54 protein-coding genes (2 of these 54 running past the window's edge) are annotated in these 57,093 nt (G+C 56.5%); 29 read left to right on the forward strand and 25 right to left on the reverse strand.

All coding sequences use genetic code 11. The features are described from left to right. From ABEH87_RS10180 to ABEH87_RS10190, 3 genes are all read right to left on the reverse strand, one after another. On the reverse strand, positions 1-320 hold the 5' end (the start) of the coding sequence (locus tag ABEH87_RS10180) for a phosphatase PAP2 family protein (protein WP_346576683.1). 394 nt of this gene lie to the left of the window's left edge; the window shows 320 of its 714 coding nt (coding positions 1-320); its start codon is at positions 318-320; its stop codon lies beyond the left edge, outside the window. 265 nt (positions 321-585) lie between these two features. Beyond that, a complete protein-coding gene (mrcB, locus tag ABEH87_RS10185) occupies positions 586-3,126 on the reverse strand; it encodes a bifunctional glycosyl transferase/transpeptidase (RefSeq protein ID WP_346576684.1) in 2,541 nt (846 codons plus the stop codon). A gap of 183 nt (positions 3,127-3,309) precedes the next feature. Next, complete coding sequence (locus ABEH87_RS10190; RefSeq protein WP_346576685.1) at positions 3,310-4,272, reverse strand: LysR family transcriptional regulator; 963 nt, start codon at positions 4,270-4,272, stop codon at positions 3,310-3,312. Positions 4,273-4,450: 178 nt separating this feature from the next. Here ABEH87_RS10190 and ABEH87_RS10195 point away from each other — a divergent pair, with 178 nt between their 5' ends. The 7 genes from ABEH87_RS10195 to ABEH87_RS10225 all read left to right on the forward strand — a co-directional run bounded on the left by ABEH87_RS10195 (position 4,451) and on the right by ABEH87_RS10225 (position 10,069). Then, positions 4,451-5,914: an NAD(P)/FAD-dependent oxidoreductase gene (locus ABEH87_RS10195; RefSeq protein WP_346576274.1), complete on the forward strand. Its 1,464-nt coding sequence runs from the start codon at positions 4,451-4,453 to the stop codon at positions 5,912-5,914. Next, positions 5,911-6,393, forward strand: a complete 483-nt coding sequence (locus ABEH87_RS10200; protein WP_346576275.1) for a hypothetical protein — start codon at positions 5,911-5,913, stop codon at positions 6,391-6,393. Before ABEH87_RS10195 ends, ABEH87_RS10200 begins: the two co-directional genes overlap by 4 nt. Next, entirely contained in the window at positions 6,390-6,959 is a 570-nt protein-coding gene (locus ABEH87_RS10205) for a peroxidase-related enzyme (RefSeq protein ID WP_346576276.1), read from the forward strand. The genes ABEH87_RS10200 and ABEH87_RS10205 overlap by 4 nt, the downstream gene beginning before the upstream one ends. 35 nt (positions 6,960-6,994) lie before the next feature. Then, complete coding sequence (locus ABEH87_RS10210) at positions 6,995-7,735, forward strand: amino acid ABC transporter ATP-binding protein (protein WP_346576277.1); 741 nt, start codon at positions 6,995-6,997, stop codon at positions 7,733-7,735. Between the two features lie 14 nt (positions 7,736-7,749). Then, on the forward strand, positions 7,750-8,580 hold the full coding sequence (locus ABEH87_RS10215; RefSeq protein ID WP_346576278.1) for a transporter substrate-binding domain-containing protein: 831 nt from the start codon (positions 7,750-7,752) through the stop codon (positions 8,578-8,580). Between the two features lie 70 nt (positions 8,581-8,650). Beyond that, entirely contained in the window at positions 8,651-9,358 is a 708-nt protein-coding gene (locus tag ABEH87_RS10220; protein ID WP_346576279.1) for an amino acid ABC transporter permease, read from the forward strand. A gap of 18 nt (positions 9,359-9,376) precedes the next feature. Further along, positions 9,377-10,069, forward strand: a complete 693-nt coding sequence (locus ABEH87_RS10225; protein ID WP_346576280.1) for an amino acid ABC transporter permease — start codon at positions 9,377-9,379, stop codon at positions 10,067-10,069. Between the two features lie 27 nt (positions 10,070-10,096). Here ABEH87_RS10225 and hrpB read toward each other — a convergent pair whose 3' ends face one another. Continuing rightward, complete coding sequence (gene hrpB, locus ABEH87_RS10230; protein ID WP_346576281.1) at positions 10,097-12,547, reverse strand: ATP-dependent helicase HrpB; 2,451 nt, start codon at positions 12,545-12,547, stop codon at positions 10,097-10,099. Between the two features lie 76 nt (positions 12,548-12,623). Here hrpB and thpR point away from each other — a divergent pair, with 76 nt between their 5' ends. The 9 genes from thpR (at position 12,624) to panD (ending at position 19,732) form a co-directional block, all read left to right on the forward strand. After that, the gene (gene thpR / locus ABEH87_RS10235) at positions 12,624-13,151 is read left to right on the forward strand and encodes an RNA 2',3'-cyclic phosphodiesterase (protein WP_346576282.1); all 528 of its coding nucleotides are present in this window, start codon (positions 12,624-12,626) and stop codon (positions 13,149-13,151) included. Between the two features lie 9 nt (positions 13,152-13,160). Continuing rightward, positions 13,161-13,865 carry a DNA/RNA nuclease SfsA gene (sfsA, locus tag ABEH87_RS10240; RefSeq protein WP_346576283.1) on the forward strand — a complete coding sequence of 235 codons (705 nt, stop codon included), beginning with the start codon at positions 13,161-13,163 and terminating at the stop codon, positions 13,863-13,865. A gap of 274 nt (positions 13,866-14,139) precedes the next feature. Beyond that, positions 14,140-14,595, forward strand: a complete 456-nt coding sequence (dksA, locus tag ABEH87_RS10245; protein WP_062747161.1) for an RNA polymerase-binding protein DksA — start codon at positions 14,140-14,142, stop codon at positions 14,593-14,595. Between the two features lie 82 nt (positions 14,596-14,677). Continuing rightward, positions 14,678-15,586, forward strand: a complete 909-nt coding sequence (gluQRS, locus tag ABEH87_RS10250; RefSeq protein ID WP_346576284.1) for a tRNA glutamyl-Q(34) synthetase GluQRS — start codon at positions 14,678-14,680, stop codon at positions 15,584-15,586. Between the two features lie 58 nt (positions 15,587-15,644). Then, entirely contained in the window at positions 15,645-17,066 is a 1,422-nt protein-coding gene (pcnB, locus tag ABEH87_RS10255) for a polynucleotide adenylyltransferase PcnB (protein WP_346576686.1), read from the forward strand. Beyond that, complete coding sequence (gene folK / locus ABEH87_RS10260; protein ID WP_346576285.1) at positions 17,063-17,542, forward strand: 2-amino-4-hydroxy-6-hydroxymethyldihydropteridine diphosphokinase; 480 nt, start codon at positions 17,063-17,065, stop codon at positions 17,540-17,542. Before pcnB ends, folK begins: the two co-directional genes overlap by 4 nt. Positions 17,543-17,621: 79 nt before the next feature. Then, positions 17,622-18,416 (forward strand): 3-methyl-2-oxobutanoate hydroxymethyltransferase, encoded by a 795-nt coding sequence (gene panB / locus ABEH87_RS10265; protein WP_346576286.1) that lies wholly within the window; start codon positions 17,622-17,624, stop codon positions 18,414-18,416. 15 nt (positions 18,417-18,431) lie between these two features. After that, positions 18,432-19,286: a pantoate--beta-alanine ligase gene (panC, locus tag ABEH87_RS10270; RefSeq protein WP_346576287.1), complete on the forward strand. Its 855-nt coding sequence runs from the start codon at positions 18,432-18,434 to the stop codon at positions 19,284-19,286. 65 nt (positions 19,287-19,351) lie between these two features. Beyond that, positions 19,352-19,732: an aspartate 1-decarboxylase gene (panD, locus tag ABEH87_RS10275; protein ID WP_346576288.1), complete on the forward strand. Its 381-nt coding sequence runs from the start codon at positions 19,352-19,354 to the stop codon at positions 19,730-19,732. 91 nt (positions 19,733-19,823) lie between these two features. On the opposite strand, the gene ABEH87_RS10280 is transcribed toward panD, so the two are convergent. Next, positions 19,824-20,594, reverse strand: coding sequence for an ABC transporter permease (locus tag ABEH87_RS10280; RefSeq protein ID WP_346576289.1), 771 nt, complete (start codon positions 20,592-20,594; stop codon positions 19,824-19,826). Further along, the gene (locus tag ABEH87_RS10285) at positions 20,591-21,517 is read right to left on the reverse strand and encodes an ABC transporter ATP-binding protein (RefSeq protein WP_346576290.1); all 927 of its coding nucleotides are present in this window, start codon (positions 21,515-21,517) and stop codon (positions 20,591-20,593) included. Before ABEH87_RS10285 ends, ABEH87_RS10280 begins: the two co-directional genes overlap by 4 nt. Before the next feature lie 108 nt (positions 21,518-21,625). On the opposite strand from ABEH87_RS10285, the gene can reads away from it, so the two are divergent. Next, entirely contained in the window at positions 21,626-22,288 is a 663-nt protein-coding gene (gene can, locus ABEH87_RS10290; RefSeq protein ID WP_346576687.1) for a carbonate dehydratase, read from the forward strand. Positions 22,289-22,402: 114 nt separating this feature from the next. On the opposite strand, the gene hpt is transcribed toward can, so the two are convergent. After that, positions 22,403-22,939, reverse strand: coding sequence for a hypoxanthine phosphoribosyltransferase (gene hpt, locus ABEH87_RS10295; protein ID WP_133842233.1), 537 nt, complete (start codon positions 22,937-22,939; stop codon positions 22,403-22,405). 252 nt (positions 22,940-23,191) lie between these two features. Here hpt and ABEH87_RS10300 point away from each other — a divergent pair, with 252 nt between their 5' ends. Then, positions 23,192-24,469 carry a cystathionine gamma-synthase family protein gene (locus ABEH87_RS10300; RefSeq protein WP_346576291.1) on the forward strand — a complete coding sequence of 426 codons (1,278 nt, stop codon included), beginning with the start codon at positions 23,192-23,194 and terminating at the stop codon, positions 24,467-24,469. A gap of 279 nt (positions 24,470-24,748) precedes the next feature. Here the strand turns inward: ABEH87_RS10300 and cueO are convergent, their stop codons facing one another. Next, positions 24,749-26,353, reverse strand: a complete 1,605-nt coding sequence (gene cueO, locus ABEH87_RS10305; RefSeq protein WP_346576292.1) for a multicopper oxidase CueO — start codon at positions 26,351-26,353, stop codon at positions 24,749-24,751. Between the two features lie 212 nt (positions 26,354-26,565). On the opposite strand from cueO, the gene ABEH87_RS10310 reads away from it, so the two are divergent. From ABEH87_RS10310 to speD, 3 genes are all read left to right on the forward strand, one after another. After that, complete coding sequence (locus tag ABEH87_RS10310) at positions 26,566-26,913, forward strand: YacC family pilotin-like protein (protein WP_048914955.1); 348 nt, start codon at positions 26,566-26,568, stop codon at positions 26,911-26,913. A gap of 99 nt (positions 26,914-27,012) precedes the next feature. After that, the gene (speE, locus tag ABEH87_RS10315) at positions 27,013-27,870 is read left to right on the forward strand and encodes a polyamine aminopropyltransferase (protein ID WP_346576293.1); all 858 of its coding nucleotides are present in this window, start codon (positions 27,013-27,015) and stop codon (positions 27,868-27,870) included. 26 nt (positions 27,871-27,896) lie between these two features. Further along, on the forward strand, positions 27,897-28,706 hold the full coding sequence (speD, locus tag ABEH87_RS10320) for an adenosylmethionine decarboxylase (RefSeq protein ID WP_346576294.1): 810 nt from the start codon (positions 27,897-27,899) through the stop codon (positions 28,704-28,706). A gap of 59 nt (positions 28,707-28,765) precedes the next feature. Here speD and yacL read toward each other — a convergent pair whose 3' ends face one another. The 3 genes from yacL to cspG all read right to left on the reverse strand — a co-directional run bounded on the left by yacL (position 28,766) and on the right by cspG (position 32,610). After that, positions 28,766-29,128, reverse strand: coding sequence for a protein YacL (gene yacL / locus ABEH87_RS10325; RefSeq protein WP_346576295.1), 363 nt, complete (start codon positions 29,126-29,128; stop codon positions 28,766-28,768). Between the two features lie 165 nt (positions 29,129-29,293). Then, positions 29,294-31,891, reverse strand: a complete 2,598-nt coding sequence (gene acnB / locus ABEH87_RS10330; RefSeq protein ID WP_346576296.1) for a bifunctional aconitate hydratase 2/2-methylisocitrate dehydratase — start codon at positions 31,889-31,891, stop codon at positions 29,294-29,296. A gap of 506 nt (positions 31,892-32,397) precedes the next feature. Then, positions 32,398-32,610, reverse strand: a complete 213-nt coding sequence (cspG, locus tag ABEH87_RS10335) for a cold shock protein CspG (RefSeq protein WP_062747198.1) — start codon at positions 32,608-32,610, stop codon at positions 32,398-32,400. 1,316 nt (positions 32,611-33,926) lie between these two features. Between cspG and ABEH87_RS10340 the strand changes: the two genes are divergently transcribed. Beyond that, the gene (locus tag ABEH87_RS10340; protein ID WP_346576297.1) at positions 33,927-34,709 is read left to right on the forward strand and encodes an enoyl-CoA hydratase/isomerase family protein; all 783 of its coding nucleotides are present in this window, start codon (positions 33,927-33,929) and stop codon (positions 34,707-34,709) included. Between the two features lie 7 nt (positions 34,710-34,716). Here the strand turns inward: ABEH87_RS10340 and ABEH87_RS10345 are convergent, their stop codons facing one another. The 3 genes from ABEH87_RS10345 to ABEH87_RS10355 are packed head-to-tail and all read right to left on the reverse strand — an operon-like array spanning position 34,717 to position 37,842. Beyond that, the gene (locus tag ABEH87_RS10345; RefSeq protein ID WP_346576298.1) at positions 34,717-35,922 is read right to left on the reverse strand and encodes a thiolase family protein; all 1,206 of its coding nucleotides are present in this window, start codon (positions 35,920-35,922) and stop codon (positions 34,717-34,719) included. Beyond that, entirely contained in the window at positions 35,885-37,396 is a 1,512-nt protein-coding gene (locus ABEH87_RS10350) for an AMP-binding protein (protein WP_346576299.1), read from the reverse strand. The genes ABEH87_RS10345 and ABEH87_RS10350 overlap by 38 nt, the downstream gene beginning before the upstream one ends. A gap of 5 nt (positions 37,397-37,401) precedes the next feature. Then, positions 37,402-37,842, reverse strand: coding sequence for a thioesterase family protein (locus ABEH87_RS10355; protein WP_346576300.1), 441 nt, complete (start codon positions 37,840-37,842; stop codon positions 37,402-37,404). A 37-nt stretch (positions 37,843-37,879) separates the two neighbouring features. Here ABEH87_RS10355 and ABEH87_RS10360 point away from each other — a divergent pair, with 37 nt between their 5' ends. Continuing rightward, the gene (locus tag ABEH87_RS10360; RefSeq protein ID WP_346576301.1) at positions 37,880-38,866 is read left to right on the forward strand and encodes a zinc-dependent alcohol dehydrogenase family protein; all 987 of its coding nucleotides are present in this window, start codon (positions 37,880-37,882) and stop codon (positions 38,864-38,866) included. A 65-nt stretch (positions 38,867-38,931) separates the two neighbouring features. Here ABEH87_RS10360 and ABEH87_RS10365 read toward each other — a convergent pair whose 3' ends face one another. From ABEH87_RS10365 to pdhR, 8 genes are all read right to left on the reverse strand, one after another. Further along, entirely contained in the window at positions 38,932-39,471 is a 540-nt protein-coding gene (locus ABEH87_RS10365; protein ID WP_346576302.1) for a biotin transporter BioY, read from the reverse strand. Next, positions 39,471-40,115 carry an energy-coupling factor transporter transmembrane protein EcfT gene (locus ABEH87_RS10370; protein WP_346576303.1) on the reverse strand — a complete coding sequence of 215 codons (645 nt, stop codon included), beginning with the start codon at positions 40,113-40,115 and terminating at the stop codon, positions 39,471-39,473. The genes ABEH87_RS10365 and ABEH87_RS10370 overlap by 1 nt, the downstream gene beginning before the upstream one ends. Next, positions 40,112-40,786: an ATP-binding cassette domain-containing protein gene (locus ABEH87_RS10375; protein WP_346576304.1), complete on the reverse strand. Its 675-nt coding sequence runs from the start codon at positions 40,784-40,786 to the stop codon at positions 40,112-40,114. The genes ABEH87_RS10370 and ABEH87_RS10375 overlap by 4 nt, the downstream gene beginning before the upstream one ends. 13 nt (positions 40,787-40,799) lie before the next feature. After that, positions 40,800-41,504: an SDR family oxidoreductase gene (locus tag ABEH87_RS10380; RefSeq protein WP_346576305.1), complete on the reverse strand. Its 705-nt coding sequence runs from the start codon at positions 41,502-41,504 to the stop codon at positions 40,800-40,802. A 131-nt stretch (positions 41,505-41,635) separates the two neighbouring features. Beyond that, positions 41,636-43,063 (reverse strand): dihydrolipoyl dehydrogenase, encoded by a 1,428-nt coding sequence (gene lpdA, locus ABEH87_RS10385; protein ID WP_346576688.1) that lies wholly within the window; start codon positions 43,061-43,063, stop codon positions 41,636-41,638. Between the two features lie 194 nt (positions 43,064-43,257). Continuing rightward, positions 43,258-44,856 carry a pyruvate dehydrogenase complex dihydrolipoyllysine-residue acetyltransferase gene (gene aceF / locus ABEH87_RS10390; RefSeq protein WP_346576306.1) on the reverse strand — a complete coding sequence of 533 codons (1,599 nt, stop codon included), beginning with the start codon at positions 44,854-44,856 and terminating at the stop codon, positions 43,258-43,260. A 14-nt stretch (positions 44,857-44,870) separates the two neighbouring features. Beyond that, complete coding sequence (gene aceE, locus ABEH87_RS10395) at positions 44,871-47,534, reverse strand: pyruvate dehydrogenase (acetyl-transferring), homodimeric type (protein ID WP_346576307.1); 2,664 nt, start codon at positions 47,532-47,534, stop codon at positions 44,871-44,873. Positions 47,535-47,678: 144 nt separating this feature from the next. After that, positions 47,679-48,443 (reverse strand): pyruvate dehydrogenase complex transcriptional repressor PdhR, encoded by a 765-nt coding sequence (gene pdhR, locus ABEH87_RS10400; RefSeq protein WP_346576689.1) that lies wholly within the window; start codon positions 48,441-48,443, stop codon positions 47,679-47,681. 473 nt (positions 48,444-48,916) lie between these two features. Here pdhR and aroP point away from each other — a divergent pair, with 473 nt between their 5' ends. The 3 genes from aroP to ABEH87_RS10415 all read left to right on the forward strand — a co-directional run bounded on the left by aroP (position 48,917) and on the right by ABEH87_RS10415 (position 52,829). Further along, positions 48,917-50,272, forward strand: a complete 1,356-nt coding sequence (gene aroP / locus ABEH87_RS10405) for an aromatic amino acid transporter AroP (protein WP_346576308.1) — start codon at positions 48,917-48,919, stop codon at positions 50,270-50,272. 170 nt (positions 50,273-50,442) lie between these two features. Then, complete coding sequence (locus ABEH87_RS10410) at positions 50,443-51,858, forward strand: MFS transporter (protein ID WP_346576309.1); 1,416 nt, start codon at positions 50,443-50,445, stop codon at positions 51,856-51,858. Then, on the forward strand, positions 51,855-52,829 hold the full coding sequence (locus ABEH87_RS10415; protein WP_346576310.1) for a family 43 glycosylhydrolase: 975 nt from the start codon (positions 51,855-51,857) through the stop codon (positions 52,827-52,829). The genes ABEH87_RS10410 and ABEH87_RS10415 overlap by 4 nt, the downstream gene beginning before the upstream one ends. Here ABEH87_RS10415 and ampE read toward each other — a convergent pair. Together ampE and ampD are read right to left on the reverse strand one after the other, a co-directional pair. After that, a complete protein-coding gene (ampE, locus tag ABEH87_RS10420) occupies positions 52,800-53,654 on the reverse strand; it encodes a beta-lactamase regulator AmpE (RefSeq protein ID WP_346576311.1) in 855 nt (284 codons plus the stop codon). The two genes, ABEH87_RS10415 and ampE, sit on opposite strands and share 30 nt — an antisense overlap. Then, positions 53,651-54,208, reverse strand: a complete 558-nt coding sequence (gene ampD, locus ABEH87_RS10425) for a 1,6-anhydro-N-acetylmuramyl-L-alanine amidase AmpD (protein WP_346576312.1) — start codon at positions 54,206-54,208, stop codon at positions 53,651-53,653. Before ampD ends, ampE begins: the two co-directional genes overlap by 4 nt. A 262-nt stretch (positions 54,209-54,470) precedes the next feature. Here ampD and ABEH87_RS10430 point away from each other — a divergent pair, with 262 nt between their 5' ends. The 3 genes from ABEH87_RS10430 to ABEH87_RS10440 all read left to right on the forward strand — a co-directional run bounded on the left by ABEH87_RS10430 (position 54,471) and on the right by ABEH87_RS10440 (position 56,352). Then, positions 54,471-55,028: a fasciclin domain-containing protein gene (locus ABEH87_RS10430; RefSeq protein WP_346576313.1), complete on the forward strand. Its 558-nt coding sequence runs from the start codon at positions 54,471-54,473 to the stop codon at positions 55,026-55,028. 122 nt (positions 55,029-55,150) lie between these two features. Next, the gene (locus ABEH87_RS10435; RefSeq protein ID WP_346576314.1) at positions 55,151-55,696 is read left to right on the forward strand and encodes a sigma-70 family RNA polymerase sigma factor; all 546 of its coding nucleotides are present in this window, start codon (positions 55,151-55,153) and stop codon (positions 55,694-55,696) included. Continuing rightward, entirely contained in the window at positions 55,693-56,352 is a 660-nt protein-coding gene (locus ABEH87_RS10440) for an anti-sigma factor (protein WP_346576315.1), read from the forward strand. The genes ABEH87_RS10435 and ABEH87_RS10440 overlap by 4 nt, the downstream gene beginning before the upstream one ends. On the opposite strand, the gene ABEH87_RS10445 is transcribed toward ABEH87_RS10440, so the two are convergent. Beyond that, positions 56,339-57,093, reverse strand: partial view of a LysR substrate-binding domain-containing protein gene (locus tag ABEH87_RS10445; RefSeq protein ID WP_346576316.1) — the 3' portion only. The gene runs 160 nt beyond the window's last position; 755 of the gene's 915 nt are visible here — the last part of the coding sequence; the start codon falls outside the window, past its right edge; it ends in the stop codon at positions 56,339-56,341. The genes ABEH87_RS10440 and ABEH87_RS10445 overlap by 14 nt on opposite strands.

The raw sequence follows: 57,093 nt of genomic DNA on the forward strand, positions 1-57,093 counted from the left end.
TTCTGCAACATGCTCCACGTGGCCGGCGTTTTGCTGGCGCTGATCGTCACCCCCAGCACCGGAGAAAAGATTTTCGCCATATTATCGACATGCAGATTGGCGTCCTGCGTTGCCTGCTGCCAGCGCGGCGTCCCCTTCATCGCATAGCCTTCCTGATAGGCGGCTTTATCGTAGGTCAAGGCCGGGCTGCCGTCTTTGGGCGGCGGCGGCAGATAGTAATGGCTGTCTACCGCCTGTGCCTGGGTATGGAAAGGCGTCATTTCCGGCGCAGAAGCTGAAGCCTGTACAGAGGCCACTGTCAGTAAAGCACCGCCCACCATCAGGCCAGAGAATAAGAAGTATGGTTTCATTGAAGTTCCCTTTATATGAGTAAAAGCAGGCTTATCCTCACTGAAAGGCAACGCTAATAATGATATCCGGATCTCAATTATCTTTTAATGGGATCTATTTGGATACTTTTGGCACTTAAAATCAAAAACTGTAACTTATTCAATTAATTGAATATAAATCACTTTCCACATGCATCAGATAACAGACATAAAAAAAGCCGGTTTCCCGGCTTTTTAGGTCAATCAATAACAGGCGTTACTTACCGAACATATCTTTAATCCAGCCCGCTACGCCGTCGCCGTCTTTCTGCTCATTTTGCTGCTGCGGCTGACCCTGCTGCGGCTGCTGATTATTTTGCTGCTGTAACATCTGCTGCTGCTGCTGAATCTGCTGCTGCTGTTGCTGGCAAAGCGCATTAGCGTCGGTGGTCCAGACCGGCAGGCTGCGCCAGCTGCTGCTGGCACTGCCACAGACGAAGTTACCCGCTGAATCAACGTTCATACGCGCAATATCTTCCGGCGGCGTCAGGTTTAACGGCATCGGTGCCTGGTTTTCCAGATAGCGACGATAAAGCTGCATCGCACCGCTGGCCCCGTAAAGTTTGGTCGGCTGGTTGTTATCACGACCAATCCAGGTAATCGCCACTTCTTTACCATCAATCCCGGCAAACCAGCTATCGACCAGATTATTGGTGGTGCCCGTTTTACCAGCCAGCATCGCTTTCGGGAACTTCGCACCCAGCGCACGCGCCGTACCGTGGTCAGCCACCTGCTGCATGGTGTACAGCGTCAGGTAAGCCGCCTGCGCCGGAACCGCGCGCTCCGCCTGCGGGAAGCTTTGATAGAGCACGGTGCCATCTTCTGCAATCACGGAGCGCAGCGCCGACAGCGGTGCCCGGCTGCCGCCGCTGGCAATCGTCTGGAAGGCCTGAGCAACTTCAACAGGCGTCAGGTTCAGCGCGCCCAGCAGCATCGCCGGAACGGGTTGCAGCTGATCTTTCGGTACGCCCAGCTTCGTCCAGGTATCCACCACCTGCGGCAGGCCCAGCGTCATACCCAGGTTCACCGTTGGCACGTTCATGGAGTTGGTCAGCGCGTCCACCAGCATCACCTGGCCGCTGAAACGATGGTCATCGTTCTGTGGCTTCCACAGCTGTCCGTTCGGCTGTTTCAGCGCAATCGGGTTATCGGCAATCCAGGTATTCAGGCGGTAGCTATCCGGCTGGCTCAGCGCCGTCAGATAGGTCGCCGGTTTAGCCAGTGACCCGATAGAACGGCGCGCCTGCAGGGCACGGTTATAGCCCGCGAACTGCGGGTCGGCACCGCCAACCATGGCGCGAACTTCGCCGCTGAAGCGGTCAACCACCACCATCGCGGTTTCCAGATCGTTGACGCCGCGCTGCTTACGCAGTGCCGGTATGCCGTCTTCCACCGACTTCTCGGCGGCATCCTGGGAGACCGAATCCAGCGTGGTGAAAATTTTCACGCCGGAAAGATCCTTCACTTTGTCACCGAGTTTCGCCTGCAGCTCGTTACGCACCATCTGCATAAACGCCGGCTGCGGGGTAATCACCCCCCCTTTCGGCTGCACGCCAAGCGGGCGGGCACTGAGCATGTCGTAAAGCTCCTGGTCGATCACCTTCTGCTGTTGCAGCAGACGCAGCACCAGGTTACGGCGCTCCAGCGACAGCTTAGGATTACGCCACGGGTTATACAGCGAGGCTCCTTTCACCATGCCCACCAGCAGCGCCTGCTGGTCAAGGCTCAGCTCATCCACCGGACGACCAAAGTAGTACAGGCTCGCCAGCGGGAAGCCACGGATCTGATCGTTGCCGGCTTGACCGAGATACACCTCATTGAGGTACAGCTCAAGAATGCGGTCTTTGCTGTAGCGCGCATCCATGATCAGCGCCATATAGGCTTCATTGGCTTTACGCCACAGCGAACGCTCATTGGTCAGGAACAGGTTCTTCACCAGCTGCTGGGTCAGCGTACTGCCCCCCTGCACCGCGCGCCCGGCGGTAATGTTGGCGAGGAAAGCACGGCCAATCGAATAAAGGCTGATGCCGTCATGCTGATAGAAGTGGCGGTCTTCCGTTGCCACCAGCGTATCCACCAGCAGGTCCGGGAACCCGGCGCGTGGCACAAACAGGCGCTGTTCACCGTTCGGTGACTGCAACATGGTGATCAGGCGCGGGTCGAGGCGGAAGAAGCCGAAGCTGCGCCCGTTATCAAGGTTCTTGATGTCGCTCAGCTGATCGCCATTAAAGCTCAGGCGCGCGCGGATCTGCCCTTCTTTGCTGTCCGGGAAGTCAAACGGACGGCGGATCATCTCAATGCTGTTGGCCTGGACGGTAAACTCGCCGGGACGCGTCATGCGCGTCACTTCGCGGTACTGCGTCCCTTCCAGCAGCGCAATCATCTCTTTTTTGTTGTACGACATGCCTGGCTCAAGGCTGACCATGCGGCCATACACCGTGGCCGGAAGCTGCCAGACTTTGCCATCAATACGGCTGCGGATCTGCGAATCAAGATAGAAACCATAAATGGCCATCACCACGGCGAAAATCAGGAACAGCTTAAACAGCAGGCCAATCCAGCCTCTTCTTTTACGCGGTGCGCGTCCTTTTCCTTTACGTGGCATTGGGGTTACCTCTTCCTCATCCAGATCGTCATCGTCCTGATTGTCATAGTCATCGTACTCTTCTTCTTCCCTGCGGCGACCACGCCCCGCTTTATTACGCGCAGGCTGGGGCTGTTTTCCTTTACGCCCGATAGGTTCGCGATCGTCAGACATGTCTTTCATTTCTCCAGGGGCAGGCATCGGCCAGGCCGACTACTCTCGTCGTACAACGGCAATTGCGGAACCAGAACCTTCTGAAAGGGGTTAGCCCCGCACGCAAGCGCGACAGAATACCATTTATTACTGACGGGCTTAATCCTGAATTGTTTACATCTATTGCGTGGTTTGCACAAAAAATTATTTATCCTGGTGTAATGACTGAATGACCCGCGCATGTTCACTCGCCTCCAGGCAGACAAACTCCGGCAGCAGGCTGGCAGCGGCCTGTTGCAGCGCATCAATTAACGCCAGCACGCTGGGGCGTGGCGGTCTGGACTGCGGAGTGGTCACGCCAAAGTAGTAAGGGATGTCCACGTCCAGCTGCCGTATCGCCACGCCCGTCACGGGCAGGCCAAAGGCGGTCACCGGTTCAAGAATGGCCACCCCTAACCCTGAACGAATACACGAGAGGATATTCACCGACGAGTTAGTTTCAATCACGCCTGCTGGTTTCACCTTCGCCCGGCGTAACACCTGCTCAAAGCGGCGGCGCAGGCGGTAAGGATTATAGGGGGTGATCAGCTTGCGCGACGCCAGATCGCTCAGCCGTACCTGGCTGTTCTCTGCCAGCGGGTCGTCTTCCCGTAGCGCAATCACACAGCGCGACTGCCCAATCCAGTGAACCTGCGCTCCCTGATGCTCCAGCGGCAGGCTGCTGATCCCCAGCTCCGCCTGACCGGTAATAATGGCGTGCGCCGTCTGCTCAGCGGAATCACTAAGGATCTGTACCGCATCATCCAGCTTCACCTGCGCCAGCGCCAGCGGCAGCAGCCCGGAAGACATTGATGGCGTGGCGGCAATCAGCAGCGGGGTTTTCTCTTCTTTCCAGATTTCATTGGCACGCAGACGGATCTGCTGCAGAGAGGTCAGCGCCGTTTCCACATATTCGTGCAGACGCAGCGCCTGCTCGGTCGGATAGATACGTGGCCCGTTGCGTAAGAACAGTGGGTAACCGAGTGTGGTTTCCAGATCCTGAATCAGCCGCGTGACTGCCGGCTGAGAGCGCTGCAAAACTTTCGCTGCCGCCGTCACACTGCCAGACGAAATGACCGCCGAGAAAGCCTGTAACTGGCGAAGATCAAGATCGTTGAGTGAAGCCATGTTCTGCATCCGGGTATCCTTAATTTTCAGCAGCAACAATTATCATGTGCAATTTTCGAATAAGCTAATTATTAATTAGTATTAAGAAAGCACATACAAACTCATTCATAATGCATTTTTCATATAATTAGTCATTCCTTTTTTTCTCACTTAAACACCGACAAACAGGGGCCAGATCATGTCCGCAGAGGTGACTAACAAAACTGGTTTAGACGCGCTTGAACAGCGTCTGGCTGAGGATTTGTCTTTGCTGGAACTGCCCGCCAAACCCTGGGTGCCCGCCCGCGAGCATCACGGAACCCCCGTGCGTGACGTGGTGGTGATCGGTGCCGGGATGTGTGGCCTTGCCGCCAGCGCAAAACTGATCCTCGGCGGCATCAGTAATATCGTTGCCTATGATGCCGCACCCGCCGGGCGGGAGGGCCCCTGGGTGACGTTTGCGCGCATGGAAACGCTGCGCTCGCCGAAAACGCTGCACGGTCCGGCCCTCGGCCTGCCGCAGCTGACCTTCCGCGCCTGGTTTACGGCACAGTGGGGAGCAGCGGCCTGGGAAGCGCTGGATAAGATCCCGAAAGATCAGTGGATGGAATATTTGATCTGGTATCGCCAGGTGCTGGCGCTGCCGGTGCGCAATAACGTGCGCATCACCGCCATCAGCGCCGCTGACGATCTTATCGCTCTCGATCTTGCCGGGGCGGAAACCGGCCGGGTACTCACCCGCCATCTGGTGCTGGCGACCGGTCGCTCAGGTCTCGGCGGCGTTGCCGTTCCTGATTTTCTGCAGGGGATTGACCGCCACCTGTGGGCGCACTCTGCTGCTGATATCGATTTTGCCGCGCTGCGGGGCAAGCGTCTGGCCGTGATCGGGGCCGGTGCCTCATCCATGGATAATGCCGCTACGGCGCTGGAATCGGGTGCCGATTCGGTTGACCTGCTGATCCGCCGTCAGGCGATGCCGCGTATCAACAAGATGACCGGCATCGGCAGTCAGGGCGTGGTCCACGGCATGCATCTGCTGCCCGATGGCTGGAAGTGGAAATTTGTTGATTACACCGCCACGACCCAGACGCCGCCTCCGCGCTCCTCAACGCTGCGCGTATCCCGTCATACCAATGCCCGCTTCCTGCTCGACTGCGCTATCAGGTCCGTCAGGCAGGAAGGGGAAGCGCTGCTGATTGACACGCCTCACGGAACGCTGCGCTACGACTTCCTGATTGCCGCCACCGGTTTTTCCAACGACTTTAGCGGACGACCGGAGTTTGCCGCGCTGGCGCCGCATATCCGCACCTGGTCGGATGGCCGTTACCGCGCAGAGATGGGTACAGCGCGCCCGGAAATGCTGGCATCACCGGATCTCGGCCCGGCGTTTGAATTCCGCGAACGCGTGCCCGGTGCCTGCCCGATGCTGGCGCGTATTCACTGCTTCAACGACGCTGCGATGCTGACGCACGGCAAGGTGTCCGGCGATATCCCGGCGGTCAGCGCCGGAGCCGACCGGCTGGTGCGCGGTATCAGCGCCGCGTTATTTGCTGAAGACGTTGAGGCGCACTTTGCCAGCCTCCAGGCTTACGACATCCCTGAACTTCAGGGGGATGAATGGACTGACTCCACTCCCCAACTTGATAAGGACAACGCACTGTGACTGATGCTATCGACCAGGCTGCGGGCCTGACGGCGGATGATGCGCTGTATCAGACCCGGCGCTTTCGCCCGGAATTCGTCGGGGGGGCCGAACTGTGTCGCCTCTCCGTATTACAGCCGGAAAACGATCAGGGGCTGTCTACAGACTGGCGGCTGGCCGTCGCCCTGCGCATCGCGACGCTGAACGCCGATGCGCCGCTGATGGCAGACTATGCGTCGCAGCTGGCGGCGCTGACGCCGGATGACGCACTGCTGGCCTTTGCCCGTGGCGCCAGCGTCAGCAGCGAGCCGCTGGCAACCCTGGCGCGCCACGTTGATCTGGTCACGCTGACGCCGGGTAAAGCCGAAGCGGAAACCATTACCCGGCTGGCCAGTGCCGGATGGAATAACCCCCAAATCGTCGCACTCTCCGAGCTGATCGCCTTCGTCAACTTCCAGACCAGAGTGGCCAGCGGGCTGCGCCTGATGAGGTTGCCATGATCCCTTCCGTCACCCTGAAGCCACTGACCTGGCATCCGTACATCGCCCCGGTTGAGGTTGCAGAAGCCACGCCGGCGCAGATTGAGGCGATGAAGGTCACGCCGTCCAACAAGAAGATTTCGCCGTATGTGCGCACGCTGGCACACGACCCGGAAAGCTATGTCGCCCGCACCGTGCTGTTCAACGCCATTATGTATGTGGACGGCGGTCTGCCGCACCCCGACCGCGAACTGGGTGCGCTGGGTGCTTCCATCGTCAATGGCTGTAAGTTCTGCGCCGTGGTCCATGCCCGTCGCCACGCGCATCTGACCCAAAGCAACGACGTGGTCAGCGCCCTCTATTTCGACCAGCCAGAGCAACTTGGCCCACGCGATGCGGCCATCTACCGCTTTGCCCGTCGTCTGTCGGCGGTACCGTCGCAGGCCACGGCAGAGGATATCGCCGGGTTGCGGGCCACGGGCATGAACGACGTTGATATCGTCGACCTGATTCACGCCATCTCCATTTTCGGCTGGGCAAACCGCCTGATGCACGTTCTCGGCCATGCCGATAGCGGGTTGAAGTAACGTAACGCCAGCGCTGCGCAAGGAAATCGATCACCATGCTTGAACTTGAAAATATTAAGCTCGCCTATGGCAACACGCCGATTCTGAAAGGCGTCAATCTCTCGGTAAAACGCGGGGATGTGCTGTCGATTATTGGCCCCAGCGGCACGGGAAAAACCACGCTGCTGCGCTGCATTAACTCGCTGGCGAAACCCGCCTCCGGGCACATTACCTTCGACCAGATCCGCATGGATTATCAGGCGGTGGACAAAGCCGCCGTACAGGCGATCCGTCTGCGTACGGCGATGGTATTCCAGCAGTTTAACGTGTTCAAAAACATGACGGTGCTGCAGAACGTCATGGACCCGTTGATCGTCGTCCAGCGCAAATCGGCTGACGAGGCGCGCAGAATTGCACTGGAGGAGCTGGACCGCGTCGGGCTGTCTGACAAGCACGATCGCTATCCGTCGCAGCTTTCCGGCGGGCAGCTCCAGAGAACCGGCATCGCGCGGGCGCTGGCGGTCCGGCCGGATGTGATCCTGTTTGATGAACCGACCTCCTCCCTGGATCCGGAGCTGGTAGGCGAAGTGCTGAAAGTGATCAAAGACGTGACGTCATCCGGCATCACCTCGCTGCTGGTCACCCATGAGATGCAGTTTGCTAAAAATGTCTCTAACCGCATTGTCTTTATGGATCAGGGCGTCGTTGCGGCCGAAGGAAGCCCGGCAGAGATTTTCGACACGCCCGCCAGTCCACGGCTCGCGCAGTTCCTGCAATCCGAACACTCACTTTACTAATAAGGATAATAAAAATGCCTGCAAACACGTCTACCTTCCGTCGTCGCCTGACCCTCGCGTTACTGGGCGGTGTCGCCTTCGCGGCATCAGGCATCAGTTCCGTCTCTGCCCAGACGCCGGTCCGCACCATTAAAGTCGCCACGGCGGCAGAGTCCAAGCCGCTCTCCTGGGGAGCCATCGGCCATGAGCCACAGGGCTACGAGCCGGATCTGCTCAGAGCGATCAACGCTAAGCTGCCGCAATACCGCTTTGTGCTGGAGGGGGCCGCCGATATTGCTCAGGAAACCGGCCTTGCCACCGGCAAATATGATATGGCCACCGGCGGCTTCTACACCGCCCCGGCGCGCAGCAAACAGTTCCTGATCCCGGCCACCCCGATGGGGGCCAGCCTGATGAAGATCTACAGCCGTAAAGACAGCAACATCAATACGATGAAAGATCTGGTGGGTAAGAAGATTGTGCCGGTCACCGCAGGTGGAGGCGTGTATAAATTTGTCACCCAGTGGCAGCAGGAGAACCCGGACTCTGCGGTGAAAATCTCTGCTTCCAGCGCGGGTATCCCCTACCCGGACCGCCTGAAAGAGGTGCAGCGCGGCAAATATGATGCGCTGATCCTGCCGTCAAACCTCGGCGAGCAGACGGTGATCGACAATCAGAAACTCGACATCAAAGCGAGCGAGCCGGTCTCAATCAACAATACTTATGTGCTGATCCACCGCTCCGACGACAATCAAAAGCTGGCGGATGACATCAACGAAACGCTGAAAACGCTGAAAGCCGACGGCACGCTGGACAAGCTTTCGCAGAAGTGGTTTGGCGAAGATGTTGTTAAATATATGAAATAACCCTGACGCTGGCCCGGTACTCTGCCGGGTCAGCGGTCAATGCTGAACTCATTATCAGGAGTGTTTCACTATGGATCTCACCACCATGATCCCAGAGCTACTCTCGGCCCTGCCGCTGACGCTCGCGATTATGTTTGTGGCGCTGATCGTCGGCTTTGTGCTGGCGTTGATTGCCACAACGTTCCGGGTTCGCAGAATACCGGTGCTAAGCCAGCTGGCGGACCTTTATGTTTCCTACGCCCGCAGTGTGCCCGTGGTGCTGCAACTGTTCGTCGCCTTCTACGGGCTGCCGGTGTTTGTCGCCGTGTTTGGGATGAAAGATTTTGTCACCCCGACGCTGGCGTCGATGGTCGGGCTGAGCCTGTATCACGGCGGCTATCTGTCAGAGGTGATCCGCCCGGCCTGGCTGGCGGTTGAACGTGGGCAGCACGATGCGGCAGACAGCCTGGGTTACAGCTTCTGGCAGAAACTCACCCGCGTGGCGGGACCGCAGGCGCTGCATATCGCCCTGCCCGGCTACGGCAATGCCGTGATCTACATGATCCACAACGTGGCGCTGGTGATGTATATCGGCGCGGCCGATATCATGGCGACGGCGCATCTGGTAATGGAGCGTGACTACAACCAGTACCAGTTTGGCACCTACCTGGTGCTGGGCGTGATCTATTCGCTGCTGTGCCTGATTTCCTGGCTGATTGTGCGCTTCTTTGAACGCCGTCTCGCCCGGTACACGTCGAAAACCGCTCCGTCCAGAATAAAGCTCACGGCGAGTCTCTGATAAGAGAAGGGAATAACTATGTTTGATTTAGATGTGCTGCTGCCGGATTTCCTCAGCATCCTCGACGCTGTGCCGTTAACACTGATGATGGCCGTAACGATTTTTCTCTTCTCCACGCTGGTGGGTGGCCTGTTTGCGCTGGTGGAATATCGCCGCATTCCGCTGCTGCACCCTCTGGTGATCGTCTATAAGGTGGCCTTTAAGGGCGTGCCGATGGTGGTGATGATTTTCCTCGCCTACTACGGTCTGCCCCCGGCACTGCATTTCAGCGCCTCCCTGATTGGCATTGACTATAACGGTCATTCAATGCCGAACTGGGTGATCGTCATCGTCGCCCTGACGGCCTGCGTGGCGGCGTTCCAGGCCGAGGTGATCAAAGGGGCACTGAACTCCTTTGATCACGGTCAGTCAGAGGCGGCGCAGTCGTTGGGCTATTCCAACTTCCAGCTGTTCCGCCGGGTGCTGTTTCCCCAGGTGATCATTGCGGCCATCCCCGACCTGGCAAACTCCTTCATGGTGATCATGAAGGCGCTTTCTCTCGCCTTTGCTATTGAAGTGGTGGATATCTTTGCTCAGGCGCAGCTGACGGCCGCGCTGAACTACTACTATCTCGAAGCGTTCCTTGTGGCGGTGGTGTTCTATATGACCATTGCCTGGGTCATCACCAAAGTCGCTGACAGGCTGGAGGCGGCGCTCAGGATCCGAACCTGAGCCAGCCGCCTGCCCCGGCGGCAGGGATCACTTTTTACCGGCCGCGGGCGAAAAGCGTTTCACCCGGCTGGTCGGCAGGGTGTTTGCCGGATCGTCAGGCCACAGATGTTTGGGATAGCGCCCCTTCATCTCTTTCTGCACTTCCCGGTATGCGCCTGACCAGAACCCCGCGAGATCGCGGGTGATCTGCAGCGGACGCTGGGCCGGGGATAGCAGCTCCAGCACCAGCGGCACGCGGCCGTGCGCGACGCTGGGGTTTTGCGCCTCACCGTACATCTCCTGCAGCCGCACCGCCAGCGCCGGGGGTTTATCCTGATGGTAATGGATCGGTAACCGGCTGCCGGTCGGCACCACATAGTGCGTCGGCAGTGCCGAATCCAGCTGCTGACGCTGCGCCCAGCTCAGCGGCGAGAGTAAAGCACTGACGATATCCACCTGACGCAGGCCTTTGGCATCGCGCACGCCGCGCATGGCGGGCAGCAGCCACTGTTCCAGCGCGTCCAGCAGGGCAGGTTCCTGCGCATCGGGCCAGCCGGCTTCCGGCAGCCACTGCGCGGCGCAGACCAGCCGCAGGCGCAGCTGTTCGGCCTGCGGTGTCCAGTTAAGCACCGACAGCCCTTTACTGCGCACCCAGCGCAGCATGGCGGCGTGCAGCTCGCCCTCTTCGGGCTTTGCCAGCGGCTGCGATTTCAGCACCAGCTGACCAATCTGCTCACGACGCCAGGCGCGCAGCGTGCCTTTGTCCTCGTCCCATTCCACTTCGGTCTGCTGTTGTACCAGCGACGGACGCTGGCCAATCAGGCGGTCAATATCCAGCGGCAGCGCCTGCAAAATGCGCGCATCGGGCTGGCCGTTACCCTGCAACAGAGCAGGGGCGATGAGCCATTCATAGCGCGTTAAACCGTCTTCTCGGTCCAGCGCCGCGCCGCTGCCGTTGGCGAGCTGGTAACGGCCATCCATGCCGCGCCGCCGCGCCACCCGGTCGGGAAACGCCGCTGCCAGCAGAGGGGCGATAAGATCGTCGTTCACGCGTCCTCCGCTGATATTCAGCCGCTGCTGCAGCTGCCGTGCGCGGCGCTGCCACTGTGGCAGACGACGCTGGAAACTGTCGCGCAGGTCGGCGCTGCCGCGTACCGGCTCTTCCAGCATCGCGACCAGCTCCGCCGCCGTCGCCACCGCATCGGCATCATTCCCGGCGGCTATCAGCAGCGCAGCAAAGCGGGGTTCACTGCCCAGCGACGCCATTTTACGCCCGTCAGCCGTCAGTCTGCCGGCGTCGTCCGTCGCGCCCAGCTGGTGCAGCAGTTGACGCGCCGCCGCCATCCCGGCGGCCGGAGGAACATCCAGCCACTTCAGCTGGCTGACATCCTGGCAGCCCCACTGCAACAGATCGAGCCACAGCGCGGCGAGGTCGCTGGTGAGGATCTCCGGGTCGCTGTGCGCTGCGGCGCGCTCGGCCTGATCTTTCGCCATCAGATGCAGACAGATACCGGGTTCGAGTCGCCCCGCACGCCCGGCGCGCTGGGTCATCGACGCCTGGCTGACGCGCTGCGTTTGCAGGCCGGTCACTCCGCTGCGCACGTCAAACTGCGCGCTGCGTTCCAGCGCACTGTCCACCACCAGGCGGATGCCCTCGATGGTCAGACTGGTCTCTGCGATATTGGTCGCCAGCACCACTTTACGCCGCCCTGCCGGGGAGGGCAGGATCGCCCGGCGCTGCTCCGCCAGCGACAGCGCACCGTAAAGCGGGCAGAGGTCAACGTCGCTGGCGACGCTTTGCGCCAGCTGGGTTTGCACGCGCTGAATCTCAGCCACGCCGGGCAGGAACAGCAGCATTGAGCCGGACTCCTCACGCAGCAGCTGGCTGGCCTGGCGGGCCACCGCCTCGTCAAAACGCAGCTGTGCGGGCAGCGGCTGATAGCGGCGTTCGACCGGGAATGAACGCCCTTCCGAGCTGATGAGCGGTGCCTGCGGCAGCCATTCGCGCAGCCGGGCATTGTCCAGCGTGGCGGACATAATCAGCACCCTGAGGTCATCGCGCAGGCCGCCCTGCACGTCGAGCAGCAGCGCCAGCGCCAGGTCGCCCTGCAGGCTGCGCTCGTGGAATTCATCAAGGATCACCAGCGAAACCCCTTCCAGCATCGGATCCTGTTGCAGCATGCGCGTCAGAATGCCCTCGGTGACCACTTCCAGCCGGGTTCCCTTGCCCGTGCGGCTCTCGCCGCGCATGCGGTAACCGACGGTCGCACCGGGTTCTTCGCCCAGCAGTTCAGCCAGCCGCTGCGCCACGTTTCGCGCCGCCAGCCTGCGCGGCTCCAGCAGCAGAATACGCCCGCTGAACCCGGCCTGCTGCAGGATCTGTAACGGCAGCCAGGTGGATTTCCCGGCCCCGGTGGGAGCCGCCAGCAGCACCTGGGATGAAGTCTGCAACGCCGTTAACAGCTCGGGTAGCACGGCACTGACCGGTAATGAACTCACGTTATGCTCCATAACAGCATGGTCTTAAAGGGGCGGGCATTGTAGCATTCCCGCTGTTGATTTACCGGAGGACGCCATGGGCGAACAAAAACGGCTGTTTTTCGGCCTTGAGCTGCCGGATGAATGCAAACAACAGATTATCCAGTGGCGTGCGCAGACCTTTCCCGCCGATGCCGGGCGACCGGTGGGCGCTGACAGCCTGCATCTGACGCTGGCGTACCTCGGTGAGGTCAGCGCGGCTAAACAGCAGGCGCTGATGCAGCTGGCCGGTCGCATCCGGCAGCCGCCGTTTACGCTGACGCTGGATGATGCCGGCCACTGGCCGCGCTCCGGCGTGGTGTGGCTCGGTCCACGCCAGGCGGCGCGCGGGCTGTTGCAGCTGGCGGAATTATTACGTTCGCAGGCAGCGCGCAGCGGATGCTTTCAAAGTGCGCAGCCGTTTCATCCGCATGTCACATTACTGCGTAACGCTTTGACGCCGCTATCGCTGCCGCCGCGCAATTTTCACTGGTCGCTACCCGTCGGGCGCTTTGTGCTGTTTCAGTCTCACTTTGCCCGCGGGCGTACCCGCTATCAGGAGATAGCGGGCTGGACACTACGATAAGGAATTCCTATGGAATTTTTTCCCGCTTTACAGCCGGCGCGGCTGATAAAACGTTATAAGCGTTTTCTCGCCGACGTTGTGACGCCGCAAGGGGAAGCCCTGACCATTCACTGCGCCAATACCGGCGCAATGACCGGCTGTGCAACGCCAGGCGATACGGTCTGGTATTCGACCTCTGCCAGCCTGACGCGGAAATACCCGCACAGCTGGGAGTTAACCGAAACTCAGCAGGGGCACTGGATTTGCGTGAATACGTTACGCGCAAACGGTCTTGTGCGTGAAGCACTAACCGCCGCTCTTATTCCCGAGCTCTGCGGTTACGATACGCTGCTGCCTGAAGTGAAATATGGCAGTGAAAACAGCCGGATTGATTTCCTGTTACAGGCAGATAATCGCAGTAACTGCTATATTGAAGTCAAATCCGTGACGCTGTTACAGCAGGGTAAAGGGTATTTTCCGGATGCGGTGACCACGCGGGGTCAGAAGCATTTGCGCGAACTGATGCAGATTGCGCAATCTGGCCAGCGGGCGGTACTGTTCTTCGCCGTTCTGCATTCGGGGATTGAGGACGTTTCCCCCGCGCGTCACATCGATGCACGCTACGCGGAACTACTGGCACAGGCACAGCAGAGTGGTGTAGAAATCCTCTGCTATAAGGCACAGTTATCACCGCAGGGGATTGTGCTACAAAATGCCCTCACGGTGGAGTTGTAAAACCTGATGCAATTTGCTTTGATACGCCGCAATACAGACTGGTCAGACGTTGAGTGGCTGTTTTAAGGCGTGTGAGTTTTGGCACCGAATACGCTTTTCCTCACAGGCTTGTCAAGGCACGATCAGGAATAATTGCTAACCTTAATCGCTTCTGTTATTTATAGCGGCCTGTTTTTTTCCCCAACGGGGATAGATATTCCTTAATTGTCCGGCCGGAGCAGTAAAGGTCTGGAAAAATTCAAGGGTATAGTGCGTGTTATCCAGGAGAAACAACATGCAAGAAGGGCAAAACCGTAAAACATCGTCCCTGAGTATTCTCGCCATCGCTGGGGTGGAGCCGTACCAAGAGAAGCCAGGCGAAGAGTATATGAACGAAGCCCAGCTGGAGCACTTCAAGAAAATTCTTGAAGCCTGGCGTAACCAGCTTCGGGATGAAGTGGATCGCACTGTTTCGCACATGCAAGATGAAGCCGCTAACTTCCCTGATCCGGCTGACCGTGCCACTCAGGAAGAAGAGTTTAGTCTTGAACTGCGTAACCGCGACCGTGAGCGCAAACTGATCAAAAAGATCGAGAAGACGCTGAAGAAAGTGCTGGATGACGATTTTGGCTACTGTGAATCCTGTGGCGTTGAAATCGGTATTCGTCGCCTTGAAGCGCGTCCTACCGCCGATCTTTGCATTGACTGTAAAACGCTGGCGGAAATCCGCGAGAAACAAATGGCCGGTTAACGGCTCATTGATTGTGCAGTGAAGCAGGAAACGACGACCGCTTCCGCTTCACTGCCGATCTTTCTCTTTTATGCCATCATCTATGCCATCATCGTATATTGGGCGCTTCGCCCCTTCCCCGTCCGGCGACCTGCATTTTGGTTCTTTGATAGCGGCTCTAGGCAGTTACCTACAGGCTCGCGCTCACAAAGGCCTCTGGCGGGTACGCATCGAAGATATCGACCCTCCCCGTGAAGTCCCCGGTGCCGCCTCGCGCATTCTGCATCAGCTGGAAGATTACGGACTGGAATGGGACGGCGACGTTCTGTGGCAGTCACAGCGCCATGAGGTCTATCGCGCCGCGCTCGACGACCTGCAACAGCAGGGGCACAGCTATTATTGCACCTGTACCCGCAGCCGTATTCAGCAGATCGGCGGTCTGTATGACGGCCACTGCCGTACGCTGGGTCACGGTCCCGATCGGGCCGCGCTTCGTTTACGCGTCGTACACCCGGTGGTTGAGTTTTACGATGAACGGCGCGGTGTTGTGCAGGCTGATGCCGGGCTCGCCCGCGAAGATTTTATTATTCACCGCCGCGACGGCCTGTTCGCCTATAACCTGGCCGTGGTGGTGGATGACCACTTTCAGGGCATCACCGAGGTGGTGCGCGGTGCGGATCTGATCGAGCCGACGGTGCGTCAGATTGCGCTGTATCAACAGTCTGGCTGGGTCGCCCCCCGCCATCTGCATCTGCCGCTGGCGCTGAATCACGACGGTAATAAACTGTCGAAACAAAATCATGCCCCGGCGCTGCCCGCAGGCGATGCCCGTCCGGTACTGGTGGAGGCACTGCGTTTTCTCGGCCAGTCGGTGTCTGAAGACTGGCAGGATCTGACGCTTGAACAGCTCTTACAGCAGGCCATTGGACGCTGGGAGTGCGCAAAAATCCCAATTAACGATACCAAGCTGGCGCATACGGCGACTTCGGCATTCTCAAACGGTTCACTCTGAGCTATGATTAGCCGCTGTTTTTACCGACCAGATTTCAATGTCACTATCGAGGTGTCCCATTTTTACCCGAGTTGCTAATTTTTGCCGTAAAGTCCTCAGCCGTGATGAGGTGGCGCCTGCCGTAATCGAGGAAGTGCGTCAGATGGCCGTCGTTCCGCGTGACGCCCATAATATCTCACGCAAGGACATCAGTGAAAATGCCCTCAAGGTGCTGTATCGCCTGAATAAAGCCGGATATGAAGCCTACCTGGTAGGCGGCGGCGTGCGCGATTTGCTACTGGGTAAAAAACCGAAAGACTTCGATGTGACCACCAATGCCACGCCGGACCAGATGCGCAAGCTGTTCCGCAACTGTCGCCTGGTTGGCCGCCGTTTCCGTCTGGCACACGTGATGTTTGGCCCGGAAATTATCGAGGTCGCCACCTTCCGTGGCCACCACGAAGCCGAACAGCAGGTTGCCGAAGACCGCAACAGCTCGCAGCGCGGCCAGAATGGCATGCTGCTGCGCGACAATATTTTCGGTTCGATTGAAGATGACGCCCAGCGTCGCGATCTGACCATTAACAGCCTGTATTACAGCGTGGCCGATTTTACCGTGCGCGATTACGTCGGCGGTCTGAGCGACCTGCAGCAGGGTATTATCCGTATGATCGGCGACCCGGAAACGCGCTATCGCGAAGATCCGGTGCGAATGCTGCGCGTGGTGCGCTTCGCCGCCAAGCTGAATATGAGCGTTGCGGCCGAGACCGGCGAACCGATCCCGCGTCTGGCGACCCTGCTGAACGATATCCCGCCAGCGCGTCTGTTTGAGGAAACCCTCAAACTGCTGCAGGCCGGTTATGGCTACAATACCTACCTGAAACTGCGTGAATATCAGCTGTTCCAGCCCCTGTTCCCGATCCTGACGCGTTACTTCACCGAGCAGAGTGACAGTAATATGGAACGCATGATCCTGCAGGTGCTGAAAAACACCGATAACCGCATCCACAACCAGATGCGCGTCAATCCGGCTTTCCTGTTTGCAGCCATGTTCTGGTATCCGCAGCTTGAAGCCGCGCAGAAAATTGCCCAGGAAAGCGGCCTGGCCTATTACGATGCCTTTGCACTGTCGATGAACGACGTGCTGGATGAAGCCTGCCGTTCGCTGGCTATCCCGAAACGCATTACCACGCTGGTGCGTGACATCTGGACGTTGCAGCTTCGCCTGTCACGCCGTCACGGCAAGCGCGCATGGAAGCTGATGGAGCATCCTAAATTCCGTGCGGCTTACGACCTGCTGGCGCTGCGCGCCGAAGTGGAAAATAACCACGAGCTGCAGCGTCTCACCACCTGGTGGAGCGAGTTCCAGGTCTCTGCGCCACCGCAGCAGAAAACCATGCTCAACACCCTGGGTGACGATCCGGTTCCGCGCCGCCGCACCCGCCGCCCGCGCAAACGCGTACCGGGTGCTCCACGCCGCGATAATAACAACGACGCATGATCCGCGTTTATCTGGCGCTGGGCAGTAATCTGGCCGACCCGTTGCATCAGGTGCAGTCTGCACTGAATGCGCTGGCGGCCATCCCGGATACCACGCTGGTGACCACCTCTTCCCTTTACCGCACCCCCCCTTACGGCCCGCCGGATCAGCCTGATTTTCTCAACGCTGCCGTTGCGCTGGATACTGCTCTGAATGCGGAAGCCCTGCTTGACCATACCCAGCGCATCGAGCTGGAACAGGGACGCGTGCGTAAAGCCCACCGCTGGGGGCCACGAACTCTCGATCTCGATATTATGCTGTTTGGCAGCCAGACGCTGAACACGCCGCGCCTGACGGTGCCGCATTACGATATGCACAACCGTGCCTTTATGCTGCTGCCCCTGCTGGAGATCGCTCCCGGACTGTGCCTGCCCGATGGCACAAAGCTGGCGGATGTTCTGGCCCACCTTGATACCCGTGCCATCTCACGCTGGTAAGCTCAGACATCATCCCCTCTTTGCACCACCCTCTCCTTCCATTAAGATACGCGCAACTCCGATTTATTAAGGTGACATGATGAAACCGACAACAGTCTCGACCCTGCATCAGTGGAAACAACAGGGGCGAAAATTTGCCTCGATCACCGCCTATGATTTCAGTTTCGCTAAACTGTTTGCTGATGAAGGTATTGAGGTGATGCTAGTCGGCGATTCGCTGGGCATGGTGGTCCAGGGTCATGATTCAACGCTGCCGGTGACCGTTGCCGATATCGTCTATCATACTCAGGCGGTTCGTCGCGGCAGCGCCACGGCCCTGTTGCTGGCTGACCTGCCGTTTATGAGTTACGCCACCCCTGAGCAGACGTTTGACAACGCGGCGCAGCTGATGCGCGCGGGGGCTAATATGGTTAAGCTGGAAGGCGGAAAATGGCTGGCAGGCACGGTACAACAGTTAACCGAGCGGGCCGTGCCGGTGTGCGGTCACCTGGGCCTGACGCCGCAGTCGGTGAACATCTTCGGCGGCTATAAGGTTCAGGGGCGGGACAGCGCCGACGCAGACCGCCTGCTGGACGATGCGCTGGCGCTGGAAGCCGCCGGTATACAGCTGCTGGTGCTGGAGTGCGTGCCGGTAGCGCTGGCGCAACGCATTACTGAGGCGCTGACCATCCCGACCATCGGCATCGGGGCCGGTAATGTTACCGACGGCCAAATCCTGGTGATGCACGACGCGTTCGGCATTACCGGCGGCCACATTCCAAAATTCGCTAAAAACTTCCTCACTGAAGCCGGGGATATCCGCGCTGCGGTTCGCCAGTATGTGGCAGAAGTGGCAGCCGGTCGCTATCCGGCAGAACAACACAGTTTCCAGTAACCGAGGAGTACAGACGTGCTGATTATTGAAACGCTGCCAATGCTGCGCCGTGAAGTGCGGCGCTGGCGCCAGGATGGCAAACGCATCGCGCTGGTACCGACAATGGGCAACCTGCACGACGGGCATATGACACTGGTTGACGAAGCGCGCGAGCGCGCCGATATCGTCGTGGTGTCGATTTTTGTTAACCCGATGCAGTTTGAACGTGCCGACGACCTGGCGCGCTATCCGCGCACGCTGCAGGAAGACTGCGAGAAACTGAATCGCCGCGGCGTTGACCTGGTGTTCTCCCCGGCGGCGAGTGACGTTTACCCGCAAGGCCTGGGCGAGCAGACCTTCGTTGATGTTCCGGGGCTCTCCACGCTGCTGGAAGGCGCCAGCCGTCCGGGACATTTCCGCGGCGTCGCGACGATTGTCAGCAAGCTGTTTAACCTGGTGAAGCCTGACCTCGCCTGCTTTGGCGAAAAAGATTATCAGCAGCTGGCGCTGATCCGCAAAATGGTGGCCGATATGGGCTACGATATTGAGATCGTCGGCGTGCCGACCGTGCGTGCTAAAGATGGCCTGGCGCTCAGTTCACGCAACGGTTACCTCACGGCAGACGAGCGTAAGATCGCCCCCGTGGTCAGTAAAGTGATGAAAAGCATCGCTGATAAGTTAAGCCAGGGCGAACGTCACGTCGAAACCCTGATCGCCGACGCGGAAGCCGCGCTCAGTGAACAGGGCTTGCAGGCTGACGGGCTGGCGATTGTCGATGCCGGTACGCTCCTGCCGCTAAACGTCGACAGCCAGCGCGCGGTGATCCTGATGGCCGCCTGGCTGGGTAAGGCACGTCTGATAGATAACCAGCAGGTTGATCTGACGCAGTAGACAGCCGCGCCCGCTCAGGCAATACTGACGGCCGTTTTTTTGAATTGATTGCAGAGTGATTATCTATGAACCGTACTATGTTGCAGGGCAAACTTCACCGGGTCACCGTGACTCAGGCGGACCTGAATTACGAAGGTTCCTGTGCTATCGACCAGGATTTCCTCGACGCTTCCGGCATTCTGCAGTACGAGGCGATCGACATCTATAACGTCAACAACGGCCAGCGCTTTTCCACCTATGCGATTGCCGCCGAACGCGGCTCGAAGATCATCTCTGTCAACGGGGCCGCTGCACGCTGTGCCTGCGAAGGTGACCTGCTGATTATCTGTTCTTACGTGGAAATGTCAGACGCCGAAGCGCGGGAGTGGCAGCCTAAAGTGGCCTATTTTGAAGGTGATAATCAGATGAAGCGCGTGGCGAAAGCCGTACCGGTTCAGGTCGCGTAAATCAACGGGGCCGATCGCATTTGCGACCGGCCCCGTTAACACCTGTCGGGTTGACCTTCTTTCCCGCTCAACCCGATAAAAATGTTTTATATCAGGTCCGTAATCCACGCCCGCGTTGAATCAGTACCCACACCAGCGCATAAAACACCACGATAAACGCCACCAGTACGCCCAGCGTAAACACCAGCGGCACATCGTTAATGCCCAGGAAACCGTAGCGGAAGCCACTGATCATATAGACGATCGGGTTCAGCTTCGACACCATCTGCCACACCGGCGGCAGCAGCGTCAGCGAGTAGAACACGCCCCCTAAATAGGTCAACGGCGTCAGCACGAAGGTCGGGATCAGACTGATATCATCGAAGGTACGTGCAAACACGGCGTTCAGCAGCCCGGCCAGCGAGAACAGCACCGCCGTCAGCAGCAGCGTTACCGCCACCATCAGCCAGGAGTGAACCTGGAACGGCACGAAGAACAGTGAAATGGCCGTTACCAGCACCCCCACGCAGATACCGCGCGCCACGCCACCGCCGACGTAGCCCGCGATGATCACGTGCGTCGGCACCGGCGCCACCAGCAGCTCTTCAATATTGCGCTGGAACTTGGCGCTGAAGAACGACGACGCGACGTTAGCATAGGCGTTGGTGATCACCGCCATCATAATCAGGCCAGGCACGATAAACTGCATGTAGCTGAAGCCGTGCATTTCACCGATGCGCGAGCCAATCAGATTGCCGAAAATAATAAAATAGAGCGTCATGGTGATCACTGGCGGCACCAGCGTCTGGATCCAGATACGCGCGAAGCGGTTAACTTCCTTACCCCAGATGCTTTTCAGGGCCACCCAATACAAATGTGTCATGCTTTATCTCCATTGCGGCCGTTGACCAGGTCCACAAACAGCTCCTCAAGACGGTTCGCTTTGTTGCGCATACTGAGCACCTGCACGCCCTGATGGCTGAGCTGGCTGAACACGCTGTTCAGCCCCTGCTCGCGCAATACTTCGACTTCCAGCGTCGAGGTATCCGCCAGGCGATACTGGAACCCTTCCAGCTTCGGCAGCGGGCTTTTCGGCGCGAGGTCGAGGATAAAGGTCTCCGACTTCAGCTTGGAAAGCAGGCCTTTCATTGAGGTGTTTTCTACCAGCTCACCGCGCTGAATAATGCCGATATTGCGGCACAGCATCTCGGCTTCTTCCAGATAGTGCGTGGTCAGGATGATGGTGGTGCCCTGCGCGTTCAGCTCCTGCAGGAAGGTCCACATTGAGCGGCGCAGCTCAATATCCACTCCGGCGGTCGGTTCATCGAGGATCAGCAGCTTAGGCTCGTGCATCAGCGCACGGGCAATCATCAGGCGGCGCTTCATGCCACCGGAGAGCATGCGCGCACGTTCGTTGCGTTTTTCCCACAGATCGAGCTGTTTAAGGTACTTCTCCGCGCGTTTTTGCGCTTCAGGTTTTTCCACGCCGTACAGTCCGGCCTGGCTGACCACAATCTGCAGCACGGTTTCAAACTGATTAAAGTTAAATTCCTGCGGCACCAGCCCCAGCTGGCGCTTGGCGTTAACCACATCCTGCTGCAGGTCGTAACCAAACACCCGCACCTTACCGGCGGTTTTATTCACCAGTGAACTGATAATGCCGATAGTGGTGGACTTACCGGCACCGTTTGGCCCCAGCAGCGCATAGAAGTCACCGGCTTCTACCGTAAGGTCGATCCCTTTTAGCGCCTGAACCCCACCTGAGTAGGTTTTGGTCAGCTTTTCAAGCTCCAGTGCATAAGTCATAGGTTAAAGAGTGCCCTGTTTTGTTAAGGTTTCTTGTTTGTGATTTTCAATCGTGACGCATTGCCCTATATTACTTCATCGCATTTTGAGCAATTGGCCGACACCATCATGAAAGATATTGATACCCTTATCAGCAACAATCGCCAGTGGTCCCGGTTGCTGAAAGAGGAAGATCCCGGTTTCTTTGAGCGCCTTTCTCTGGCGCAAAAACCCCGTTTTCTCTGGATTGGCTGTTCTGACAGCCGCGTACCAGCCGAGCGCCTGACCGGGCTGGAGCCGGGTGAACTGTTCGTTCACCGCAATGTCGCCAACCTGGTTATCCACACCGATTTAAACTGCCTGTCAGTGGTGCAGTACGCGGTAGAGGTGCTGGAAGTCGAGCACGTCATCATTTGTGGCCACTACGGCTGCGGAGGCGTTCAGGCCGCCGTCGAAAACCCGGAGCTGGGCCTGATCGATAACTGGCTGCTGCATATTCGCGATTTGTGGTACAAGCATAGTTCGTTACTGGGCGAACTGCCGCCTGAAAAACGTTTCGATAAACTGTGTGAAATCAACGTGATTGAACAGGTGTATAACCTGGGTCACTCTACCGTGATGCAGTCAGCCTGGAAACGCGGGCAGAAGGTCAATATTCATGGCTGGGTCTACGGTATCCAGGACGGCTATCTGCGCGATCTCGGCGTCAGTGCAGCCAGCCGCGAAATCCTTGAACAGCGCTACCGCCACGGTATTGCAAACCTGCTGAACGACCCGGATCTCAATCCGTAATCCACCTTGATACTCTTGCTCTTAATCATTCACGCTGGATGAAGAATGCCGGGCAAGCGCAGTATGTTATTACAGGCCGGAAAATCCGGCCTTAGTCGATTGTGCTGTGAGGCACTATTCGTCAAGCATCACCACTTTACCCACATACGGCAGGTGGCGATAGCGCTGAGCGTAGTCAATACCGTAGCCCACCACGAACTCATCAGGAATGGCAAAGCCCACGTACTCCACCGGCACATCCACTTCACGACGCGACGGTTTATCCAGCAGGGTACAGATCGCCAGTGACTTCGGCCCACGCAGGCTGAAAATCTCACGCACTTTGCTCAGAGTATTACCTGAATCGATAATATCTTCGACGATCAACACGTCTTTACCGCGGATATCTTCATCCAGATCTTTCAGGATTTTGACATCACGGGTACTTGAGGTGCCATTGCCGTAGCTGGAGGCCGTCATAAAGTCGACTTCATGCGAAACGTCAATGGTGCGGCACAGGTCGGCCATAAACATAAAGGAGCCGCGCAGCAGGCCCACCAGCACCATGTCGCTGCCGCTGTCACGGTAGTGGTCACTGATCTGCTTGCCGAGTTCGGCAACGCGGGATTTGATCTCAGCTTCGGAGATCATCACTTCAACGGTGTGTTTCATAGATAGTGGTTCGTCGATTGCTCAGGGAAAGCGGTGAAGTTTATCACACTTCAGCGTGGCGTCGCTCACAGTGCGCAACGGATTTCCCTGCCAGACAAAACAGACATATAGACTGCTATACGTTCAGATAGCCGGATTTCATATGGCATTTTGATTTAACCATAGAGCGTTTAGGCATTTATGCCGACGTCCTGCCTCATGCTAGTTTATGCGCAACAATAATAGATCCTATGCCTGACGGCCGGAGTTTTCATGCCTTCTTCACATTCTAAAAAAACCCATATCGGTGACCGCGAGCTGCATCCTGAAACCCAGATGCTCAACTATGGCTATGACCCGTCACTGTCAGAAGGCGCGGTCAAACCGCCGGTGTTTCTCACCTCCACTTTCGTGTTCAACAGCGCGGAAGAGGGGCGGGACTTTTTCGACTACGTTTCCGGGCGCCGCGAACCGCCTGCCGGTGAAGGGAACGGGCTGGTCTACTCGCGCTTTAACCATCCTAACAGCGAGATTGTGGAAGACCGCCTGGCAATTTATGAGCGCACCGACAGTGCGGCGCTGTTCTCTTCCGGCATGTCGGCCATCTCCACCACCCTGCTGACCTTTGTTAAACCTGGCGATACCATTCTGCACTCCCAGCCGCTGTACGGTGGCACCGAGACATTGCTGAGTAAAACCTTCCGCAATCTGGGCGTGGCTACGCTCGGTTTTGCCGACGGGGTGAACGAAGAGGTGGTACAGGCCGCAGCGGCAGAGGCGATGAAGCTGGGACGGGTGTCGGTGATCCTGATTGAATCCCCGGCGAACCCGACCAACAGCCTGGTGGACATCGCGCTGATCGGACGCGTGGCCGACCAGATTGAGCGTCAGCAGCAGCATCGCCCGATTATCGCCTGTGACAACACGCTGCTTGGCCCGGTGTTCTCGCGCCCGACCGAACACGGGGCCGATATCTCGCTCTATTCGCTGACTAAATATGTGGGCGGCCACTCGGACCTGATTGCCGGAGCGGCAATGGGCAGCAAGGCGTTAATCCGCCAGGTGAAAGCCCTGCGCAGCGCCATCGGCACCCAGTTGGATCCGCACTCCAGTTGGATGATTGGCCGCTCGCTGGAGACGCTGGCGCTGCGCATGGAGCGCGCCAACGATAACGCCGCAGCGGTCGCCGCCTTCCTGCAGAGTCATCCGCAGGTGGAAAAGGTGCATTATCTGCCGTACCTCGACCCGGCCTCCGCCGCTGGCAAGGTGTTTACCACCCAGTGCAGCGGGGCCGGTTCCACCTTCTCGTTTGATATTCGCGGCGGCGAGGCGGCGGCGTTCCGTTTCCTCAATACGTTGCAGCTGTTTAAGCTGGCGGTCAGCCTGGGCGGCACCGAATCTCTCGCCAGCCACCCCGCCAGCACCACCCATTCCGGCGTGCCGCTGGAGGTGCGCAACCGCTTTGGCATCACCTCCTCCACCATTCGCCTGTCGATTGGGATTGAGAATAAGGATGATTTGATCGAGGACGTCCGTCTGTCGCTGGGCTAGCGGCGGGTCGATCGTTGATCGACCCCTACAAATTCCCTGACAGTGAACCGGTTGTCTGCACTTCTGCGAATATCCAGGGCGGATCTTCTTTTTCGGTCCGCCCTGGATGCGCTGCCTGTACGGCAGTGAACCGTTACTTTACAACGCTAACCTGTTTACTTCTCTCTCTTTTTATCACTTTTCGCGCCGCAGACCCTTTTTTTTGACCACCTTAAAATACTCATATTAATCAGATAGATAAAAAACCGCTGAAAAAAAGGGTCTGACAGACCGTGCCTTTTACGCCACGGTAAAACCGAGCATCATGCCGGTGTCTTCATGTTCCAGCAGATGGCAGTGCGCCATATAGGCATTCGCTGCATCGGCCTGATGGTTGAAGCGCACCAGCACCTCGCTGCGCCAGCCCTCTACCCGCACCGTGTCCTTCCAGCCGCTGCGATGCGCTGCCGGAGGCTTACCGTTTTCAGACAGAATACGGAACTGGGTGCCGTGGATATGGAACGGATGCAGCATCTCGTCACCCTCACCGGAGATAGTCCACTTCTCATAAGCCCCCTGCTTCACCTCAAACGACGGCTTATCCATGTTAAAGGCCACACCGTTAATCTGATTCCCCTGATGGAAATCATACCCTTTCGCAGGTGTGCCGTGATCCATGCCCGCCATACTGCCGTGATCCATCCCCGCCATTCCGGACTCACTTTTACCGGCTGGTTCAGGGGCGTCATGACCCTTCATCGTCATACCCGCCATCGATGCATGTCCATATCTTTCCATCAGTGCTTTCATGCCGCGACGGTCAAGTTCAGGGTCCATCATCAGCTGCAGCCAGCGGGTTTTCAGCCCGTCAGCAGACGGGATGGCAGGCACATCGACTAACTTGTCCGGCAGCGTTCCGCTCGCCAGTATCCGCAGCGGGTTAATTGACAGCACCGGCAGCGGCTGGTCAAACGGCGACAGAGTCATGCCCATCTGACGTACCGGCAGAGTTTGCAGGTCAAACGGCTTGCCGTCGGTGGTATCGACCAGCACCTCGAAACGTTCGCCCGGCATCATCGGCAGCTCGCTGACCTTTACCGGTTCGCCCAACAGCCCGCCATCGCTGGCAATCACATACATTGGGCGCTTATCGCTGGTAGTCATATTCAGCGAGCGCGCATTGCAGCCGTTGAGCAGACGCAAACGCAGCCAGCCGCGCGGCACGCCAGTCTGTGGATAGATGGCGCCGTTGGTCAGCATCGTATCGCCAAACCAGCCTACCGCCGCGCTCATGATATCCAGCTGATAGTCAATCTGGCTGCCGTCAGCGCTCAGGCGCTTATCCTGCAAAATTACGGGAATATCATCAACGCCCCACTGCTGCGGCAGCAGCAGCTTGCCGCTCTCTGGATCGTTAATCAGCACCAGCCCGGCCAGCCCCTGCGCCACCTGGTAGCCAGTACGGCCGTGCTGATGCGGGTGGAACCAGCAGGTCGCAGCGGGTTGATCGGGAGTGAACGTCACACGACGGCTCTGTTTCGGCTCAATGCGCGCCTGCGGTCCGCCATCAACGTTACCCGGCAGCTCAAGGCCGTGCCAGTGAACGGTGGTGGCTTCCGGCAGACGGTTATAAACGGTGATATTGACCTCTTTACCGCGCTCCAGCTGAATAGCCGGGCCAAGCAGGCTGCCGTTATAGCCCCAGCTGGGGACTTTTTTGCCACGCCACAGGCTGCTGCCCGTCTGAGCGGTCAGGGTGATTTCGCTGCGCGCATCGGCGGTCAGTAGCACAGGGATCGGCAGCAGCGGGCGCTGTTCAGCGGCCATAAGTGAACGGCTCCACAGAGGCAATGCACTGGCTGCGCCTAACGCGGCGCTGAATTTTATAAAATCACGACGTTGCATCGTCCATTCCTTACGTCAGATAGCGATATCCCCGTCGCACGGCAAGTGACCCAGGGGAGAGTGATCCGCAGCATAAACCCTGCCCCAGCGGGAAGGTCAAGCCTATTAAAAGATGCGGAATTAACGCTCCAGGACTTTTCTGCCGTAAAAGTGGCTGGCACCCGGCGCGAACTGTGCTAACGTCAGGTTATTGCACACGTATGAGAAAAACCATGAAGAAAAGCATCAAGGCTCTGTTGCTGTTAGGGCTGTTTGGCTTCTCCTCCACCAGCTTCGCCCTGAGCGAATCGGAAGCAGAAGATTTGGCAGATTTAACCGCCGTATTTGTCTATTTGAAAAATGACTGTGGCTATCAGGATTTACCAGACGGGCAAATTCGCCGTGCGCTGGTGTTTTTCGCGCAGCAAAACCGTTGGGATCTAACCAATTACAACAGTTTTAATATGAAAGCGCTGGGGGAAGACAGCTACCGCGATCTGAGCGGGATTGCCGTTCCTAATGACACCAAATGCAAATCTCTGGCACGTGACTCGCTGAGCCTGCTCGCCTACGTGAAATAATCCGCTGTTATCCTTCCTCCTGCTGAGCATTTGACCGTGCAACCATGGTCATAAATGGCTATGATATTGGCCCATTTTTCGTCAGGAGGAATCCCCACCATGACCGATAAAGAAATGTGGTATGAAACGCTTCATGCCGGATTCGGACAGTATTTTTCTGTCGATAAAGTCCTGTACCGCGAACAGACCGGGCATCAGGATCTGGTAATTTTTGAAAACTCCGCGCTGGGTCGCGTTATGGCGCTGGACGGTGTGGTGCAAACCACCGAGCGCGACGAGTTCATCTATCATGAGATGATGACCCATGTGCCGCTGCTGGCCCACGGTGCACCAAAGCGAGTGCTGATTATCGGCGGTGGCGATGGCGCAATGCTGCGTGAAGTCAGCCGTCACAAAAATATCGAAAAGATCACTATGGTCGAAATCGATGCCGGAGTAGTCACGTTCTGCAAAGAGTATCTGCCTAACCACAGCCAGGGCGCTTACGATGACCCGCGTTTTAACCTGGTGATTGATGATGGCGTAAACTTCGTTAAGCAGACCAGCGAAAAATTCGATGTGATTATTTCTGACTGTACCGACCCGATTGGGCCGGGTGAAAGCCTGTTTACGTCGGACTTTTACGAGGGCTGCCACCGCTGCCTGAACCCTAACGGTATTTTTGTGGCGCAGAATGGTGTTTGCTTCCTGCAGCAGGAAGAAGCCGTCAACAGCCATCGTAAACTCGGCCACTACTTTAGCGATGTCAGCTTCTATCAGGCGGCGATCCCGACCTATTACGGCGGTATTATGACCTTTGCCTGGGCCAGCGATAATCCGGCGCTGCGCCAGCTCGACAGTGCGACTCTTGCTTCACGATTTGCGCAAGCGGGCCTGACCTGTCGTTATTATAATCCGGCGATCCACACTGGCAGCTTTGCCCTGCCGCAATATCTGTTGAATGCACTGGCTGACTAGCCGGGTATTCTTAGGGGTAAACGAAATTGCAAAAGCTGAAACTACATGGCTTCAACAACCTGACGAAAAGCCTGAGTTTTTGTATCTATGATATCTGTTACGCGAACACGGATGCCGAGCGCGACGGATATATTGCATACATTGATGAGCAGTATAACGCTAACCGTCTGACTGAAATTCTGAGTGAAACCTGCTCCATTATCGGTGCAAACGTGCTGAATATTGCGCGCCAGGACTATGAACCTCAGGGTGCCAGCGTGACGATTCTGGTCAGCGAAGAGCCCATCGATCCGCGCGATATCGATACCTCAGAGCACCCTGGCCCACTGCCAAACTCCGTGGTAGCACATCTGGATAAGAGCCATATCTGTGTGCATACCTATCCGGAAAGCCATCCTGAAGGCGGCTTGTGTACGTTCCGCGCTGATATTGAAGTATCGACCTGCGGGGTGATTTCACCGTTGAAAGCGCTGAACTATTTAATCCACCAGCTGGAATCCGATATCGTCACCATCGATTATCGCGTGCGCGGTTTTACCCGCGACGTGAACGGGGTGAAACACTTTATCGATCATGAGATCAACTCCATCCAGAATTTCATGTCCGATGATATGAAGTCGATGTACGACATGATGGATGTGAATGTGTATCAGGAGAATATCTTCCACACGAAAATGCTGCTGAAGGAGTTCGATCTTAAACACTATCTGTTTAATACCGATCCCGCCGATCTCAGCGCGCAGGAGCATAAACGTATTACCGACCTGCTGTGGAAAGAGATGCGTGAAATTTACTACGGCCGCAATATTCCCTCCGTAGGATTAAAAACGCAGTAACGGCTCTAATCCTGTTTTTCGCAGGGGTGGGATTATGCGGGTCGATCGTTGATCGGCCCCTACCGCCCCTGTAAAAAGGCGCGGTAGGCGGCAATGACAGCGAGAAAATCTTCCACGCCGCAGAACGCCAGGCTCTCTTCATCGTAGTAGTTCATGCCCTCTTCCATCTCGTCGCCTTCAAAGCTCAGCTGGTTGGAGCGGATCATCACTTCTTCTTCGTCCAGTAACAGCGTGTACTCGCTGCCCACGCGCTGCCACTGACGCACGCTGCCTTTCACCTCTGCGGCCGCGGCTTCAACTTCATCCAGCAGCGCCAGATTTTCGTTCACTTCATCATTAAACCAGTGGCCAACGGCCTCATGGCCCATGGTCATGCGAACCTTCACCCCACCGGTGATATCTCTTAAAAATTCATATTCCATCGCGCTTTCCTCCCGGCCAGCCAGCTCAAAAACATTCTGCGCGCCTGCCGCGACAATACTGAGCTCTGGCGCGCATTATCGCAGCCCGGCGCGGGAAAAACAGCGTTTTATATCAGGCATAAAAAAACCGGGCACATGGCCCGGTTTTTCAGCGCTGACTGAGGGTTAAACCGCAGTCTGGAAAATCACGCCGTCGGCTTTATCCGTGTACTGACTCAGCTGGTCAAAGTTCAGATAACGATAGGTATCCACGGCCGTTTTATCCACCTGGTCCATAAACGTCAGATACTCTTCCGGCGTGGGCAGTTTACCTAACAGCGATGCGACCGCTGACAGCTCGGCCGAGGCCAGGAACACGTTCGCCCCGGTACCCAGACGGTTCGGGAAGTTACGCGTTGAGGTCGATACCACCGTTGCGCCATCTGCCACACGCGCCTGGTTACCCATGCACAGTGAACAGCCAGGGATCTCAATACGCGCACCGCTCTTACCGAACACGCTGTAGTAACCCTCTTCGGTCAGCTGCGCCGCATCCATCTTGGTTGGCGGAGCCACCCACAGACGGGTTGGCAGCTGGCCTTTGTGCGCATCCAGCAGTTTACCGGCGGCACGGAAGTGACCGATGTTAGTCATGCAGGAACCGATGAAGACTTCATCGATTTTTGTGCCCTGCACGTCAGACAGCAGGCGGGCATCATCCGGGTCATTTGGCGCACACAGGATGGGCTCTTTGATATCGGCCAGATCGATCTCGATCACCGCCGCGTATTCTGCATCCGCATCGCCTTCCAGCAGCTGCGGATCGGCCAGCCATTTTTCCATGCCCTGAATACGGCGCTCGATAGTACGACGATCGCCGTAACCTTCAGAGATCATCCACTTCAGCAGCACGATGTTAGAATTCAGATACTCAATGATCGGATCTTTGCTCAGTTTGATAGAACAACCGGCGGCAGAGCGTTCAGCTGATGCATCTGACAGTTCAAAGGCCTGCTCAACTTTCAGGTCTGGCAGACCTTCAATTTCCAGGATGCGGCCAGAGAAGATGTTTTTCTTCCCTTTTTTCTCAACGGTCAGCAGACCCGCTTTGATGGCATACAGTGGGATCGCATGCACCAGATCGCGCAGGGTGATCCCCGGCTGCATTTTCCCTTTAAAGCGCACCAGCACAGATTCAGGCATATCCAGCGGCATAACGCCGGTCGCAGCGGCAAAGGCAACCAGACCAGAACCCGCCGGGAAAGAGATACCAATCGGGAAACGGGTGTGCGAGTCACCACCGGTACCGACAGTATCCGGCAGCAGCATACGGTTCAGCCAGCTGTGGATAATACCGTCACCCGGACGCAGCGACACGCCGCCGCGGTTCATGATGAAGTCAGGCAGCGTATGGTGCGTCGTCACGTCAACCGGCTTCGGATAGGCGGCGGTATGGCAGAAGGACTGCATCACCAGGTCCGCTGAGAAGCCGAGGCAGGCGAGATCTTTCAGTTCATCACGGGTCATCGGACCGGTGGTGTCCTGCGACCCTACCGAGGTCATTTTCGGTTCGCAGTAAGCGCCAGGACGCACGCCGTCAACGCCACAGGCACGGCCAACCATCTTCTGCGCCAGTGAGAAACCACGAGTGCTGACCGCTACATCTTTCGCCTGCTCAAACACATTGCTGTGCGGAAGACCGAGAGACTCACGGGCTTTGGTCGTCAGGCCACGGCCGATAATCAGTGGGATACGGCCACCGGCACGCACTTCATCCAACAGCACGTTGGTTTTCAGCTCAAAGTTAGCCAGCACTTCGTCGGTGTCGTGATTACGCACTTCACCTTTATAAGGGTAGATATCGATGACATCGCCCATATTCAGACGGTCAACGTCTACTTCAATCGGCAGCGCACCGGCATCTTCCATGGTATTGAAGAAGATAGGGGCGATTTTACCGCCGAGGCAGACGCCACCGCCCTTCTTGTTTGGTACGTAAGGGATGTCATCGCCCATAAACCACAGCACCGAGTTGGTGGCAGATTTACGCGAAGAACCGGTTCCGACCACGTCACCGACGTAGGTCAGCGGGAAACCTTTAGCCTGTAAGGCTTCGATCTGTTTGATCGGACCGACGTTACCCGCTTCGTCAGGTTCAATACCTTCACGGGCGTTTTTCAGCATTGCCAGCGCGTGCAGTGGAATATCCGGGCGAGACCAGGCATCCGGCGCCGGAGAAAGGTCGTCGGTGTTGGTTTCGCCGGTCACTTTGAACACGGTTACGGTGATTTTTTCTGCCAGTTTAGGGCGCTTAAGGAACCACTCCGCGTCAGCCCAGGACTGAATAATTTTCTTCGCGTGCGGGTTACCCGCTTTGGATTTTTCTTCGACGTCGTAGAAATTATCGAACATCAGCAGCGTGTGGGACAGCGCTTCAGCGGCAATCGGAGCCAGCTTTTCATCGTCAAGCGCGTCAATCAGCGCATGGATGTTGTAGCCACCCTGCATGGTACCCAGCAGCTTAATGGCCAGTTCAGGGGTAACCAGAGGAGACGTTGCCTCGCCTTTGGCGACGGCCGCCAGGAAACCGGCTTTAACATAGGCCGCTTCATCAACACCTGGTGGTACTCGATTGATTAACAGATCGGACAGAAATTCTTCTTCACCCGCTGGAGGGGCTTTTAGCAGTTCAACCAGCGCGGCCATTTGGGAAGCATCTAACGGTTTTGGAACAATCCCCTGGGCAGCACGCTCGGCAACGTGCTTACGGTATTCTTCTAGCACGACGTTCTCCTCACTCTCATTGTATTTGGCATCCCGGACTACCTGAATCACCGTAAGGTGAAAATCATCCATGAGTAGGGTAAGGTGCCCGGTTTCGCGAGGGCCAGCATAGCAGGATTTCGGTTGCGTGTTAATCCGTTTACAAAAAAGCAACATCAATAGCCTGACAGTTATCATGGGCTAAAAACCGACTTTCCAGCGGCTTTCACTGCTTACCCGTAATAATTCTGCCGCTTATTCTTCATCTGCGGCCAAAAAACCCTGTATCTTCTGTAACGCAATCTCCCGTCTGAGCCTGTGGAAATAAATGCAGCTTATTTTAAATAGCCTTTTAATAACTTATCAGCGGGAGAGAACTGCGGAGCACTGAGGAGAAAGAGGGGGGACTCTGGCTGAGGGCAAAAACAAAAAAAGCCGCACAAGGCGGCTTTTTTATCACTAACACTGCACTGCTCAGGCTATTTTGCCATCATCGCTGTCGTCTGTGGTAGCGAGGTTATCGCGAATTACAGCGCGACAACGTTTACTGCTGATGGACCTTTAGCGCCGTTCTCGATAGAGAACTCCACTTTCTGGCCTTCATCTAAGGTTTTGAAATCGCTGCTCTGGATAGCAGAGAAATGTACGAATACATCTTTGCTGCCGTCTGCTGGAGTGATGAAACCGAAGCCTTTATCAGCGTTAAACCATTTTACTAAACCAGTCATTTTGTTAGACATAATATTTCCTATTCATTTTTGAGCCACTTAACATGGCGAACATGGCCTGTTCATCAGATTTTAACTTATGGGCACTTAGGAGGAGGCTCTCGATGAAGGGATATCTGTGATAACACTTGTACTGAGGACTGCTTTACTAAAACTGCTTTCATAAGGTCTGTATTCCAAACCGATGCAAACATAGTAGACCGGATACGACTGAACAAGCAAGGATTCATTTCACTTATATTTTTTGAACTTTATTGCTCAATGCCTGTCTGCAAAACGGTGCCCGCTGAGAGGCGGCAAGTGCCGGGGTAATGAAGAATGGATAGTGCCTGTAAATGATAAAAGCCCTGACACAGATTGCCAGGGCTTTTAAGGTACTGCTAACTCAAATTTTAACATTAACGAACTTAACAAGTTTTACTGCTATTAATACTTCGTCAAATGTACGTGTTTATTACGGACAGTATTAGTGACTAAAATTCTAGCTTACCTCCATAAATGACAGTTAACATCATCATGCCGGTCAACAGACATGGCGGATTAAACAAGTACACACCCATCGCGACGTAGACTCTTTGATACGTGGCCTGACTTCCATTGTGATTCACTAACAAGACATCACAACACTCAGACTCACTTACATCGATAAATCATAGCCTTATGTCGTCGCGCTAACGTTCCCACCCTGCGATTCTGCAACTAACTGCGTGGCCTTTAAAGCATCGTCGAAGCAAGTTGAATTAACTGAAACTCCTGCTACGACATCCCATACAACAATACTTCGTGACCTTCATCGCAAATATAACTCTTACTTCTTAGTGCTTCACAGCAGCGTAATATTTGCCTGCTGTGGGTTCTAATCTACTGCTTTAAAAAACAGAGTCAATACTGGTTTTAATACCATGTGATTATTATCAGTATTTACCTTCTGAGATGGCGTGATACGGGAAGATATGGTGATATTAACGCCAATTATCAGTAAATATCAGCGACAAAATTACCTTAAATGACGAAAAAGCATCAAAAAATCAATATTCATGCCAGATTGCTGTCACCAGGAAAATAAACCCACTCAATGACCGCGTTTATTCTGCTGCAGAGACTTATCCGTTCAGGATTCAGGCATAATCACGCTCCACCCGTGAAAATTCCCGCACAGTGCAACGTTCACCGATAATATTCTCCGCCGCAAACAGACGTTCGGGCAGCCCAACATTTTATTACCCCCGGTCACTATCACTGCTCCGTGCCACTCCATCGACGAGTGACAGCAGGCGAATCGCGGCGTGATACACTCCACCTCCCCTTCTGAGACGCAGTGAGCCACCATGAATAACCCACAACCGAATACGCAACTGATCCGCTGCGACCGCCCGACGATGCACATGGCACGCCTGACGCTGCACCGTCCGGGCGCAAGTAATGCCTACAACGCCGTGATGATTGCCGAGCTGGAACAGTGCCTGAACTGGTGCGAACAGCAGCCGGATATCCGAACCGTGCTCCTCACCGGCAGCGGCACGGTATTTTGCGGTGGCGCAGATTTGCAGGAGGCCTTTACCGACGGCGGGAAAGGATTGATTAACTCCCACGGCGGCTATAACCCGCTGCAGCATCTGCCACGACGCAAAATCTGGATTGCGGTGCTTAACGGTCACGCCTTTGGCGGCGGTCTTGAGCTGGCGCTGGAGTGTGATTTTATCGTTGCGGCTGAGCAGGTAAAAATCGCACTGCCGGAAGTGAAACACGGCCTGCTACCGCTTGGTGGAGCCATCAGCCAGCTGGCGAGCCGGCTGCCTGTCAGCGTTGCCCGCGAAATGTTACTGACTGGCGAAACGATGGAGGCCGCGCGCGCGCTGGCGCTCGGTCTGTTCTGTCAGGTGACGACAGCAGAAGATCTGCTGGAAAGCGCACTGGCGCTGGCGGCACGCCTTAACCGTAACGCCCCGCTGGCCGTGCAGGCCTGCAATACTCTGCTAAAACAGGCGCTGATGGCCGATCTCCGCCAGCAGAGCGCCGCGGAGTTGGAGAAACTGCAACAAAGCGAAGACTATCAGGAAAGCCTGCGCGCCTTTGCAGAACAGCGCAGACCGAACTGGCAGGGAAAATAATCCCCCGCTACAGCTGAACCGCTTTAAACAGCGCGCTTAATCCCAGCCCACCGGCGATGCCGAGCATCGCCAGACCATAGCCGTTGCCGTGCGGCTGGCTCAGCAGCTGACCGAACAGGCGGGTCACCATTATCGCACCGGAAGCGCCATAAGGGTGGCCCAGCGCAATCGCCCCGCCCTGCAAATTAATCCGCTGTTCATCAATGCCCAGCGCGTCAACAGACCCCAGCACCTGGGCGGCAAAGGCTTCATTAAATTCAATCACGTCGATGCTATTGAGCGTCAGGCCGGGCTGGCGCGACAGCAATTTTTGCGTGGCGGGCACCGGGCCGAGGCCAAGAAGATTAGGATCGACGCCGGCGCTACAGGCATCGGCAAACAGCAGCCCCTGCGTAAAACCACACTCACGCGCTTTGCGGCGGCTCATGATCAGCAACAGCGACGCACCGTCATTCAGCGGGCAGCAGTTACCCGCCGTCACCGTGCCATCGGCGCTAAACGCGGGCGGCAGCGCCGCCAGTTTTTCCAGCGACGTGTCGGCACGCGGGCACTCATCCTGCGTCACCCACTGCCCTTTCACACTGACCGGGACAATCTCCTGGCGGAAAGCCCCCTGCTGCTGTGCCGCCAGCGCGCGCTGATGGCTGCGCAGGGCGAACTGGTCCTGGCGTTCACGACGGATACCACACTGGCGCGCCACATTTTCGGCCGCAATGCCCATTTCGGGGTCACCGATGTCATCGGGTGAAAACTGCGCCCGCCCATAAAAACGCGGCATCTGTTTTAGCGAACCGGGTTTTTCCACCCGCCACGGCGCAGTGCTGACGCTTTCAACGCCGCCCGCCAGATAACACTCTCCGGCCCTGGCCTGCACCAGACGGCAGGCCTGGATCACCGCTTCCAGCCCGGAACCACACTGGCGATCGACCGTGACGGCCGGCACGGAGAACGGCAGACCGGCGGTCAGCGCCGCCAGCCGTGCAATATTGCCTCCGCCACCGGTCGCATTACCGACGATCGCTTCATCAATAGCGCTAAACCCCTGCGGAAGAGCAGCGACGAGCTGCTGAAACAGAGGGGCCAGCAGCGCTTCCATCGGAACGCCGGCAAACACACCGTAAGCGCGACCAACGGCAGTGCGCCGGGCCGCAACGATCACCGGCTGCACGTCATCGTCAGGCTGATAATTCAGTAAGGTCTGAGCCGCTGTCATGTTGTGCGATCCTTTTTTCCAGCTCGGTACGTTTTATTTTACCGCCCGGCGTCAGTGGCCAGCGCGTAATCTGATAAAACTGGCGGGGGAGTTTGTATTTCGCCAGCCGTTCACGGCAGCGCTGTGGTAGCTGTTTCAGGTCTTCCGGCGCCGCTTCAACAATCGCTACCATCTTTTTGCCTGAATAGTCATCATCAATGGCAATCACCACGGCTTCAATAACGCCCGGCAGGGATTTGATCGCTGACTCAATTTCGGAGAGATAGATATTATTCCCGCCGCTGAGGATCATATTTCCCCGGCGGCCAATCACATGCAGCCGCCGATCATCGTCCAGATAACCGATATCGGCCACCGTGGCTCCGTTGGATGATTTAACGAACGCGCTGCCGTCATCGCCCCATAAATAGCGGTCGATAATCTGTTCACTGGCGATAAAGATAGTGCCCGGCTGATTCAGCGGCAGCAGTTCACCGTCGTCGTCACGGATGCTGATCGTCACGCCGGGAAAAGCGTGCCCGACCGTGGCCAGCTGGGAACTGACGTGCGCATCCTCCAGGCTGGAGACGGCAACAAAACCCAGTTCTGATGCCCCGTAATACTCCTGCACGCGCGCGGCGGGAAACAGTGCCCGCGCCTGGCGGTAATGATTCAGCTCCAGCTTGGCCCCGGCGCTTAACAGGCTGCGCACGCCGGGATATTGCGACGCATCCCGCGCACGGGCAAATCCGGCAATCATGGTAGGCACGACCACCAGCCGCTGGATCTGCTGCTGTGCTATCAGCGCCAGCGTGACTTCAGGTTGCCACTGACCGGGGCTGTAGAACGTCCCGCCCGCGTACAGCGTTTCATTCAGGCAGTAAAGGCCGATCCCGTTCGACAAAGGACCGGGAAACAGCGTCGAAGGGGCATCCTCTAAGCCAAAGATCGCCTCACCGTTTTCAAAGCTGGCGCGCCAGGAGCGCCGCGACCGGATAAAGGCCTTCGGCAGGCTGGTAGTGCCAGAGGTAAAGTTGATTAAAAACGGCGTGTCAGCCTGCACTCCGGCGGTGAACGCCGGGTCGTCCGGCAGGTCGTCTGTGGCCGGTGCGTCATCGATCGCCCGCCAGCGGATTGCCAGCCGTTCAGCCAGGTCAATCAGCGCCCTGTCCCCGGCTTTAAGCAGCAGCAGGTTCGGGCTCAGCCGGTGCAGCGTATCGTTCAGCTGTTCTGCTGGGGCCTGCGGGTCGATAATCGCGGCGGTAAAGGGCTGTGCGGTGGCGGCCAGCCAGGCAACGGGAAAGGTAATGTCGTTGCCGGTGGCAATGGCCACGACGGGGTTACCGTCAGCCAGCGATGACTGACAAAGGGTACGATACAGCGCCTGTGAACGTTGCCACAGCTGCTGCCAGCTCAGGGTTTTCCCTGCTATATCGACGGCGGTCTGCGCAGGGTGGTTTTGCGCGTGACGTTTGACTCTGTCGTGAACCGGCATAACGCTCAGGCTCCGGCAAACGAAAAGTGGCGCGTCAGCGCCCGGCGTGCATCATCCGGTATCGGGCAGGGTTTATTATCCGACAGGCCCACGCAGACCCAGACTAATTTACCTTCAGCGCTCAGCGTGGTGTTATCGCCCAGCATTAAGCGAATAGTGAAAATTAAACTGCTGTTACCGATTTTCTCAATCAATACCTGCGGCAACACGACATCGTCAACGGAAAGAGGATGAAAGAACGTGGCTTCGCATTTTTTCACATGATAGGCAACGCCTGCAGTATGCGGGCGAAATAATGGCAGAATATCAGCGCGGCGAAACGCATTGACTACGGCATCTTCACAATAATCTAAATAGACGGAATTGTGGACGTGACCGTTTAAATCTATATCGCGCATTGATACGCGAAATGCTTCGCTATTATACTGTTCCTGCATAAAAATCATTAACCTGTAAACCGGACGACACTGAAGAAAATATACCATGAAAGAGACTTTATTCACCAGAGCAGTGGTCCGGGAGTTCGGCAATATCAGTGAGGTTATGCGGCTTGAACAGAGCGAGCTGACGGAATTAGCTGCCGGTCAGGTGCGGGTTAAAATGGCGTTCGCCACGATAAACCCCTCTGATATTATTACCATTTCCGGTGCCTACCGCTCACGCATTGCCCTGCCCTTTGTCGCGGGATTCGAAGGGATGGGCAGAGTCAGCCAGAGTAAATCCGCCGATATGGCGGTCGGCCAGCGCGTCCTGCCGGTGGGTAGCATGGGGGCGTGGCAACATTACAAGGACAGCGATCCGCAGTGGTGTTTTACCCTGCCTGATTTCGTCACTGACCAGCAGGCTGCGACCAGCTACGTTAACCCCATGACGGCGCTGCTGATGCTGACGGAAGCGTTAGCAGCCACGCCGGGGATGCGCATTATTATTAATGCCGCGAATTCGGCCATCGGTAAAATGCTGATCCGCATCGCCAGCCATCTGGGGCTGACGCCGATTGCCATTGTGCGCAAAGCAGAGAATCTCACTCTGTTTAGCGCTTACGACACTGAACAGGTGCTGAACAGCAGCGCAGAGAATTATCCGCAGGCGCTGGCCGACCTGGCCCGCGCGGGTGGCGTGGCTGCCATTTTCGACTGCGTTGGTGGTGAAGAGTCGCTGAAGCTGGCCCCGGCGCTGATGCCGGGCGGGCAGTTTATCCATTACGGCCTGCTGTCGGGCCAGCCGATCCCGGCGACGTTCTGGCGCAGCCGCCCGGATATCCGCTTCTCTCACTTCCATCTGCGTCAGTGGGTACATCACCATGAAAAAGCGCTGGTGCAGCGCAGAATCAATGAGGTGATGGCGCTGATCCGCGACGGGGTGATCGCCACCGAGATTGCGGCAGAGTTTGCGCTGGAAGAGATAGATCGGGCAGTAAAAGCGGTGCAGTCAGGAGCGTTGCAGGGTAAGATTTTATTGCGCATGTAACCGATGATCCGCGTCACAAACGGGCCGACCGAAAAAGAGGGTCGGCCCCTGCGCAGGTCCCGGGATTATTCCAGCGTCGGATACGCCCGGCGCACCGCTCGCACGATAATAACCGCCAGCACCACTTTAACCCCATCCCCCGGCAGGAACCCAAGGGACCCCAGCGCAGCCTGCTTCAGAGAAAGCCCGGCAACGGCGGCGATCCACGGAATACCGGCTGAGTAGATCAACACGACGCCCCCCAGCGCCAGAATCAGCACCTCTTTCACCAGCGTCAGCGAGCGAAGGTTGCGCTGGTAAAGCCAGCCAATCAGCAACGCGGCCAGCGGCCACGCCAGAATGAAGCCCCCGCTGGGGCCAAAGAAAATCCCCAGGCCCCCGCGGCCCCCGGCCAGCAGCGGCAGGCCAATCGCCACCAGCACCACAAACAGCACCAGCGCCAGTGCGCCGCGTTTCGCCCCGGCAATCGCCCCTGCCAGCATCGGACCCAGAGTCTGCGCGGTGATCGGTACCGCAATCACCGGCAGGCTGAACGCGGGAAACAGCCCCAGCGCGGCGGTGATCGCCGCGAACAGCGCAATGTAAACAATATCTCGGGTGGACATTAAGATCCTCTCACTTTCTCGGCATCAGAGCGCTCAGGGCGCAGTCGGGGGTCATAGGCACGGGCTTCCAGCGCCGCGGCAATATCGTCGGCCATTTTCAGGGTACGCACGATCACCGGAATAGCGATGGCAATCACGCTGCGATCCAGTCCCCTGGCTTTCTGCGCTTCGCGGACTTCCGCCACAATCGCCGCCAGCACCGGAATAAAGCGCATCGCCAGCGACAGCGCCAGGCTGACTTTGGCCGGATTGATGCGTAAATAACGCAGCCAGAACAGCCCTCTTTCCAGCGCGTCGATCATCTCCGTGGTGCGGGTGGTCAGCGTCACCAGCGCCGCCATCAGCAGCAGCGCCGCCAGCCGGGCAATCACCAGCACGCCGGACTGCCAGCTCACCATCCACCACTGAACGGCAAACAGCAGCGCCAGCACCCACAGCAGCGGTTTAAGCTGCAACAGCATAATGCGGGGGGAAATCCGCGCCAGCGGGTAGAACAGCATCACCAGCAGCAGTGCCGTCAGCGTGCTTTCCAGGCGCGGAAAGACAAACAGCAGCGTGCCCAGCAGCGCCAGAGCAAGGATCTTCAGCCCCGGCGGCAGGCGGTGAATGAGCGAGTTCCCCGGAATGTAGTCACTTAACATCATGACATCATCCTGACGTACTCTTTCAGCGCCAGCCGGGGCACATCATCAATCACCACCTGCCCGTGGTCAAACACCAGCACGCGGTCAAAATCCTGCAGAAACTCCAGATCGTGCGATACCACAATGGCCGTCTGCTCAAGGTCAGCAATCGCTTCAGCGATACGCCGCTTATTGCGCAGATCGAGCAGCGTGGTCGGCTCATCAAAAACGATATATTCCGGTTCCATCACCAACACGCCGGAGATCGCCAGCAGCTGTTTCTGTCCGCCGCTCAGCAGGTGGGCCGGATGCTGACGCAGGTCCTGCATGTCATAACGCGCCAGGGCAGCATCGGTGCGTTCGCGGATTGTCTGTTTCGACAGTCCGAGGTTTTTCATGCCGAAGGCGAGATCTTCCTCCACCACCGGAAAGACAATCTGATTGTCCGGGTTCTGAAACACAAACCCGACCTTACGGCGCACCGCTTTACCCTGCTGGCGGGTATTCAGCCCGTCAACCAGCACTTCGCCGTGCTGCGGCAGCAGCAGGCCGTTCAGCAGACGCGCAAAGGTACTTTTGCCGCAGCCGTTGCTGCCAACAATGCCAATACGCTTTTCAGTCAGCTGCAGATTAATGTTGTTGAGGACCTTCCGCTCGCCGTAAGCATGGGAAACCCCTTTCAGTTCCAGCATAACGTCTCCTGGCTCAGACGGGTTGACGCGGACGATACTGCCGTCCGAGGGTCAGCTGCTCGACCACCGCAGCGGGAGACAGTGACATCACGAAGTCCACGGCGCGACAGATGTCGTCGGTACTCAGCATCTCGTCGGCTGTCAGGCCCGAACCCTGTGCCATATCGGTGTCCACGACATCAGGGCACAGCGTGGTCACTTTAATGCCCTGTGCGCCCAGCTCACGGGCAATCGAACGGCTGTAGCCGACCAGCGCATGTTTGCTGGCGGCATAGCTGGCCACGCTGCCGTAAGGCTGCACGCCGCTGACCGAAGCAAGATTAAAGATGCGGCCATCAGGAGATTTCAGCAGCCACGGTGTACACAGCTGGCAAAGATGATGAATCGCGGTGACGTTAGTGGCAAGCAGCGCGCTGAAATCAGCCAGCGAGGTCTGCGTTGAGCCGGGGCGAAATATCCCGGCGGCGTTAATCAGCACATCCACGTGCGAATGTCCGCTCAGCGCCTGCTGCACCAGCTGCGCTACCGCCGGATAATCACACACGTCAAGCGCCAGCGTCTGCACCCGTGCAGGGTCAAGCGATGCGGCAAAGGCGTTCAGCGCCCCGGCATCCCGTGCAATTAAAATCAGATGATAACCCGCAGCATAAAAATGGCGGGCAAGATGGTGACCGATACCGCGTGAGGCACCGGTGATCAGGGCAACTTTACTGGACACAACGAGCCTTTTGACCGGTCAGAAATTGCCAGCAAAGATACGCGATTTTGCAGCATTCTGCGCGGTTTTTTACAGAATGACAGACAGCAAAACGGCCCCCGCAGGAGCCGTTATTTAAACCGTATGGCGAATTATTTCTTTTTCGCTTTCGGGTTTGGCAGGTCGGTGATGCTGCCTTCGAAGATTTCCGCCGCCAGGCCAACCGATTCGTGCAGGGTTGGGTGAGCGTGGATGGTCAGAGCCAGATCTTCGGCATCACAACCCATCTCGATAGCCAGACCGATCTCGCCCAGCAGCTCGCCGCCGTTGGTGCCGACAATCGCACCACCAATCACACGGTGAGTGTTTTTGTCGAAGATCAGTTTGGTCATACCGTCTGCACAGTCGGAAGCGATAGCACGGCCTGACGCCGCCCACGGGAAGGTGGACGTTTCATAGCTGATGCCTTTCTCTTTCGCTTCTTTCTCGGTCAGACCGACCCAGGCAACTTCTGGCTCAGTATAGGCGATTGATGGGATCACTTTCGGGTCGAAGTAGTGCTTCAGACCGGAAATCACTTCTGCTGCCACGTGGCCTTCATGCACGCCTTTATGTGCCAGCATTGGCTGACCCACGATGTCGCCGATCGCGAAGATGTGCGGTACGTTGGTACGCATCTGCTTGTCGACACGAATAAATCCGCGGTCGTCCACTTCCACGCCTGCTTTACCAGCATCCAGACCTTTACCGTTCGGTACGCGGCCAATCGCCACCAGCACCGCGTCATAACGCTGCGGTTCAGATGGCGCTTTTTTGCCTTCCATCGTCACGTAGATGCCATCTTCTTTGGCTTCTACCGCCGTCACTTTGGTTTCCAGCATCAGGTTGAACTGCTTAGAGATGCGTTTGGTGAACACTTTCACCACATCTTTGTCAGCCGCCGGGATCACCTGGTCAAACATTTCGACCACGTCGATCTGCGAACCCAGTGCGTGATACACGGTCGCCATTTCCAGACCGATGATACCGCCCCCCATAACCAGCAGGCGATCAGGCACTTCTTTCAGTTCCAGCGCATCGGTAGAATCCCAGACGCGTGGATCTTCATGAGGAATAAATGGCAGTTCAATTGGACGGGAACCGGCCGCGATAACCGCATTATCAAAGGTGATAACGGTTTTGGTGCCATCTTCGGCGGTCACTTCCAGGGTATTGGCACCGGTAAATTTACCCAGGCCATTCACCACATTGACTTTACGGCCTTTTGCCATGCCGGCCAGGCCACCGGTCAGCTGGGTGATCACTTTCTCTTTCCAGCTGCGGATCTTATTCACATCTGTCTGCGGCTTGCCGAACACGATACCGTGTGCTTCCAGCGCTTTAGCTTCTTCAATCACCTTCGCCACGTGCAGCAGGGCTTTAGAAGGGATACAGCCAACATTCAGACAAACACCACCGAGGGTGCTGTAACGCTCAACGATTACGGTCTCCAGACCTAAATCGGCTGCACGGAAGGCTGCGGAGTAGCCTGCAGGACCTGCCCCAAGTACCACGACCTGAGTTTTAATTTCTGTACTCATCATGACCTCTTATTTGATAGTCCGGCGGGTCAGAGCTGATACCCGTATATTGGGTATATTATTCAACGTCCTTCTTCCACCGGGACGCGTTCACCGCAAGAGTTTACAGAATTGTTAATAAACTGCAAACCACGGTGCCACGAATCACTACAACAACTTACAACAAGGCCGGCTTTCGCCGGCCTTGATTACCGTTACATCACCAGACGGCGAATGTCGGCCAGTGCGTTATTGATAATGGTGATAAAGCGCGCACCATCTGCACCGTCAATGACGCGGTGGTCGAAGGAGAGCGACATCGGCATCATCAGACGCGGCGTGAACTCTTTGCCATTCCACACCGGCTCGATAGCCGACTTGGAAACACCGAGGATTGCCACTTCCGGCGCATTAACGATTGGCGCAAAGTGAGTTGTCCCGATACCCCCCAGGCTGGAGATGGTGAAGCAACCGCCCTGCATTTCGCCTGCGGTCAGCTTGCCATCACGGGCTTTCTTCGAGATAGCCATCAGTTCGCGCGACAGCTCAGTGATACCTTTCTTGTTCACATCCTTGAACACCGGAACCACCAGACCGTTTGGCGTATCAACCGCCACACCGATGTTGATGTATTTCTTCAACGTCAGTTTCTGCGCATCTTCAGACAGTGAACTGTTGAAGCGTGGCATCTGCTCAAGCGCAGCCGCAACGGCTTTCATGATGAACACCACCGGGGTGAATTTCACGTCAAGCTTACGCTTCTCAGCTTCGGCGTTCTGCTGCTTGCGGAAAGCTTCCAGCTCGGTGATATCGGTTTTGTCGAAGTGAGTCACGTGTGGGATCATCACCCAGTTACGGCTCAGGTTAGCACCAGAAATTTTCTGGATACGGCCCAGTTCAACTTCTTCGATCTCACCAAACTTGCTGAAGTCCACTTTCGGCCATGGCAGCATGCCTGGCAGACCGCCGCCAGCAGCAGCAGGTGACTCAGCACGTTTCACCGCGTCTTTAACGTAGCTCTGCACGTCTTCTTTCAGAATACGGCCTTTACGTCCGGTGCCTTTGACTTTCGCCAGGTTTACACCGAATTCACGCGCCAGACGGCGAATCACCGGGGTAGCGTGAACGTAAGCGTCGTTTTCAGCAAACTCTGACTTCGCATCCGCTTTAGCAGGAGCCGCCGCCGGGGCCGCTTTCTCTTCCTGTTTAGCCGGAGCCGGAGCAGCAGCCTCAGTGCTTTGTGCAGGAGCCGCCGCCGGAGCCGCGCCCTCCACTTCAAACACCATCACCAGAGAACCGGTGCTGACTTTGTCGCCGGTAGCGATTTTGATCTCTTTAACCGTACCCTCGAATGGCGCAGGCACTTCCATTGAGGCTTTGTCGCCTTCAACGGTGAGGATCGACTGTTCAGCAGCAACCTTGTCGCCAACTTTAACCATGATCTCGGTCACTTCAACTTCGTCGCCGCCGATATCCGGTACGTTAACGTCTTTGGCTGCGCTGGCCGCCGGGGCCGCTGCCGGAGCGGCCGGAGCCGCTTCTTCTTTCTTCTCTTCGGCCGCAGCCGGTGCTGCTGCACCGCCTGCCGCTTCGAAGATCATAATCAGTTTGCCGGTTTCGACTTTATCGCCGGTGGCAACTTTGATCTCTTTAACAACGCCAGCCTGTGGGGACGGCACTTCCATTGAGGCTTTATCACCCTCAACCACCAGCAGTGACTGCTCAACTTCTACAGTGTCGCCCACTTTGACCAGAATCTCGGTGACTTCAACTTCGTCCGCACCGATGTCCGGGACATTAATTTCGATAGCCATTACTCTATTACCTCTTATGCCAGACGTGGGTTGACTTTATCTGCGTCGATGTCGAACTTAACGATAGCGTCAGCCACCACTTTTTTGTCGATTTCGCCACGTTTAGCCAGTTCACCCAGGGCTGCAACCACCACGTAAGATGCGTCCACTTCGAAGTGGTGACGCAGATTCTCACGGCTGTCTGAACGACCGAAGCCGTCAGTACCCAGTACGCGGTAATCGCTGGCAGGGATGTAGCTGCGAACCTGCTCGGCGAACAGTTTCATATAGTCAGTCGATGCAACGGCAGGGGCATCGTTCATCACCTGAGCGATGTACGGCACGCGTGCTTCTTCTGTCGGGTGCAGCATGTTCCAGCGCTCACAGTCCTGACCATCACGGGCCAGCTCAGTGAAGGAGGTTACGCTGTAGATGTCAGAACCCACGCCGTAGTCTTTCGCCAGGATATCGGCTGCTTCACGCACGTGACGCAGGATAGAACCTGAACCCAGCAGCTGAACTTTACCTTTGCTACCTTCTTTGCTGTCCAGTTTATAGATACCTTTACGGATACCCTCTTCTGCACCGGCCGGCATAGCTGGCATATGGTAGTTTTCGTTCAGCGTGGTGATGTAGTAGTACACATTTTCCTGCGCTTCGCCGTACATACGCACCAGGCCGTCATGCATGATGACCGCAACTTCATAAGCGTAGGCTGGATCGTAAGAGATACAGTTAGGGATAGTCAGAGACTGAATATGGCTGTGACCATCTTCGTGCTGCAGACCTTCACCATTCAGCGTTGTACGACCGGAGGTTCCGCCCACCAGGAAGCCACGCGCCTGCTGGTCACCCGCTGCCCAGCACAGGTCACCGATACGCTGGAAACCGAACATGGAGTAGTAGATGTAGAACGGGATCATCGGCAGATTGTTGGTGCTGTAAGACGTTGCCGCCGCCAGCCACGATGCGCCTGCACCCAGTTCGTTAATCCCTTCCTGCAGGATCTGACCTTTTTCGTCTTCTTTATAGTAAGCAACCTGCTCACGGTCCTGCGGAGTGTACTGCTGGCCGTTCGGGCTGTAGATACCGATCTGGCGGAACAGACCTTCCATACCGAAGGTACGCGCTTCATCCGCAATGATGGGCACCAGGCGATCTTTGATCGACGGGTTCTTCAGCATCACGTTCAGGGCACGCACGAAGGCGATAGTGGTTGAGATCTCTTTGTTCTGCTCATCCAGCAGCGCACGGAAATCTTCCAGCACCGGCATATCCAGCTTCTCGCTGAATTTCGCTTCACGGGTTGGCAGGTAGCCGCCCAGTTTTTCGCGCTGACCGTGCAGATAGTTGTACTCGTCAGACCCTTTTTCGAAGGTCACATACGGCAGTTTTTCAATGGCTTCATCGCTGACCGGCACGTTGAAACGATCGCGGATGTAGCGTACGCCATCCATGTTCATTTTCTTGACCTGGTGCGCGATGTTTTTACCTTCGGCCGTCTCACCCATACCATAACCTTTGATGGTATGTGCCAGAATCACCACAGGTTTGCCTTTGGTGTCCTGCGCTTTTTTCAGTGCCGCGAAGACTTTCTTCGGATCGTGACCACCACGGTTCAGTGCCCAGATCTCGTCGTCGGTCATATCTTTCACCAGCGCTGCGGTTTCCGGATATTTACCGAAGAAGTGCTCACGAACATAGGCACCGTTACGGGATTTAAAGGTCTGATAGTCGCCGTCAACGGTTTCGTTCATCAGCTGGATCAATTTACCGCTGGTATCTTTACGCAGCAGCTCATCCCAGCGACCGCCCCAGATAACTTTGATCACTTCCCAGCCAGCGCCACCAAAGATGCCGTCCAGCTCGTTGATGATCTTGCCGTTACCGGTGACCGGGCCATCCAGACGCTGCAAGTTACAGTTGATGATGAAGACCAGGTTATCCAGTTTTTCACGGGTGGCGATAGTGATCGCACCTTTAGATTCTGGCTCATCCATCTCACCGTCACCGAGGAAGGCGTAAACGGTCTGCTGAGAGGTATCTTTCAGGCCACGGTGTTCCAGATATTTCAGGAATTTAGCCTGATAGATCGCACCCAGTGGGCCCAGGCCCATTGATACGGTCGGGAACTGCCAGAAGTCAGGCATCAGTTTAGGATGCGGGTAAGAGGACAGGCCTTTACCATCCACTTCCTGACGGAAGTTGTTCATCTGGTCTTCAGTCAGACGACCTTCCAGGAACGCACGGGCATACACACCCGGAGAGATGTGGCCCTGGAAGTAAACCAGATCGCCGCCGTCTTTTTCGGTGCGCGCGCGGAAGAAGTGGTTAAAGCACACTTCATACACGGTGGCAGAAGACTGGAAGGAGGACATGTGGCCACCCAGATCCATGTCTTTCTTGGAAGCACGCAGAACGGTCATGATGGCGTTCCAGCGAATAGCGGAACGGATACGACGCTCTAAAGACGTGTTGCCCGGATATTCCGGCTCATCTTCAACAGCAATAGAGTTGACATAGTTACTGGCTCCCGCGCCGGCAGCCACTTTCACGCCACCTTTACGTGCACCATTCAATACCTGGTCAATCAGATACTGTGCGCGCTCAACACCTTCTTCACGGATTACCGATTCAATCGCTTCTAACCAGTCGCGAGTTTCGATCGGATCCACGTCATTGTTTAAACGTTCTGACATGGGGGTATTCCTTATCTGTGTCTAATTACGTTGAATTGTCTGGAGCCTGTCTCTTTGTGCTCTGGTGATGCCCGCTAGCAAAACACAAAGAGACAGGCCCGTCGTTTATACCTTTATAGGTACGTGCCGCGTTATATTTACGCGTTAATCCTTACGTTGCTGTAAACGTCGCAAGGAGCGCTCTCTGCGACTCTGCTCCCGACTCCTGTCCAGCAATATTTCCTCTATAAACGCCAGATGGCGGTGTGAAGCTTCGCGCGCCTGTTCCGGCTCACGTGCCACAATCGCCTCAAAAATACTGGCGCGATGACCACTCACTTTCTCCAGCATCTCACGACGCGAGTAGAGCATTTCAAAGTTCTGTCTGACGTTCTGTTGCAGCATCGGGCCCATGCTGCGGAGAAGATGTAAAAGCACAACATTATGTGCGGCTTCTGTGACAGCAATCTGATACTGCATCACGGCATTGGCCTCTGCGTCGAGATCGCCACTTTGCTGGGCAGTCTGAATTTGCAGATGGCAGTCGCGGATACGCACCAGATCCTCGTCAGTGCCGCGCAGTGCGGCATAATAGGCAGCAATCCCTTCCAGTGCATGACGTGTTTCTAACAGGTCGAACTGGGATTCAGGATGGTCAGCCAGTAATTCTACGAGCGGGTCGCTCAGGGTTTTCCACAAATTGCTCTGGACGAAGGTGCCACCGCCCTGGCGGCGTAATAACAGGCCCTTAGCTTCGAGGCGCTGAATAGCTTCACGCAGGGAGGGACGGGAGACGTCGAACTGTACGGCCAGCTCGCGCTCGGGCAGCAGTTTCTCTCCGGGACGCAGCGTCCCTTCCATAATCAGGGACTCAAGCTGCTGCTCGATAGCATCAGAGAGCTTAGGTTGGCGGATCTTGCTGTAGGCCATCATCCCTTCTATTTCGATTTGCCAGAGTAAATTGGTAATACCAATTGCAAAAAGGAGCCCGTAAAGTAACAAAGTATTCACCTGATGTCCATATGGCAACCTGCTGAAACCAGACCGCCGTCTCGTTGACGATCAGGGACTAAACAGACAAACAGGTAAGACTTTATTCGCCCCGCAAATGTTAAATTTGGTAACTTTTTTGAAAGGCGGCAGCGAGTTAGTGGCTGAACAGCGTCCCCACCATAAGAGAATGCTATTCGTCATTCTTGTTCATTTGTGACAGAAAACAGGAAACGAAAACTGCGAGCGATCGTTGATTTTTTGGGCATTCTTTCGCACAGAAAGCAAAAGCGAGTGCAATACCGTTCGCTTAACACTATTCTCTTCGCCAGGATAGGTTTTGCCCTATTTTCATTTACACGACAGCGTAAAGTTTTTAATACATTATCGAATATTATTAGAACGAGGTTTCTATGGAACAACAGCAGGGCGAAACGCTGAAGCGGGGGTTAAAAAACCGCCATATTCAGTTGATTGCATTAGGCGGGGCTGTGGGTACTGGCCTGTTTCTGGGTAGTGCATCGGTTATTCAATCAGCAGGTCCTGGGGTTATTCTTGGCTATGCCATCGCCGGTTTTATCGCCTTCCTGATTATGCGCCAGTTAGGTGAAATGGTAGTAGAAGAACCTGTTGCAGGCAGCTTCAGCCATTTTGCCTATAAATACTGGGGTAACTTCGCCGGTTTCGCTTCTGGCTGGAACTACTGGGTGCTGTATGTGCTGGTGGCGATGGCGGAACTGACCGCGGTAGGTAAATATATCCAGTTCTGGTATCCGGATATCCCGACGTGGATGTCGGCTGCGGTATTCTTCGTGATTATCAACGCCATCAACCTGACCAACGTGAAAGTGTTCGGTGAGATGGAGTTCTGGTTCGCCATTATTAAAGTGGTTGCCGTGGTCGCGATGATCCTGTTCGGCGGCTGGCTGCTGCTCAGCGATACCGCTGGCCCGCAGGCTACCGTACGCAACCTCTGGGAACAGGGCGGCTTCCTGCCGAACGGCTTTACCGGGCTGGTGATGATGATGGCGATTATCATGTTCTCCTTCGGTGGCCTGGAGCTGGTCGGCATTACCGCTGCGGAAGCCGATAACCCGGAAACCAGCATTCCAAAAGCCACCAATCAGGTGATTTATCGCATCCTGATTTTCTATGTGGGCTCCCTGGCAGTGCTGCTGTCACTGCTGCCGTGGACTCGCGTGACTGCGAATACCAGCCCGTTCGTCCTGATTTTCCACGAGCTGGGTGATGCACTGGTGGCTAACGCCCTTAACGTAGTGATCCTGACGGCGGCGCTGTCGGTGTATAACAGCTGCGTTTACTGTAACAGCCGCATGCTGTTCGGCCTGGCGCAGCAGGGCAACGCGCCGAAAGCCCTGCTGAAAGTTGACGGTCGCGGTGTGCCGGTGATCTCTATCCTGTTCTCTGCCGTCGCCACTGCGCTATGCGTACTGCTGAACTACCTGATGCCAGGCGAAGCGTTTGGCCTGCTGATGGCGCTGGTGGTTTCCGCCCTGGTCATTAACTGGGCGATGATCAGCCTGGCGCACATGAAGTTCCGCCGTAAGAAAGATCAGCAGGGTGTAAAAACCCGCTTCCCGGCGCTGCTCTATCCGCTGGGTAACTGGATCTGCCTGCTGTTCCTGGCGGGTATTCTGGTGCTGATGGCGATCACCCCAGGTATGGCCATCTCCGTGTGGCTGATCCCGGTCTGGGTCGCCATTCTCGGTGTCGGCTACTGGGTGAAGAACCGCGCTCAGCGCGCGTAAACATTCACCGCGCTTCAGATTCGGCCAGCAGATGCTGGCCGAATTGTTATCTGCCTCACACTTTCCCCCTCCCAGGCGTTTTGTCCATCTCTGCGACGTTTTGCACCTGCGTACTCCCAGCCATTAGCGTGAATACTCTCGATAACTTACGACATGCGGGAGAATAATCCATGAAGGGCACAAAGCTCTCAGTCAGAGAAAAAATCGGTTACGGAATGGGCGATGCCGGATGCAATATGATCGGCGGCGCAATCATGCTTTTTCTTAACTATTTTTATACCGATGTCTTCGGCCTGGCCCCTGCGCTGGTGGGAATTTTACTGCTCTCGGTCAGGGTACTTGATGCCGTGACCGACCCGATTATGGGGGCGATTGCCGACCGGACTCAGAGCCGCTGGGGGCGCTTCCGTCCCTGGCTATTGTGGATCTCTGTACCCTACGTGCTGTTCAGCGTGCTGATGTTCACCACCCCGGACTGGAGCTATAACAGCAAGGTGATCTGGGCATTTGCCACCTACTTCATGATGTCCCTGACCTATACCGCCATCAATATTCCCTACTGCTCCCTCGGCGGAGTGATAACCAGCGATCCCGGCGAGCGTGTCTCCTGCCAGTCGTATCGCTTTGTCATGGTCGGTGTTGCCACGCTGATACTTTCACTGACTTTACTGCCGCTGGCGGAATGGTTTGGCGGTGACAACAAGGCGCGCGGCTACCAGATGGCGATGAGTGTGATGGCGCTGGTGGCACTGCTGATGTTCCTGTTCTGCTTTGCCACAGTGCGCGAGCGTATTCGCCCGGCCGTACCCAGCAATGACGACCTGAAGGCCGATCTGCGCGACGTGTGGAAGAACGATCAGTGGGTGCGCATTCTGCTGCTGACCTTCTGCAACGTCTGCCCTGGCTTTATCCGTATGGCGGCCACCATGTATTACGTCACCTGGGTGATGCAGCAGTCCACCCACTTCGCCACGCTGTTTATCAGCCTGGGCGTGGTGGGCATGATGATCGGCAGCACCCTGGCGAAAATTCTGACCGACCGCTGGTGCAAGCTGAAAGTGTTCTTCTGGACCAATATCGTGCTGGCGATCTTCTCCGGTGGTTTTTACTTCCTCGATCCACAGGCGACCGTGCTGGTGCTGGTGATGTACTTCCTGCTCAATATTCTGCATCAGATCCCGTCACCGCTGCACTGGTCGCTGATGGCCGATGTCGATGACTACGGCGAGTGGAAAACCGGTAAACGCATTACCGGCATCAGCTTCTCCGGCAACCTGTTCTTCCTGAAAGTGGGGCTGGCCGTGGCCGGAGCCATGGTTGGCTTCCTGCTCTCCTGGTATGGTTACAACGCCGGGGCGAAACAACAGAGTCCGGCCGCCCTGAACGGTATCGTGCTGCTGTTCACCGTTATCCCCGCAGTCGGCTATCTGATTACTGCCGGCGTGGTGCGCCTGCTGAAAGTCGACCGCAAGCTGATGCAACAAATTCAACAGGATCTCGAACAGCGTCGCACTAACTATCAGGAACTGAACGATTATCACGAACGTAAAGAGCTGAAAACCAAACCACAAGGAGCCGCACGATGAGCCTCTGGCCTAACCCTTTAATTGAACAGCGCGCCGACCCGTTCATTCTGCGCCATCAGGGCAGCTACTACTTTATCGCTTCGGTGCCGGAATACGATCGTCTGGAGATCCGCCGCGCCGCTACCCTCTCCGGGCTGGCACAGGCCGATGCCGTGGTGATATGGCGCAAGCCCGATCGCGGGCCGATGAGTGCGCTAATCTGGGCACCGGAACTGCATTTTATTGACGGTCAGTGGGTTGTCTATTTTGCTGCTGCCCCGTCACAGGAGATTAAACAGGGGCTGTTCCAGCACCGGATGTTTGCCCTCACCTGTGATGATGCCGACCCGCTCAGCGGAGAGTGGGTGGAGCGCGGGCAGATCCTGACCCCCATCGACAGCTTCGCGCTGGATGCAACGCATTTCGTCCATCAGGGGAAGAACTGGTATCTGTGGGCGCAGAAAGATCCGGCCATTCCCGGCAACTCGAATCTCTACCTGGCAGAACTGGCCACCCCATGGCAGATCAAGGGCCAGCCGGTGATGCTCAGCCGCCCGCAGTATGAGTGGGAGTGTGCCGGTTTCAGCGTGAATGAGGGTCCGGCGGTGGTGCGTCACGGTCAGCGGCTGTTTGTCAGCTACTCCGCCAGTGCCACCGACGAAAATTACTGCATGGGATTGTTGTGGATTGATGCAGACGCAGATCCGTTGCGGGCCGAAAACTGGCAAAAATCCGCCGCACCGGTCTTTACCACCAGCTGGGAAAATCGCCAGTATGGTCCCGGACACAACAGTTTTACAGAGGGTGAAAACGGCGAAGACGTACTGGTCTATCACGCACGTAATTACACGGAAATCGAAGGAGACCCGCTGTATGACCCTAACCGTCATACCCGAGTGAAAGCCTTTTACTGGGGTACCGATGGCATGCCGCAGTTCGGCACACCACCGGCAGACACGGCGTCAGACCAGGGTGCCGTAAATCGTCAGTAATGCCACCGCCACCACGATCACCAGCGACACTTTTTTCGCCAGTGCAACCGCAATGCGCGGGGTCTCTACCTTGTCCAGATGAGGATCGCGCGCCAGTGAAAACTGAGCGAGTCGGGTCAGAACCTGATACTGCGGGGTGTGGCGGTCACCCAGCGAAGCAAACCAGGCGGGGAGCGCACGCTCCCCGTGCCCCAACAGGGCATAGGCGACGCCGACCAGGCGCACAGGGATCCAGTCAACCCAGTGCAGAATAGCGTCCACGCCTGACTGCGCGCGCGCCAGCGAATTCTGTTGACGCGCCAGCCAGCTTTGCCAGGCGCGTAAAAATGCATAGCCCACCAGCAGCACCGGGCCCCACGAGCCCCCCACCACAAACCACAGCAGCGGCGCGAGGTAAAACCGGTAATTAATCCACAGCAGGGCGTTCTGCAACTCTGCTAAAAACTCACGCTCGCTGCACTCTCCCGGCACGCCGTGGATCAGCGTTAACTCCTCAATCATCGCCTTGTGAGCATCGGCGTCGTTATGGCTGGCCGCTTTCAGATAAGCGTGATAGTGCATGCGCATCGACCCGGCCCCGATACACAGCAGACCTGTCAGTATCCAGCAGAGTAACACCGGCACACCGAAGAACAGTCCTTTCAGCGCCATCAGGCACAGAGCGACCATCGCCATGATCACCAGCAACATCACCAGCGTTCTGAGCAGCGAAAAACGCTGACGGGCGCGGAACAGCGGCATCAGATGATGATCGAGCTGCCAGTGTTCGCCCATTTTAAATAGTCGTTCCCATCCGAGAACCAGTAACAGGCTGAATAACGTCATACCTTAACTCCTGTAGACCTGAGATCGGCATAGAAACGCGCCCAGTCAAAAGACGGTCCGGGGTCAGTTTTACGTTCCGGCGCAATATCGCTGTGCCCGGTGATGTGCTGTGCCATAGCAGGGTAATGCTGTATCAGTAGCGCGGTCACCGCCTGCAGTGACTGATATTGCGCATCGGTATAGGGCAGCGTATCTGTTCCTTCCAGCTCAATGCCCACAGAAAAATCATTGCAGGCCTCACGCCCCTGATAACGGGAAACTCCGGCATGCCAGGCCCGCAGGTGGAAAGGGACATACTGTACAATCTCGCCGTCGCGGCGGATCAGACAGTGCGCCGACACCTGTAAATGGCAGATACCGGCAAAATAAGGATCGGCGCTGGGATCCAGTTCACCGGTAAACAGCTTATCTATCCACGGACCGCCAAACTCGCCGGGTGGCAGACTGATATTGTGGATCACCAGCAGAGAAGGTGACTCCTCGTCCGGTCGCTGATTAACATGCGGCGACGGTACCTGACGCACCCCCGCGATCCACCCATCTTGCAACTGCATACCGCTTCTCCTGTGTTCTGATTCCCGCAGATTAGCATGATTTTTTTCTGCTTAATCAAACTTCTCTGTTGGCCATTTTATGACGGCGAAAAATATTTTCACTTTTCTGCATCCGATTTCCCCGTTCAGCCGTAGATAGTTATAACCAGCATCATTGGGGTGACAGCAGGCAGGCAAATCGTTTCGTTCAGGCCGTTGTCGCTCCATACATGGCGGGAATATGTAAGGCAAAAACGCCTTCTCTTACCCTGAGGAATGCATCATGAAAACATTCATCCGTACCGCGCTGTGTGCTTCATTACTGCTCAGTACCGCATCAATGGCTGAGATGACCCGAAATACCGTAATGGTGGGCGGGGCAGCAATGTACCCTTCACAAAACATCGTTGAGAATGCACTTAATTCGAAAGATCACACCACGCTGGTGGCTGCGGTAAAAGCCGCAGGGCTGGCAGAGACACTGCAAGGTCCCGGCCCGTTCACCGTCTTTGCACCGACCAATGCCGCCTTTGCCAAACTTCCGGCCGGTACGGTAGACAACCTGCTGAAACCGGAAAACAAAGCCACGCTGACCAGCGTGCTGACCTACCATGTGGTCGCCGGAAAGTATGATATGAAAGCACTGATGAAAAAAATCAAGCAGGGCAACGGCAGCACCGAGCTGAAGACCGTTAACGGCGCGCCCCTGTGGCTGATGATGAATGGCCCACACAATATTCAGGTAAAAGATGATAAAGGCAATGTTGCCAATATCAGCACCTATGACGTGCAACAAAAAAATGGCGTGATTGATGTTATTGATACGGTACTGATGCCTTAATCCATCGTGTGCCAACACCAAGGGAAAAATAAATATACCCGCTGATGTTAAAATAAAGGGTATATAATTGGTGCAGCTGGTTTTTTCATACTCCTTCTGCACTTCTTTTTTCAGGATGCTTCATGACGGACGACGTAACAGATAGCCAGATTTTATTAATGAAGGCCATTGCGGCCGGCGATAAACGGGCATTTGAGGCGACATACCGCCGTTATTCACCTTATCTCTTTGCTATTGCACTGCGGATGTTGCGCCGTCGCGACTGGGCAGAAGAGGTGCTGCATGACAGTTTCCTAACCGTCTGGCAGCGTGCCGGTAGCTTTGACCCGGCACTCAGCGCCCCGAAAACCTGGCTGACCAACATTGTGCGCAACCGTGCGATAGATTATCTGCGCCTGCAGGATAACCGCGTTGAAGAACTGGAAGAGGATGACACCCTTTTTGACGTTGAGCATTCAACGGCGGAGTTACCTTCAGGTTCACAGTCGCGCAGGCTGACAGACTGTATGACACAGCTGTCTTCTGAACAGCGACAAAGCGTTACGCTGGCGTATTACCAGGGGCTGTCGCACAGTGAAATTGCGCTGCACCTGCAACAACCTGCCGGAACCATTAAAAGCTGGATCCGCCGCGCATTAACTCAACTGAAAGAGTGTGTGGGCATATGAAAAGCAGACGCGATTTTGACTCAGCACTGGCCGCAGAGTATGCCCTTGGAACCCTGCGCGGTGCCGCACGCCAGCGCTTTGCCCGCCGCCTGTTAAAGGAACCTGACCTGGCGGCAGAGGTCAGTCGCTGGCAAAACTCACTGGCTGAACTCGACCAGCAAGTGGCTCCCGTTCCCCCGCCGGAAGCCGTCTGGCAGCGTATTGCCCGCGGACTTCCTGCCGATAAAGCGCCGGCAAGTAACCTGCGCTGGCCCTGGCTGGGTTGGGTGCTGGCCGCCTCCTTTGCCGGAGCGCTGCTTTACACCCAGTTTACTGCGCCACCGGCTCCACAGGCCGTTGCCGTGCTGAATGGAAACAATCAGCAGGGTTCATGGGTGGTCAGCCTGAGCCAGGATAAAACGCAGTTAATGGTTCAGGCCGTCAATGCGTCGGCCATCCAGTCCGACCGCAGCTTGCAGCTGTGGCTGATCCCTCCTGGGGAAAAACCACAGTCGCTGGGCCTGGTTAACGATTCAGGCCGTCAGCGCGTTGCCGTGACGGAACTTCAGCTGGCCAGGCTACCCACGCTTGCCATCAGCCTTGAACCCCGTGGCGGATCTCCAACCGGACAGCCTACCGGTCCGGTGCTGTACAGCGGTCAAATCATGCCTCTGTAGCCATGCTGCTGGCCTGCGGCAAAGCCGGGGCCAGCTGCGCCAGTAATATCTCACGTAAGCGCTCTGCGGCAGCGGGTAACACCTCCTGCCCCAGGTGCAGCGCCATGCCTAACTCCCCCATCTGCGGTAACGCCGGATGATGCAGCCTTTGTAACCCGCCAGGCAAGCCAAACTCGCTGCGCAGCGTGAGCCCCAGTCCGGCCGCTGCCGCAGCCCAGATACCGCTCAGGCTTCGACTGGTAAAGGCCACCCGCCACGGGATGGCTGCGTGATCCAGCGCATCTATAGCGCGGGTACGCATCAGACACGGGGCATCAAAAAGCAGCAGCGGCAGTACCTCCCCCCTTTCTAACCATAACGCCAGCGGTAGCGTCTCGCGGCCAATCCAGCACAGTGCTTTAGCCTGGAGCGGCTGCGTAAAACGCGAGCTTTCCTCTGCCTGCCAGCACAGCGCCAGGTCCAGCTCTCCCTGGCGGATGCCCTGCAGCAGCTCGACGTTACGCCCGATACGCGCAGAGACCTGCACCAGCGGATGCGCACGGGAAAACTGTCCCAGCAGTTCGGGCAGCAGCGTCTCGCCAAAATCCTCCTGCAACCCAATGCGAACGTGGCCGGCAACATCGCGCCCGGTTAGCGCACTGAAGGCTTCATCATTTAAAGCCAGCATCCGCCGCCCGTAGGCCATCAGCAGCTCACCATTATCAGTCAGCGCCAGGCGCCTCCCGGCCTTCTGCAACAGCG

The organism is Erwinia sp. Eh17-17 (assembly GCF_039675725.1).
Classification (GTDB): Bacteria; Pseudomonadota; Gammaproteobacteria; order Enterobacterales; family Enterobacteriaceae; genus Erwinia.

What these genes read in the sequence shown, in the direction of transcription:
- mrcB (WP_346576684.1), bottom strand. Translation starts at nt 3,126, where the DNA reads ATGTCTGACGATCGCGAACCTATCGGGCGTAAAGGAAAACAGCCCCAG.
- ABEH87_RS10375 (WP_346576304.1), bottom strand. Translation starts at nt 40,786, where the DNA reads ATGCTGGAACTGAAAGGGGTTTCCCATGCTTACGGCGAGCGGAAGGTC.
- ABEH87_RS10310 (WP_048914955.1), top strand. Translation starts at nt 26,566, where the DNA reads ATGAAGAAAAGCATCAAGGCTCTGTTGCTGTTAGGGCTGTTTGGCTTC.
- ampD (WP_346576312.1), bottom strand. Translation starts at nt 54,208, where the DNA reads ATGCAGTTGCAAGATGGGTGGATCGCGGGGGTGCGTCAGGTACCGTCG.
- ABEH87_RS10190 (WP_346576685.1), bottom strand. Translation starts at nt 4,272, where the DNA reads ATGGCTTCACTCAACGATCTTGATCTTCGCCAGTTACAGGCTTTCTCG.
- ABEH87_RS10215 (WP_346576278.1), top strand. Translation starts at nt 7,750, where the DNA reads ATGCCTGCAAACACGTCTACCTTCCGTCGTCGCCTGACCCTCGCGTTA.
- ABEH87_RS10195 (WP_346576274.1), top strand. Translation starts at nt 4,451, where the DNA reads ATGTCCGCAGAGGTGACTAACAAAACTGGTTTAGACGCGCTTGAACAG.
- ABEH87_RS10225 (WP_346576280.1), top strand. Translation starts at nt 9,377, where the DNA reads ATGTTTGATTTAGATGTGCTGCTGCCGGATTTCCTCAGCATCCTCGAC.
- ABEH87_RS10410 (WP_346576309.1), top strand. Translation starts at nt 50,443, where the DNA reads ATGAAGGGCACAAAGCTCTCAGTCAGAGAAAAAATCGGTTACGGAATG.
- pdhR (WP_346576689.1), bottom strand. Translation starts at nt 48,443, where the DNA reads ATGGCCTACAGCAAGATCCGCCAACCTAAGCTCTCTGATGCTATCGAG.
- ABEH87_RS10350 (WP_346576299.1), bottom strand. Translation starts at nt 37,396, where the DNA reads ATGCCGGTTCACGACAGAGTCAAACGTCACGCGCAAAACCACCCTGCG.
- cueO (WP_346576292.1), bottom strand. Translation starts at nt 26,353, where the DNA reads ATGCAACGTCGTGATTTTATAAAATTCAGCGCCGCGTTAGGCGCAGCC.
- folK (WP_346576285.1), top strand. Translation starts at nt 17,063, where the DNA reads ATGATCCGCGTTTATCTGGCGCTGGGCAGTAATCTGGCCGACCCGTTG.
- ABEH87_RS10210 (WP_346576277.1), top strand. Translation starts at nt 6,995, where the DNA reads ATGCTTGAACTTGAAAATATTAAGCTCGCCTATGGCAACACGCCGATT.
- ABEH87_RS10280 (WP_346576289.1), bottom strand. Translation starts at nt 20,594, where the DNA reads ATGACACATTTGTATTGGGTGGCCCTGAAAAGCATCTGGGGTAAGGAA.
- ABEH87_RS10205 (WP_346576276.1), top strand. Translation starts at nt 6,390, where the DNA reads ATGATCCCTTCCGTCACCCTGAAGCCACTGACCTGGCATCCGTACATC.
- sfsA (WP_346576283.1), top strand. Translation starts at nt 13,161, where the DNA reads ATGGAATTTTTTCCCGCTTTACAGCCGGCGCGGCTGATAAAACGTTAT.
- ABEH87_RS10435 (WP_346576314.1), top strand. Translation starts at nt 55,151, where the DNA reads ATGACGGACGACGTAACAGATAGCCAGATTTTATTAATGAAGGCCATT.
- can (WP_346576687.1), top strand. Translation starts at nt 21,626, where the DNA reads ATGAAAGATATTGATACCCTTATCAGCAACAATCGCCAGTGGTCCCGG.
- ABEH87_RS10430 (WP_346576313.1), top strand. Translation starts at nt 54,471, where the DNA reads ATGAAAACATTCATCCGTACCGCGCTGTGTGCTTCATTACTGCTCAGT.
- cspG (WP_062747198.1), bottom strand. Translation starts at nt 32,610, where the DNA reads ATGTCTAACAAAATGACTGGTTTAGTAAAATGGTTTAACGCTGATAAA.
- ABEH87_RS10345 (WP_346576298.1), bottom strand. Translation starts at nt 35,922, where the DNA reads ATGACAGCGGCTCAGACCTTACTGAATTATCAGCCTGACGATGACGTG.
- ABEH87_RS10370 (WP_346576303.1), bottom strand. Translation starts at nt 40,115, where the DNA reads ATGATGTTAAGTGACTACATTCCGGGGAACTCGCTCATTCACCGCCTG.
- aceF (WP_346576306.1), bottom strand. Translation starts at nt 44,856, where the DNA reads ATGGCTATCGAAATTAATGTCCCGGACATCGGTGCGGACGAAGTTGAA.
- aceE (WP_346576307.1), bottom strand. Translation starts at nt 47,534, where the DNA reads ATGTCAGAACGTTTAAACAATGACGTGGATCCGATCGAAACTCGCGAC.
- aroP (WP_346576308.1), top strand. Translation starts at nt 48,917, where the DNA reads ATGGAACAACAGCAGGGCGAAACGCTGAAGCGGGGGTTAAAAAACCGC.
- panD (WP_346576288.1), top strand. Translation starts at nt 19,352, where the DNA reads ATGAACCGTACTATGTTGCAGGGCAAACTTCACCGGGTCACCGTGACT.
- ABEH87_RS10355 (WP_346576300.1), bottom strand. Translation starts at nt 37,842, where the DNA reads ATGATTTTTATGCAGGAACAGTATAATAGCGAAGCATTTCGCGTATCA.
- lpdA (WP_346576688.1), bottom strand. Translation starts at nt 43,063, where the DNA reads ATGAGTACAGAAATTAAAACTCAGGTCGTGGTACTTGGGGCAGGTCCT.
- ABEH87_RS10285 (WP_346576290.1), bottom strand. Translation starts at nt 21,517, where the DNA reads ATGACTTATGCACTGGAGCTTGAAAAGCTGACCAAAACCTACTCAGGT.
- ABEH87_RS10220 (WP_346576279.1), top strand. Translation starts at nt 8,651, where the DNA reads ATGGATCTCACCACCATGATCCCAGAGCTACTCTCGGCCCTGCCGCTG.
- panB (WP_346576286.1), top strand. Translation starts at nt 17,622, where the DNA reads ATGAAACCGACAACAGTCTCGACCCTGCATCAGTGGAAACAACAGGGG.
- gluQRS (WP_346576284.1), top strand. Translation starts at nt 14,678, where the DNA reads ATGCCATCATCGTATATTGGGCGCTTCGCCCCTTCCCCGTCCGGCGAC.
- ABEH87_RS10415 (WP_346576310.1), top strand. Translation starts at nt 51,855, where the DNA reads ATGAGCCTCTGGCCTAACCCTTTAATTGAACAGCGCGCCGACCCGTTC.
- speE (WP_346576293.1), top strand. Translation starts at nt 27,013, where the DNA reads ATGACCGATAAAGAAATGTGGTATGAAACGCTTCATGCCGGATTCGGA.
- yacL (WP_346576295.1), bottom strand. Translation starts at nt 29,128, where the DNA reads ATGGAATATGAATTTTTAAGAGATATCACCGGTGGGGTGAAGGTTCGC.
- thpR (WP_346576282.1), top strand. Translation starts at nt 12,624, where the DNA reads ATGGGCGAACAAAAACGGCTGTTTTTCGGCCTTGAGCTGCCGGATGAA.
- ABEH87_RS10440 (WP_346576315.1), top strand. Translation starts at nt 55,693, where the DNA reads ATGAAAAGCAGACGCGATTTTGACTCAGCACTGGCCGCAGAGTATGCC.
- ABEH87_RS10300 (WP_346576291.1), top strand. Translation starts at nt 23,192, where the DNA reads ATGCCTTCTTCACATTCTAAAAAAACCCATATCGGTGACCGCGAGCTG.
- dksA (WP_062747161.1), top strand. Translation starts at nt 14,140, where the DNA reads ATGCAAGAAGGGCAAAACCGTAAAACATCGTCCCTGAGTATTCTCGCC.
- ABEH87_RS10360 (WP_346576301.1), top strand. Translation starts at nt 37,880, where the DNA reads ATGAAAGAGACTTTATTCACCAGAGCAGTGGTCCGGGAGTTCGGCAAT.
- ABEH87_RS10365 (WP_346576302.1), bottom strand. Translation starts at nt 39,471, where the DNA reads ATGTCCACCCGAGATATTGTTTACATTGCGCTGTTCGCGGCGATCACC.
- ampE (WP_346576311.1), bottom strand. Translation starts at nt 53,654, where the DNA reads ATGACGTTATTCAGCCTGTTACTGGTTCTCGGATGGGAACGACTATTT.
- hpt (WP_133842233.1), bottom strand. Translation starts at nt 22,939, where the DNA reads ATGAAACACACCGTTGAAGTGATGATCTCCGAAGCTGAGATCAAATCC.
- ABEH87_RS10340 (WP_346576297.1), top strand. Translation starts at nt 33,927, where the DNA reads ATGAATAACCCACAACCGAATACGCAACTGATCCGCTGCGACCGCCCG.